59 protein-coding genes, 1 tRNA gene and 1 other RNA gene (2 of these 61 only partly in view) are annotated in these 54,192 nt (G+C 69.2%); 31 read left to right on the forward strand and 30 right to left on the reverse strand.

What is annotated here, in order from left to right:
• The 4 genes from VGU65_RS02880 to VGU65_RS02895 form a co-directional block, all read left to right on the forward strand.
• Positions 1-532: the 3' portion of a MurR/RpiR family transcriptional regulator gene (locus VGU65_RS02880; protein WP_327472695.1), read on the forward strand. The gene continues 320 nt to the left of window position 1, outside the view; the window shows 532 of its 852 coding nt (coding positions 321-852); its start codon lies off the left edge, out of view; its stop codon occupies positions 530-532.
• 183 nt (positions 533-715) lie between these two features.
• Positions 716-1,477 (forward strand): L,D-transpeptidase family protein, encoded by a 762-nt coding sequence (locus VGU65_RS02885; RefSeq protein WP_327472697.1) that lies wholly within the window; start codon positions 716-718, stop codon positions 1,475-1,477.
• The gene (locus VGU65_RS02890) at positions 1,474-2,739 is read left to right on the forward strand and encodes a dicarboxylate/amino acid:cation symporter (protein ID WP_327472699.1); all 1,266 of its coding nucleotides are present in this window, start codon (positions 1,474-1,476) and stop codon (positions 2,737-2,739) included. The genes VGU65_RS02885 and VGU65_RS02890 overlap by 4 nt, the downstream gene beginning before the upstream one ends.
• On the forward strand, positions 2,736-3,869 hold the full coding sequence (locus tag VGU65_RS02895) for an NAD(P)/FAD-dependent oxidoreductase (protein ID WP_327472701.1): 1,134 nt from the start codon (positions 2,736-2,738) through the stop codon (positions 3,867-3,869). The genes VGU65_RS02890 and VGU65_RS02895 overlap by 4 nt, the downstream gene beginning before the upstream one ends.
• Before the next feature lie 6 nt (positions 3,870-3,875).
• Here the strand turns inward: VGU65_RS02895 and VGU65_RS02900 are convergent, their stop codons facing one another.
• A complete protein-coding gene (locus VGU65_RS02900; RefSeq protein ID WP_327472703.1) occupies positions 3,876-4,514 on the reverse strand; it encodes a Vgb family protein in 639 nt (212 codons plus the stop codon).
• A 9-nt stretch (positions 4,515-4,523) separates the two neighbouring features.
• The gene (locus VGU65_RS02905; RefSeq protein WP_327472705.1) at positions 4,524-5,744 is read right to left on the reverse strand and encodes a helix-turn-helix domain-containing protein; all 1,221 of its coding nucleotides are present in this window, start codon (positions 5,742-5,744) and stop codon (positions 4,524-4,526) included.
• A 105-nt stretch (positions 5,745-5,849) separates the two neighbouring features.
• Between VGU65_RS02905 and VGU65_RS02910 the strand changes: the two genes are divergently transcribed.
• The 6 genes from VGU65_RS02910 to VGU65_RS02935 all read left to right on the forward strand — a co-directional run bounded on the left by VGU65_RS02910 (position 5,850) and on the right by VGU65_RS02935 (position 10,823).
• On the forward strand, positions 5,850-6,614 hold the full coding sequence (locus VGU65_RS02910; protein WP_327472706.1) for a DUF899 domain-containing protein: 765 nt from the start codon (positions 5,850-5,852) through the stop codon (positions 6,612-6,614).
• 175 nt (positions 6,615-6,789) lie between these two features.
• The gene (locus VGU65_RS02915) at positions 6,790-7,428 is read left to right on the forward strand and encodes a DUF2182 domain-containing protein (RefSeq protein ID WP_327472708.1); all 639 of its coding nucleotides are present in this window, start codon (positions 6,790-6,792) and stop codon (positions 7,426-7,428) included.
• A 258-nt stretch (positions 7,429-7,686) separates the two neighbouring features.
• Positions 7,687-8,283: an anthranilate synthase component II gene (locus tag VGU65_RS02920; protein ID WP_327472710.1), complete on the forward strand. Its 597-nt coding sequence runs from the start codon at positions 7,687-7,689 to the stop codon at positions 8,281-8,283.
• Entirely contained in the window at positions 8,280-9,326 is a 1,047-nt protein-coding gene (gene trpD / locus VGU65_RS02925; RefSeq protein WP_327472712.1) for an anthranilate phosphoribosyltransferase, read from the forward strand. Before VGU65_RS02920 ends, trpD begins: the two co-directional genes overlap by 4 nt.
• 23 nt (positions 9,327-9,349) lie before the next feature.
• Complete coding sequence (gene trpC / locus VGU65_RS02930; protein ID WP_327472714.1) at positions 9,350-10,144, forward strand: indole-3-glycerol phosphate synthase TrpC; 795 nt, start codon at positions 9,350-9,352, stop codon at positions 10,142-10,144.
• A gap of 4 nt (positions 10,145-10,148) precedes the next feature.
• Entirely contained in the window at positions 10,149-10,823 is a 675-nt protein-coding gene (locus tag VGU65_RS02935) for a haloacid dehalogenase-like hydrolase (protein ID WP_327472715.1), read from the forward strand.
• Between the two features lie 50 nt (positions 10,824-10,873).
• Here VGU65_RS02935 and crp read toward each other — a convergent pair whose 3' ends face one another.
• On the reverse strand, positions 10,874-11,488 hold the full coding sequence (crp, locus tag VGU65_RS02940) for a cAMP-activated global transcriptional regulator CRP (RefSeq protein WP_327472716.1): 615 nt from the start codon (positions 11,486-11,488) through the stop codon (positions 10,874-10,876).
• A 352-nt stretch (positions 11,489-11,840) separates the two neighbouring features.
• Between crp and speD the strand changes: the two genes are divergently transcribed.
• On the forward strand, positions 11,841-12,626 hold the full coding sequence (gene speD, locus VGU65_RS02945; protein WP_327472718.1) for an adenosylmethionine decarboxylase: 786 nt from the start codon (positions 11,841-11,843) through the stop codon (positions 12,624-12,626).
• A 123-nt stretch (positions 12,627-12,749) separates the two neighbouring features.
• Here speD and coq7 read toward each other — a convergent pair whose 3' ends face one another.
• Together coq7 and VGU65_RS02955 are read right to left on the reverse strand one after the other, a co-directional pair.
• Positions 12,750-13,391, reverse strand: a complete 642-nt coding sequence (coq7, locus tag VGU65_RS02950; protein WP_327472720.1) for a 2-polyprenyl-3-methyl-6-methoxy-1,4-benzoquinone monooxygenase — start codon at positions 13,389-13,391, stop codon at positions 12,750-12,752.
• On the reverse strand, positions 13,388-14,587 hold the full coding sequence (locus VGU65_RS02955) for a (Fe-S)-binding protein (RefSeq protein WP_327472722.1): 1,200 nt from the start codon (positions 14,585-14,587) through the stop codon (positions 13,388-13,390). The genes coq7 and VGU65_RS02955 overlap by 4 nt, the downstream gene beginning before the upstream one ends.
• A gap of 132 nt (positions 14,588-14,719) precedes the next feature.
• Between VGU65_RS02955 and rplM the strand changes: the two genes are divergently transcribed.
• The 4 genes from rplM to VGU65_RS02975 all read left to right on the forward strand — a co-directional run bounded on the left by rplM (position 14,720) and on the right by VGU65_RS02975 (position 17,623).
• Complete coding sequence (gene rplM / locus VGU65_RS02960; RefSeq protein WP_291193219.1) at positions 14,720-15,148, forward strand: 50S ribosomal protein L13; 429 nt, start codon at positions 14,720-14,722, stop codon at positions 15,146-15,148.
• 65 nt (positions 15,149-15,213) lie between these two features.
• Positions 15,214-15,606, forward strand: a complete 393-nt coding sequence (gene rpsI, locus VGU65_RS02965) for a 30S ribosomal protein S9 (protein ID WP_327472728.1) — start codon at positions 15,214-15,216, stop codon at positions 15,604-15,606.
• A gap of 55 nt (positions 15,607-15,661) precedes the next feature.
• A tRNA-Gln gene (locus tag VGU65_RS02970) sits at positions 15,662-15,735 on the forward strand.
• A gap of 298 nt (positions 15,736-16,033) precedes the next feature.
• Positions 16,034-17,623: an MASE1 domain-containing protein gene (locus VGU65_RS02975; protein WP_327472874.1), complete on the forward strand. Its 1,590-nt coding sequence runs from the start codon at positions 16,034-16,036 to the stop codon at positions 17,621-17,623.
• Between the two features lie 35 nt (positions 17,624-17,658).
• Here VGU65_RS02975 and VGU65_RS02980 read toward each other — a convergent pair whose 3' ends face one another.
• Positions 17,659-18,156, reverse strand: a complete 498-nt coding sequence (locus VGU65_RS02980) for a hypothetical protein (protein WP_327472730.1) — start codon at positions 18,154-18,156, stop codon at positions 17,659-17,661.
• A 305-nt stretch (positions 18,157-18,461) separates the two neighbouring features.
• On the opposite strand from VGU65_RS02980, the gene VGU65_RS02985 reads away from it, so the two are divergent.
• The gene (locus VGU65_RS02985; RefSeq protein WP_327472732.1) at positions 18,462-20,345 is read left to right on the forward strand and encodes a chloride channel protein; all 1,884 of its coding nucleotides are present in this window, start codon (positions 18,462-18,464) and stop codon (positions 20,343-20,345) included.
• Positions 20,346-20,392: 47 nt separating this feature from the next.
• Here VGU65_RS02985 and rpiA read toward each other — a convergent pair whose 3' ends face one another.
• The 6 genes from rpiA to VGU65_RS03015 form a co-directional block, all read right to left on the reverse strand.
• Positions 20,393-21,031, reverse strand: a complete 639-nt coding sequence (gene rpiA / locus VGU65_RS02990; protein WP_327472734.1) for a ribose-5-phosphate isomerase RpiA — start codon at positions 21,029-21,031, stop codon at positions 20,393-20,395.
• Between the two features lie 61 nt (positions 21,032-21,092).
• Positions 21,093-21,560, reverse strand: a complete 468-nt coding sequence (locus VGU65_RS02995; protein WP_327472736.1) for an EVE domain-containing protein — start codon at positions 21,558-21,560, stop codon at positions 21,093-21,095.
• Entirely contained in the window at positions 21,557-22,162 is a 606-nt protein-coding gene (locus tag VGU65_RS03000; RefSeq protein WP_327472738.1) for a 5-formyltetrahydrofolate cyclo-ligase, read from the reverse strand. The genes VGU65_RS02995 and VGU65_RS03000 overlap by 4 nt, the downstream gene beginning before the upstream one ends.
• Before the next feature lie 94 nt (positions 22,163-22,256).
• A non-coding RNA gene (gene ssrS, locus VGU65_RS03005) (6S RNA) lies at positions 22,257-22,442 on the reverse strand.
• A gap of 7 nt (positions 22,443-22,449) precedes the next feature.
• A complete protein-coding gene (locus tag VGU65_RS03010) occupies positions 22,450-22,767 on the reverse strand; it encodes a cell division protein ZapA (RefSeq protein ID WP_327472740.1) in 318 nt (105 codons plus the stop codon).
• Between the two features lies 1 nt (position 22,768).
• Positions 22,769-22,993 (reverse strand): TIGR02449 family protein, encoded by a 225-nt coding sequence (locus VGU65_RS03015; RefSeq protein WP_327472742.1) that lies wholly within the window; start codon positions 22,991-22,993, stop codon positions 22,769-22,771.
• A 133-nt stretch (positions 22,994-23,126) separates the two neighbouring features.
• Between VGU65_RS03015 and VGU65_RS03020 the strand changes: the two genes are divergently transcribed.
• The 4 genes from VGU65_RS03020 (at position 23,127) to cydB (ending at position 27,567) form a co-directional block, all read left to right on the forward strand.
• Positions 23,127-23,690, forward strand: a complete 564-nt coding sequence (locus VGU65_RS03020; protein ID WP_327472744.1) for a UPF0149 family protein — start codon at positions 23,127-23,129, stop codon at positions 23,688-23,690.
• Positions 23,648-24,997: an aminopeptidase P N-terminal domain-containing protein gene (locus tag VGU65_RS03025; RefSeq protein ID WP_327472746.1), complete on the forward strand. Its 1,350-nt coding sequence runs from the start codon at positions 23,648-23,650 to the stop codon at positions 24,995-24,997. The genes VGU65_RS03020 and VGU65_RS03025 overlap by 43 nt, the downstream gene beginning before the upstream one ends.
• Positions 24,998-25,154: 157 nt before the next feature.
• Positions 25,155-26,555, forward strand: a complete 1,401-nt coding sequence (locus tag VGU65_RS03030) for a cytochrome ubiquinol oxidase subunit I (RefSeq protein ID WP_327472748.1) — start codon at positions 25,155-25,157, stop codon at positions 26,553-26,555.
• Position 26,556: 1 nt separating this feature from the next.
• Positions 26,557-27,567, forward strand: a complete 1,011-nt coding sequence (gene cydB / locus VGU65_RS03035; RefSeq protein WP_327472750.1) for a cytochrome d ubiquinol oxidase subunit II — start codon at positions 26,557-26,559, stop codon at positions 27,565-27,567.
• Between the two features lie 55 nt (positions 27,568-27,622).
• Here cydB and pepQ read toward each other — a convergent pair whose 3' ends face one another.
• From pepQ to rph, 8 genes are all read right to left on the reverse strand, one after another.
• Positions 27,623-28,945 carry a Xaa-Pro dipeptidase gene (gene pepQ, locus VGU65_RS03040; protein WP_327472752.1) on the reverse strand — a complete coding sequence of 441 codons (1,323 nt, stop codon included), beginning with the start codon at positions 28,943-28,945 and terminating at the stop codon, positions 27,623-27,625.
• Between the two features lie 98 nt (positions 28,946-29,043).
• Positions 29,044-29,388, reverse strand: coding sequence for a PilZ domain-containing protein (locus VGU65_RS03045; RefSeq protein ID WP_327472754.1), 345 nt, complete (start codon positions 29,386-29,388; stop codon positions 29,044-29,046).
• The gene (locus VGU65_RS03050; RefSeq protein WP_327472756.1) at positions 29,388-31,499 is read right to left on the reverse strand and encodes a DUF1631 family protein; all 2,112 of its coding nucleotides are present in this window, start codon (positions 31,497-31,499) and stop codon (positions 29,388-29,390) included. Before VGU65_RS03050 ends, VGU65_RS03045 begins: the two co-directional genes overlap by 1 nt.
• A gap of 69 nt (positions 31,500-31,568) precedes the next feature.
• Positions 31,569-31,916, reverse strand: a complete 348-nt coding sequence (locus tag VGU65_RS03055) for a PilZ domain-containing protein (protein WP_327472758.1) — start codon at positions 31,914-31,916, stop codon at positions 31,569-31,571.
• The gene (locus VGU65_RS03060) at positions 31,913-34,234 is read right to left on the reverse strand and encodes a DUF1631 family protein (RefSeq protein WP_327472759.1); all 2,322 of its coding nucleotides are present in this window, start codon (positions 34,232-34,234) and stop codon (positions 31,913-31,915) included. Before VGU65_RS03060 ends, VGU65_RS03055 begins: the two co-directional genes overlap by 4 nt.
• Positions 34,235-34,259: 25 nt before the next feature.
• Complete coding sequence (hemW, locus tag VGU65_RS03065; protein ID WP_327472760.1) at positions 34,260-35,423, reverse strand: radical SAM family heme chaperone HemW; 1,164 nt, start codon at positions 35,421-35,423, stop codon at positions 34,260-34,262.
• A gap of 7 nt (positions 35,424-35,430) precedes the next feature.
• Entirely contained in the window at positions 35,431-36,021 is a 591-nt protein-coding gene (gene rdgB, locus VGU65_RS03070) for an RdgB/HAM1 family non-canonical purine NTP pyrophosphatase (protein WP_327472761.1), read from the reverse strand.
• Positions 36,022-36,023: 2 nt separating this feature from the next.
• A complete protein-coding gene (gene rph, locus VGU65_RS03075; RefSeq protein WP_327472762.1) occupies positions 36,024-36,746 on the reverse strand; it encodes a ribonuclease PH in 723 nt (240 codons plus the stop codon).
• A 79-nt stretch (positions 36,747-36,825) separates the two neighbouring features.
• Here rph and VGU65_RS03080 point away from each other — a divergent pair, with 79 nt between their 5' ends.
• Positions 36,826-37,689 (forward strand): YicC/YloC family endoribonuclease, encoded by an 864-nt coding sequence (locus tag VGU65_RS03080; RefSeq protein WP_327472764.1) that lies wholly within the window; start codon positions 36,826-36,828, stop codon positions 37,687-37,689.
• A gap of 337 nt (positions 37,690-38,026) precedes the next feature.
• Here VGU65_RS03080 and VGU65_RS03085 read toward each other — a convergent pair whose 3' ends face one another.
• Genes VGU65_RS03085 through VGU65_RS03120 form a run of 8 tightly spaced genes read right to left on the reverse strand, consistent with a single transcriptional unit; the run spans position 38,027 to position 45,299 of the window.
• Positions 38,027-38,599 carry a lipocalin family protein gene (locus VGU65_RS03085; RefSeq protein ID WP_327472766.1) on the reverse strand — a complete coding sequence of 191 codons (573 nt, stop codon included), beginning with the start codon at positions 38,597-38,599 and terminating at the stop codon, positions 38,027-38,029.
• Positions 38,600-38,610: 11 nt separating this feature from the next.
• Positions 38,611-39,693 carry an SAM-dependent methyltransferase gene (locus tag VGU65_RS03090; protein WP_327472768.1) on the reverse strand — a complete coding sequence of 361 codons (1,083 nt, stop codon included), beginning with the start codon at positions 39,691-39,693 and terminating at the stop codon, positions 38,611-38,613.
• Positions 39,690-40,481 (reverse strand): DUF1295 domain-containing protein, encoded by a 792-nt coding sequence (locus tag VGU65_RS03095; RefSeq protein ID WP_327472770.1) that lies wholly within the window; start codon positions 40,479-40,481, stop codon positions 39,690-39,692. Before VGU65_RS03095 ends, VGU65_RS03090 begins: the two co-directional genes overlap by 4 nt.
• Entirely contained in the window at positions 40,478-41,011 is a 534-nt protein-coding gene (locus VGU65_RS03100; protein WP_327472772.1) for a DUF2878 domain-containing protein, read from the reverse strand. The genes VGU65_RS03095 and VGU65_RS03100 overlap by 4 nt, the downstream gene beginning before the upstream one ends.
• Complete coding sequence (locus VGU65_RS03105; protein ID WP_327472774.1) at positions 41,008-42,282, reverse strand: class I SAM-dependent methyltransferase; 1,275 nt, start codon at positions 42,280-42,282, stop codon at positions 41,008-41,010. The genes VGU65_RS03100 and VGU65_RS03105 overlap by 4 nt, the downstream gene beginning before the upstream one ends.
• On the reverse strand, positions 42,279-43,055 hold the full coding sequence (locus VGU65_RS03110; protein WP_327472775.1) for a DUF1365 domain-containing protein: 777 nt from the start codon (positions 43,053-43,055) through the stop codon (positions 42,279-42,281). The genes VGU65_RS03105 and VGU65_RS03110 overlap by 4 nt, the downstream gene beginning before the upstream one ends.
• Complete coding sequence (locus VGU65_RS03115; RefSeq protein ID WP_327472776.1) at positions 43,052-44,344, reverse strand: NAD(P)/FAD-dependent oxidoreductase; 1,293 nt, start codon at positions 44,342-44,344, stop codon at positions 43,052-43,054. Before VGU65_RS03115 ends, VGU65_RS03110 begins: the two co-directional genes overlap by 4 nt.
• Before the next feature lies 1 nt (position 44,345).
• A complete protein-coding gene (locus VGU65_RS03120; protein ID WP_327472777.1) occupies positions 44,346-45,299 on the reverse strand; it encodes an acyl-CoA desaturase in 954 nt (317 codons plus the stop codon).
• A gap of 148 nt (positions 45,300-45,447) precedes the next feature.
• Between VGU65_RS03120 and VGU65_RS03125 the strand changes: the two genes are divergently transcribed.
• A complete protein-coding gene (locus VGU65_RS03125) occupies positions 45,448-46,077 on the forward strand; it encodes a sigma-70 family RNA polymerase sigma factor (protein WP_327472778.1) in 630 nt (209 codons plus the stop codon).
• The gene (locus VGU65_RS03130; RefSeq protein WP_327472779.1) at positions 46,074-46,748 is read left to right on the forward strand and encodes a ChrR family anti-sigma-E factor; all 675 of its coding nucleotides are present in this window, start codon (positions 46,074-46,076) and stop codon (positions 46,746-46,748) included. The genes VGU65_RS03125 and VGU65_RS03130 overlap by 4 nt, the downstream gene beginning before the upstream one ends.
• A 19-nt stretch (positions 46,749-46,767) precedes the next feature.
• On the opposite strand, the gene VGU65_RS03135 is transcribed toward VGU65_RS03130, so the two are convergent.
• Positions 46,768-48,186, reverse strand: coding sequence for a cryptochrome/photolyase family protein (locus tag VGU65_RS03135; RefSeq protein ID WP_327472780.1), 1,419 nt, complete (start codon positions 48,184-48,186; stop codon positions 46,768-46,770).
• 268 nt (positions 48,187-48,454) lie between these two features.
• Between VGU65_RS03135 and gmk the strand changes: the two genes are divergently transcribed.
• The 6 genes from gmk (at position 48,455) to VGU65_RS03165 (ending at position 52,643) form a co-directional block, all read left to right on the forward strand.
• Positions 48,455-49,075, forward strand: a complete 621-nt coding sequence (gmk, locus tag VGU65_RS03140) for a guanylate kinase (RefSeq protein WP_327472782.1) — start codon at positions 48,455-48,457, stop codon at positions 49,073-49,075.
• A 96-nt stretch (positions 49,076-49,171) separates the two neighbouring features.
• Positions 49,172-49,999, forward strand: a complete 828-nt coding sequence (locus VGU65_RS03145; protein ID WP_327472784.1) for an ABC transporter ATP-binding protein — start codon at positions 49,172-49,174, stop codon at positions 49,997-49,999.
• Positions 49,996-50,766 carry a lipid asymmetry maintenance ABC transporter permease subunit MlaE gene (gene mlaE, locus VGU65_RS03150; RefSeq protein ID WP_327472786.1) on the forward strand — a complete coding sequence of 257 codons (771 nt, stop codon included), beginning with the start codon at positions 49,996-49,998 and terminating at the stop codon, positions 50,764-50,766. Before VGU65_RS03145 ends, mlaE begins: the two co-directional genes overlap by 4 nt.
• Before the next feature lie 19 nt (positions 50,767-50,785).
• Positions 50,786-51,646, forward strand: a complete 861-nt coding sequence (gene mlaD, locus VGU65_RS03155; RefSeq protein WP_327472788.1) for an outer membrane lipid asymmetry maintenance protein MlaD — start codon at positions 50,786-50,788, stop codon at positions 51,644-51,646.
• Between the two features lie 29 nt (positions 51,647-51,675).
• Positions 51,676-52,347, forward strand: coding sequence for an MlaC/ttg2D family ABC transporter substrate-binding protein (locus VGU65_RS03160; RefSeq protein WP_327472789.1), 672 nt, complete (start codon positions 51,676-51,678; stop codon positions 52,345-52,347).
• Positions 52,344-52,643, forward strand: coding sequence for an STAS domain-containing protein (locus VGU65_RS03165; RefSeq protein ID WP_327472790.1), 300 nt, complete (start codon positions 52,344-52,346; stop codon positions 52,641-52,643). Before VGU65_RS03160 ends, VGU65_RS03165 begins: the two co-directional genes overlap by 4 nt.
• 62 nt (positions 52,644-52,705) lie before the next feature.
• Here the strand turns inward: VGU65_RS03165 and VGU65_RS03170 are convergent, their stop codons facing one another.
• Positions 52,706-53,548 (reverse strand): MlaA family lipoprotein, encoded by an 843-nt coding sequence (locus VGU65_RS03170; protein WP_327472792.1) that lies wholly within the window; start codon positions 53,546-53,548, stop codon positions 52,706-52,708.
• A 190-nt stretch (positions 53,549-53,738) separates the two neighbouring features.
• On the opposite strand from VGU65_RS03170, the gene rpoZ reads away from it, so the two are divergent.
• On the forward strand, positions 53,739-54,029 hold the full coding sequence (rpoZ, locus tag VGU65_RS03175) for a DNA-directed RNA polymerase subunit omega (RefSeq protein WP_327472794.1): 291 nt from the start codon (positions 53,739-53,741) through the stop codon (positions 54,027-54,029).
• Between the two features lie 111 nt (positions 54,030-54,140).
• Positions 54,141-54,192 carry the 5' end (the start) of a RelA/SpoT family protein gene (locus tag VGU65_RS03180; RefSeq protein ID WP_327472796.1) on the forward strand. The gene runs 2,108 nt beyond the window's last position, so only the first 52 of its 2,160 coding nucleotides appear in the window; its start codon is at positions 54,141-54,143; its stop codon lies off the right edge, out of view.

A 54,192-nucleotide genomic window follows, 5' to 3' on the forward strand; every position in this document is an offset into this window, starting at 1 on the left:
GGAGGCCACCCGGCTGATCAATCCGCCGCAGATCATCCAGGCGATCGCCACGGCGATCGAGCAGGCCGGGCGCGCGGGCAAGGTCTTCATCATCGGCCTGGGCGAGGATGACATCTACGCGCGCAACTTCGCGCTGCGCCTGTCGCTCCTCGGCATCCTCACCGTGCACAACTTCGACACCGCGCGGATGACCGCCAACGTGTCGGCGGCAGGGGCAGGCGACGTGTTGCTGGTGTTCTCCGAGCACGGCAACCATCCGGCGCTGTGCAAGATCGCGCGCTACTTCCGCGAGAAGCGCGGGCAGGTGATCACCGTCACGCGGCATAACGCCAATCCGCTGCGCACGCTGGCCGATATCGCGCTGCTGGTAAGCGCGCACGACGAGCGGCCCTACATCCAGCCGCTGCTCTACCAGTCGGCCCTGCAGCACCTGCTCGACCGCGTGTTCGTGCTGCTGTGCGAAAGCCATGACGACCGCCGTGCGCAACTGCTGGCCAACCTCGACCGCATCCAGCTGATGCTGGAGCCGTGATTGGCCGCGCGGACGTCCCCAGGGCTGCCGCTTCTGAGTGCCTCTCCCTCCCGGGGAGGGGCTGAAAGGGTGCGGCCGGTGCGCACGCTCCGCCTCGCGCGAATTCTCACCCGCCCCGTCCTTATCCGAGGACGGGGCGCCCTCTCCCGGGAGGAGAGGAGTTCCATTGCGCGAGGTCGCTCCATGTCCAGATCCTTCCTGCTCGTCCTCGCCCTGGCCTTCGCCGGAACGGCCGCCGCCAAGGACGAGGCCGCCGCCTGGTCCGACGCCCGCCAGATGGTCGTGGTCACCACGCCCGGCTGGAACGTCGACCACGGCACCCTGCGCACCTACACACGCACCGCCGGCGGCTGGAAGGAAATCGGCCCGCCCGCCCCGGTCACCATCGGCAAGGCCGGCGCCGGCTGGGGGCTGGGGCTCAACGCGCCGCGCCACGATGGCCCGGTCAAGCGCGAGGGCGACCTGCGCAGCCCCGCCGGCGTGTTCGGGATCGGCGAGGCGTTCGGTTATGCGGCCAAGGCCGACACCGCCATGTCCTACCGCGCGCTCAGCGCCACCGACTACTGCGTCGACGTCAGCGGCTCGCCGCAATACAACCGCATCGTCGATGCCAGGGTCGTAGGAGAGAAAGCGGTCGAGGGTTCGACCGAGCCGATGCGCCGCGACATCCACGTCAACGGTGACCAGCGCTACCGGCAGGGCTTCGTGATCGAGCACAACCGGCAGCAACGAGCAAAGGGCGGCAGCTGCATCTTCGGCCATCTGTGGAAGTCGCCGGCCGATGCCACCACCGGCTGCACCGCCATGGCGCCGTCGCTGATGCACCGCCTGCTGGCCTGGCTTCGTCCGGAGCAGCACCCGGTGTTCGTGTTGCTGCCCAGGCAGGCCTACGAGGAACTCCAGGGCGAATGGCACCTGCCGGCGCTGGACGGGGCCGCTCGATGAGTCCCACCGCACGCGTGCTGGGCGGCCTGGCCGCCGGCGCCACCCTCGGACTGGTGCTGGCGGCCTGGAATCCGCTCGCCGCCGCGCGGGTGGCCGACGTGGTGCAGCCGATCGGCAAGCTATGGTTGAACGCGCTGCAGATGACCGTCGTGCCGCTCGTGCTGGCCTTGGTCGTCGTCGGCGTCAACACCGCCAGCGACGCGGCCGCCTCGGGCCGTATCGCGCGGCGGGCGATCGTGGTGTTCATCCTGTTGCTGCTGCTCGGCGCGCTGTTCACCGCGGCGGCCGCGCCGGCACTGTTCTCGCTGTTCCCGCACAACCCGGCGCTGCGCAGTGCGCTGGATCACGCGGTGGTGAGCGGCGCCCAGCAGGCCGGACCGGTGAGCTGGTCGACCTCGTTGATTGCGATGATTCCAAGCAACGCCATCATGGCCGCCGCGCAGAGCGCCATGGTGCCGCTGGTGGTGTTCGCGCTGTTCCTCGGCTTCGCGCTGACGCGCATCGCGCCGGCGCGGCGCGCCATGCTGGTGGAGTTCTTCCAGGCGATCGCGGACGCGATGATCGTGATCGTGCGCTGGGTGCTGTGGGTGGCGCCGCTGGGCGTGTTCGCCTTGATCCTGGGCGTGTGCGCGCGCTCGGGCTTGAGCATGCTGAGCGCGCTGGGCGTGTACGTACTGGCCGAGATCCTGCTCTACCTGGCGGTCACCGCGATGATGTACGGCGTCGCCGTGTTCTGGGGCGGCGAGAAGTTTGCCCGCTTCGTCGCGGCCCTGTTGCCCCCGCAGGCGGTCGCGATCAGTACGCAGTCCTCGCTCGCCTCGCTGCCTGCGATGCTGGAAAGCGCCGAGCGGCGGCTGGGTTACCCCAAACAGGTCAACGCCCTGGTGCTGCCGATGGCGGTGACGCTTTGCCGCCTGACCAGCCCGGTGCAGTACCTGACCTCCGCCGCGTTCATCGCCTGGGCCTACGGCGTCGACCTGTCCGCCGCCCAGCTGGTGGCCGGCGCGGTGCTGGCGGTGGTGATCAGCCTGGGCTCGGTGGGTCTGCCGGGCGCGGTGACCTTCATCGCCACCAACCTGCCGGTGGCGCAGTCCATGGGCCTGCCGGTGGGGCCGCTCGGCCTGATGCTGGCGGTGGACACGCTGCCCGATGCCTTCGCCACCCTCGGCAACGTTACTGCCGACGTCACCGCCGCCAGCGTGGTGGCGCGCCAGTCGCGCGCCGACACCGCCGCCTCCGCCAACACCGACCCCCAAGCATGAGCCGCCTCGACTTCGACGTGATCGTGATCGGCGCCGGCATGGCCGGCGCTTCGGTCGCCTATTTCCTGGCCCCGCACGCCCGCGTGCTCGTGCTCGAGCGCGAAGCCTACGCCGGCATGCATTCCACCGGCCGCTCGGCGGCGCTGTTCAGCGAGACCTACGGCTCGCCGCAGGTGCGCGCACTGACCCGCGCGACGCGGCCGTTCCTGGCCCATCCGCCGGAGGGGTTTGCCGGCGCGCCGATCCTGACCCCGCGCGGCGCCACGGTGATCGGCACGGCCGCGGATGCCGACCACGTGCGCGCCGAGTACGAGGCGATCCGGCCGCACACGCGCGACCTGGAACTGCACGATGCCGCCCGCCTGCGCGCGAGCGTGCCGGTGCTGCGGCCCGAAGCGGCAGTGATCGGGATGCATGAGCCGGGCGCGGCGGACATCGACGTGAACGAGCTGCACCAGGGCTTCCTGCGTGGCCTGCGCACGCGCGGCGGGCAACTTCGCGTGAACGTGGCGGTCCGCGCGATCGAGCGCACCGCCGCCGGCTGGGAGGTCGATACCGGCGATGCGGTCGTCCGCGCGCCGCTGCTGCTCGACGCCGCCGGCGCCTGGGCCGACCAGGTGGCCGCGCTGGCCGGCGTGGCGCCGCTGGGCCTGCAGCCGAAGCGCCGTTCGGCCTTCGTGTTCGAACCGCCGGCCGGCGTGGACGTGCATCGCTGGCCGTTCGTCTGCGACATCGCCGAGACCTTCTACTTCAAGCCCGACGCCGGCCTGTTGCTCGGTTCGCCGGCCAACGCCGACCCGGTGGCGCCGCACGACGTGCAGCCGGAGGAGTACGACATCGCGCTGGGCATCCACCACATCGAGCAGGCGACCACGATGGAGATCCGCCGCCCGATCCGCACCTGGGCCGGCCTGCGCTCCTTCGTCGCCGACGGCGACCTGGTCGGCGGCTTCGCGCCGGCTGCGCCAGGCTTCTTCTGGGTGGCGGCGCAGGGCGGCTACGGCATCCAGACCAGCGCGGCGATGGGCGAGACCTGCGCGCACCTGGTGCTGGGGCGGCCGCTGCCGGCCCACCTGCAGGACGCCGGCCTGTCGGCGGCGATGCTCGACCCGACGCGGCTGCGCCGTTGAGGCACGCTAGCCGGCGACCGGCCGCGGGCGGCGCACGGTCCGGAGCTTGCCGCTGTGGCCGCCGCCGCAGAAGAACCGCTCGCCATCGGAATCCAGCCCCGAGACAACCATGCCTTCGGGCATGGCCATGCTTTCCAGGACCTCGCCCGTCCTGGGGTCGATATGCCGCAGTTCGCTCTCATCGCCTTCCCAGGTGGCGTGCCAGAGCTCGCCGTCTACCCAGGTGACGCCGGTGACGAAGCGGTTCGACGGGATCGTGCGCAGGATCGCGCCCGTATGCGGGTCGAGCTGATGGATCTTGCGCTCGCGGTACTGGCCTACCCAGAGCGAGCCCTCGGCCCAGGCCAGCCCCGAATCGCTGCCGCCGGGTGCTGGAAGGGTGGCCAGCACGTGGCCGCTCTGCGGGTCGATCTTCTGGATGAGGTTCTCGGCGATCTGGTACAGGAACCGGCCGTCGAACGCGGTGCCGGCGTGGGCTGGCACGTCGATCGAGCGCAGCGGCTCGCCGCTTTCCGGGTCCACCGCCATCAGCTGTCCGCCGGTGGCCAGCCACGCCTGTCGTCCGTCGTACGTCACCCCGCCGATGCTGTCGACACCCGGGTAGGGTCCATGCTCGCTGATGACGTCGGCGCGGGAGGATTTCATGCGCGCATCCTAGCTGCCCGGCAAGGGGGCAGGGAGTAACAAGGCCGTCGCGAAGCCGGGCATGGGCGGGGTCATCCAGCGGCGCGCCCGCCCATGGCCGAGCGGCTGCACCTTGCCGGCGGCCGCCAGGGCGTCGAGCGCGCGCTGCACGCTGCGCTGGCTGCTTGCCAACGCAAGCGCAAGCGCCGAGCTGGACCATGATTCGCCGTCTGCCAGCAGGGCCAGCACGGCCGCGTGTGCCTCCTCGACAGGCCGCGCCAGCATGGCGACCTCGCGCGAACCGTGCGGGATCAGCGCGAAGCCCCGCCGCGTGGCGCGCACTTGCGCCAGCGGCCGGAGCATGGCGCGCAGCCGGCCCAGCTCGACGCGCAGCCGCGCCCGGTGCGATTCATCGGGGAATTTCGTACGGAAGGCGCGCAGGATCAGCGCGTCGCGCGGCGCGTCCCCGGGCCAGGCCTCGCCCAACGCGCGGGCCAACGCGAACAGCACGGGCCGCCGCGCGAGCCCGACCGTGGCGCCGCCCGCGTGCACGGCATGGCGGCAGGCGTCGAGCACGAGCGTGTCCGACGCCAGCAAGGTTTCCACCTCGGCCAGCCGCAGCGGCCGCTCCGAATCCGGCCCGACCAGCCGCGCCGCAGGGGCGTCCAGGGCCAGCAGCGCGCCTTCCACCTCCGCCGCGAGCGCGGGAATGCCCGCCTCGCGCACGGCCTGGCTCGCGCGGGCGAGCGCCGCGAGCGCCGCCGTGGCCTGCAGGCGACGCATCGCGATGCCTGCCACGGCGAGCTCGTGCGTGGCCCTGAGGGCGGGTGGAAGCGATGCGGAGTCGACCTGATCGAGCTCGCGCCCGGCTTCGTCCAGGCGTCCGATCAGGATCGCGTGGCGCACGGCGAGGCAATGCGCGTGCGCGGCATTGGCCCGGTCGCCGTGCGCCGCGAGCGTAGTCCGCGCGGCATCCAGCGCCTTGGCCGGCCAGGCCAGGTCACGCGAGACCAACGCGATCTCGGCTTCGGCCACGGCGCATCGCGCGCGCGCGACCGCCTCCTTCGCACCGAACGCGCGCGCCGCCCGGCGCACGAGCGACCTGGCCCGGGCCAGATCGCCCAGTTGCGCCATGGCGATGCCGCGCAGCGCGAGCGCCGGCGCATCCTCGCGCAACGCCACCCGGTTCAGCGCGCCGAACGGGTCACCTGCCGCGAGCGCACGCGCCGCCGCGGTGATCAGGGCATCCATCGCAATCCCGCCACACTTGTCACTCCCGCATTCGTCTCGTCGCCGCCCAATCTATCCCAGCAACGGCACGTCGCATCGGGCGACGCGCGAAACGGGAGAACGAGCATGACAACCCACGCCACCGCAACACGCGAAGACTGGCTGGCCGCACGGCTGGACCTGCTGCAGGCGGAGAAGGAACACACGCGCCGCGGCGACGAACTGGCACGGCAGCGCCAGGCGCTGCCGTGGGTATGGGTCGACAAGCCGTACCGATTCGATACCGAGGCGGGCGAAGCCACGCTGGCCGATCTCTTCCAGGGCCGGTCGCAACTGCTGGTCTACCACTTCATGTTCGGGCCTGACTACGGCGCCGGCTGCCCATCCTGTTCGTCCATCGCGGACGGCTTCGACGGCTTCGCCGTCCACCTGGCCAACCACGACGTGACGCTGGCAGCGGTGTCGCGCGCGCCGCTGGCCAAATTGCTGGCCTACAAGCGACGGATGGGATGGTCCTTCCCGTGGGCGTCCTCGCATGGCGGCGATTTCAACCACGACTTCAACGTCTCGTTCTCCGAGCAGGAGCAGCGCGGTGGAACGATCGAGTACAACTACCGGCGCGGCAGCCACGCGATGGATGCGGTGCCGGCCCCGGCCCCCGTCGTGGAGTTCGCCGCCGCCTGCGGCACCGACGCGCCGACCTATGCGCGCGACCGTCCCGGGCTGAGCGCGTTCGTGCGGGAAGACGACGCCGTCTACCACACCTATTCGGCCTATGCGCGCGGGCTCGATGGCCTGTGGGGCATGTACCAATGGCTGGACCGGGCGCCCCTCGGACGCAACGAGACCGGCATCTGGTGGCGCCGCCACGACGAGTACGGCGGGCGCTGAGCATGGCCGGCGTGATCGTCGGCGCGAGGCGGCGCGGGCAGGGCGAGTGGGGCCTGCTTGGCGTCTGCACGGTGCTGTTCGCCGCGGCCGTGGCGGCGACCCTCGGCAGCTGCGCATCCATGGCCGCCATGGGGGGTATGGCGATGCCGGGGGCTGGACGCTCTCGATGGCGTGGATGCGCCTGCCGGGGCAGGGCTGGACGGACCTGGTCGCCTCGTTCCTCGGCATGTGGGCGGCGATGACGGCGGCGATGATGCTGCCGTCGCTGGTCCCCGTGCTACGGCGCTACCGGCGGAGCGTCGGGGCGGCTGCGCCATCGCGCCTCGGCGGGCTGATCGCGCGCGTCGGTGCGGGCTACTTTCTCGTGTGGGTGGCACTGGGCGTGGCCATCCTGCCGCTGGGCCTCGCACTGGCGCAGGCCGGATTCCACATGCCGGCCTGGGCGCGTGCGGTGCCACTGCTGGCCGGCGTCGCCGTGCTGCTCGCCGGTGGCCTGCAACTCACCGCATGGAAAGCCCGCCGCCTCGCCTGTTGCCGGACGGTGCCGGTGCACGATCAGGAGCTGTCCGCCACGGCTGCCGCGGCCTGGCGGCTGGGCCTGCGGCTGGGATCGCACTGCATCGCCTGCTGCGCCCCCTTGATGGGTGCCCTGCTCGTGGCGGGCGTCATGGACCTGCGCGCGATGGCTGCGGCGACCCTGGCCATCACGGCCGAACGCCTGGCTCCGGCGGCCGAGGCTGTGGCGCGCGCCATCGGCGTGCTCATGGTCGCAGCGGGCATGCTGCTGCTCGTGCGGGCGGCCCGCCTGCCATGATCCGTCGGCTCCCAGGTGGCCGTTTCCCGGTCCAGAGCGTCAGCCCGCGGCGAAGTCGAACTGCAGCGGCCGCTGTTCGTAACGACGCGCCGCCAGGTTCTGGGCTGCAGCGGTCGCCCATCGGCGCGCGATGTCGTTGCCGTGACGAACAGGACCGGCTTTCGCCGTTTCGACGGCGCCGGCCCGCCCGGCTACACTTGGACGTCCAATTGGCCCGCGGGCCGTGCTGCGACGTTCAACCGCCAGAGGCCCACGCCTGTGCTCCTGATGATCGACAACTATGACAGCTTCACCTTCAACCTCGTGCAGTACCTGGGTGAGCTGGGGCAGGAGGTGCGCGTGGTGCGCAACGACGCGCTGGACGTGGCCGGCATCCGTGCGCTCAGGCCCTCGCACATCATGATCTCGCCCGGTCCGGGCACGCCGGACGATGCGGGCGTGTCGCTGGCGGTGCTGCGCGAGCTGTCCGGCGAGATCCCCGTGTTCGGCGTGTGCCTGGGCCACCAGGCGATCGGCCAGGCATTCGGCGGCAAGGTGATCCGCGCCAAGCAGATCATGCACGGCAAGACCTCGCCGGTGCGCCACCGCGGGCAGGGCGTGTTCGCCGGCCTGCCCGACCCGTTCGAGGCCACCCGCTACCACTCGCTGGTGGTCGAGCAGGCGTCCCTGCCCGATTGCCTGGAGGTGACCGCCTGGACCGAACATGCGGACGGCTCGCTGGACGAGATCATGGGCTTGCGCCACAAGACGCTGGCAGTGGAGGGCGTGCAGTTCCACCCCGAGTCGATCCTGACCCAGCACGGCCACGACCTGCTGCGCAACTTCCTCGGCCTGCCGCTGAAGCTGGCGGCATGACGGCGCGCGCCATGGCGATCACGCCCCAGGAAGCCTTGCAGCGCACGATCGAGCACCGCGAGATCTTCCACGACGAGATGATCGCGCTGATGCGCCAGATCATGGGCGGCCAGGTCAGCCCGCTGATGACCGCGGCGATCATCACCGGCCTGCGTGTGAAGAAGGAAACCGTGGGCGAGATCACCGGCGCGGCGCGCGTGATGCGCGAGCTGTCGGCGAAGGTCGAGGCCACGCCGCATCCGCACTTCGTCGACATCGTCGGGACCGGCGGCGACGGCGCTTCGAGCTTCAACATTTCCACCGCATCGATGTTCGTCGCCGCGGCGGCCGGTGCGCGGGTGGCCAAGCACGGCGGGCGCAGCGTGTCGTCCAAGTCCGGCAGCGCCGACGTGCTGGAGGCGCTGGGTGCGGTGATCGACCTCAAGCCCGCGCAGGTTTCCCGATGCATGGATGAAACCGGCATCGGCTTCATGTTCGCGCCCAACCACCACCCGGCGATGAAGGTGGTCGCCCCGGTGCGCAAGGAAATGGGCGTGCGCACGCTGTTCAACATCCTGGGTCCGCTGACCAACCCGGCCGGCGCGCCGAACATCCTGATGGGGGTGTTCCACCCGGATCTGGTCGGCATCCAGGTGCGCGTGCTGCAGGCGCTGGGCGCGCGTCACGCGATGGTGGTGTGGGGGCGCGACGGCATGGACGAGATCTCGCTCGGCGCCGCCACCCTGGTTGGCGAACTGCGCGGCGGCGAGGTACGCGAGTACGAGATCGAGCCGGAGGATTTCGGCCTGGCGATGGCCTCCAGCCGCAACCTCAGGGTGGAGAGCGTGGAGGAATCGAAGGCCATGCTGCTCGACGCGCTGGGCGGCCGCCACGGCGTGGCGCACGACATCGTCTGCCTCAACGCCGGGGCAGCGCTCTATACCGCTGGCGTGGCCGGCGACATCGGCGAGGGCATCGCACGGGCGCGCCAGATGATCGCCAGCGGCGCTGCACATGCGAAAATGACCGAGTTCGTCGCCGCCACCCGGCGCCTGGCTGCCTAGCCCACGTCTGCCTGCAAGCCCACATGACCGACATCCTGCAACGCATCCTCGAGCGCAAGGCCGAGGAGATCGCCGAGCGCAGCGCCGCGCTGCCGCTGGCCGAACTGTCCGCCCGCATCGTCGACGCGCCGCCGGTGCGCGGCTTCGCCGCTGCCATCGAGGACAAGCTCGCCGCCGGCCTGCCGGCGGTGATCGCCGAGGTGAAGAAGGCCAGCCCCAGCAAGGGCGTGATTCGCGCCGATTTCGATCCGGCCGCGATCGCGCGCAGCTACGCCGCCGCAGGCGCCGCCTGCCTGTCGGTGCTGACCGACCGCGATTTCTTCCAGGGCAGCGAGGCGTACCTCGAGCAGGCGCGCGCCGCGTGCGTGCTGCCGGTGCTGCGCAAGGATTTCGTGATCGATCCCTACCAGGTGTACGAGGCCCGCGCGATCGGCGCCGACTGCATCCTGCTGATCGTCGCCGCGCTCGACGACGCGGCGCTGCTGGAGCTTTCACTGCTGGCCGCCGAGCTCGACCTGGACGTGCTCTGCGAAGTGCACGACGCACGGGAGTTGGAGCGCGCGCTCGCGCTGCCGGTCCCGCTGATCGGCGTGAACAACCGCGACCTGCGCACGTTCCAGACCTCGCTGGACACCTCGCTCGCGCTGAAGTCACGCATGGGTGACGACGACCGCGTGCTGGTGGCCGAGTCGGGCATCCACACGCGCGAGGACGTGGCGCGACTGCGTGCGGCCGACATCCACGCCTTCCTGGTCGGCGAGGCGTTCATGCGTGCCGACGACCCGGGCCACGCTCTCGAGCGGCTGTTCGCGGTCTGAAGCGATGGAAGGTCAGGAAACGCAAGCGGCCCCCGTACCGGCGGTCGTGCTGTTCGACTTCGACGGCGTGCTGACGCACGCCGACACCTTCGAGCTGTTCGTGCGCGAGCGCTACGACCGGGCGCCCTGGCGCAAGCTGCTCGCCTTGCTGGCGCTGCCCTTGCTGCTGCTGTCGTGGCCATTCACGCGCCGCCTGCGGCTGCCGCTGGTGCACATCGCGCTGCTGGGCGTCGGGCAGGCGCGCTACCGCGCCGCCGTGGACGACTTCGCGGCACGGCTGGTGCGCCGCCCGGGCCATTTCTGCCGCGACGGCATCCGCGCGCTGCGCCGCCACCAGGCGGCCGGCGAACGGGTGATCGTCGTGACCGGCTGCGAGCACACGTTGGTGGAAAGCCTGCTCGGCCAGCTCGGGCTTGGCGGCGTGGAGCTGGTCGCATCGCAGCTCAAGCCCGGCCCGCTCGGCCTGCGCGTGGCCCGTCACACCATCGGCGCTGGCAAGCTCAAGGCGCTCGGCGCGCATGGGGTACCGGCCTGGCGGCGGGCCTACGGCGATTCGCTGCACGACCTGCACATGCTCAAGGCCGCGGCCGAGCCGGTGCTGGTCAACGGCAACCCGAAGCTGTGCAAGCGCGTGGAACAGGCGCTGGGGCGGCCGGTCGAGCGCGTGGCCTGGCACTGAGAAGGCCGGCTCCCTCGCCCAGGCGGCGCCTGGCGAGGGAGGCAAAGGGGTCAGCGCGTGCCCTTGACCACGATGGTCTTGCCCGAGACGTCGATCATGCCCTGTTCCTCGAGCTGCTTGAGCACGCGGCCGACCATCTCGCGCGAGCAACCGACGATGCGGCTGACTTCCTGGCGCGAGATGCGGATCTGCGTGCCGTCGGGGTGGGTCATGGCATCCGGCTCCTGGCACAGGTCCAGGAGCGTGCGCGAGATGCGGTTGGTCACGTCCATGAAGGCCATGCGGCTGACCTGGCGCGAGGTGCGCAGCAGGCGGTTGGTCAGCTGCGAGCCGATCGCGAAGAGGATCTTGGGGCATTCCTCGCGCAGCGGGCCTTCCATCAGCTGGAACAAGCGCTCGTAGCTGATCTCGGCCATCTCGCACGGGGTACGGCTGCGCACGATGGACTCGCGCTGCGCCTGCTCCACGAACAGGCCCATCTCGCCGATGAACTGGCCGCGGCTCAGGTAGGCCAGGATCAGCTCGCGTCCCTGCTCGTCCTCGGTGCAGACGGCCAGCGAGCCCTCGATGATGTAGTAGAGCGTGTTGGCCGGATCGCCGGGGCGGATGATCGCGGTCTTGCCGGGGTAGCGGCGGCGATGGCACAGCGCGAGGAAACGTTCCATCGACGCGGGATCCGGCGCAAAGCTAAGCGGCGCCTGGGACCGTTCGAACGCTTGCTGGAGTTGGTATTTGAGTAGCGCCACGTTGGGTTTCCATTGAGCCGGAGCCGTCGCCGGAGCGTTACCATGCATCACGCATCTCGCCCGATCAAGAGATGGGCGCACGCACGACCCTGCCGAGTTCTGTTTTCTGCGGTTTTGCCGCATACTTCGCAGTCTTTCGTCCAGGTTGCACGCGCTGGGCGGATCGGGGTCGCGCAGGATGAGGGTCCTGGCGCGTCTTTTCTCTTCGCGGGGACCCTTAGCTGCTAACCCGCCTCATCTGCTGGCCGCACCCCGGCCATGGAGAGTCGCCGTGGTGAAACCGCTCCCGCGCCTGCGCCTGCAGGGCTTCAACAACCTGACCAAGGCCCTGAGCTTCAACATCTACGACATCTGCTATGCGGTGTCCGAAGAACAGCGCCAACGCTACATCGAATATATCGACGAGCAGTACGACGCCGACCGCCTCACCCAGATCCTCACCGATGTGGCGGAGATCATCGGCGCCAACATCCTGAACATCGCCCGCCAGGACTATGATCCGCAGGGCGCCTCGGTCACCATCCTGATCTCCGAGGAACCGGTGGTGGAGAAGCTCGGCCGAGACACCATCTCCGGTGCCGTGGTGGCGCACATGGACAAGAGCCACATCACCGTCCATACCTATCCGGAAACGCATCCGCACAACGGCATCGCGACCTTCCGCGCGGATATCGACGTGGCCACCTGCGGCGTGATCTCGCCGTTGAAGGCACTGAACTACCTGATCGACAGCTTCGAGTCGGACATTGTGATCGCCGACTACCGCGTGCGCGGCTTCACCCGCGACATCAAGGGCAAGAAGCACTTCATCGACCACAAGATCAACTCGGTGCAGGACTACCTGGCGCGCCACATCCGCCAGAAGTACGAGATGTTCGACGTCAACGTGTACCAGGAAAACATGTTCCACACGAAGATGCACATCAAGGACTTCGACCTGGACACCTACCTGTTCGAGGCGCACGCCGACGACCTGTCCTTCAAGGAGCGCCAGCGCATCGAGTCGCTGCTGCGGCGGGAGATCGAGGAGCTGTTCCACGGCCGCAACCTGATGTGATCGCCACGCCCGCTTGAAACCGCCCCGCCGCTCGGCGGGGCTTTTCGTTGCGCGGGGCCGTGTGTGCTCCTGCCCGTGATGCCTCTTCCTCCGGAGATGATGCCCACGGGCACTGAGGCGCCGTCAGATGCGGTAGGCGATGCCTTTCATGAGTAGCGAGCTCAAGTGCATCAGGCCGGGAATCGGAAAGGGCAGGTCGATACCGCCGCGCGTCCGGGCGTTGTCGGCATGGCGCATCTCGTCGGCCTGCATCTGCGCAAGGACCGCGCGCGAGCGCTCGTCCTGCGGCGGCAAGCGCTGGAGATGGTCTTCCAGATGCGCTTCGACCTGGCGCTCGGTCTCCACCACGAAGCCCAGGCTCACCTTGTCGCCGACCAGCGCCGCAGCGGCGCCGATCAGGTAGCTGCCGGCGTACCACAGCGGGTTGAGCAGGCTCGGGCGGCTGTCCAGTTCGCGCAGGCGCTGCGCGCACCAGGCGAGGTGGTCGGTCTCTTCGTCGGCCGCGCGCTGCAGGTGCTCGCGGGTGGCCTTGTCGCGGGCCAGTGCAGCCTGCCCGTCATACAGCGCCTGCGCGCAAACCTCGCCGGTGTGGTTGACCCGCATCAGGCCGGCGACGTGGCGGCGCTCCTGCTCGTCGAGCGCGGGATCTTCCAGTGCGGCCGCGGGTGACGGCCGGATCGCTTCCGGCGATCCGGCGACCGTTTCCAGGGCGTGCTCGATAGCGACCAGCAGGCGATCGAGCGGAGAAAGTGTGCGGGCGTTCATCGGGAATTTCCTTCGATCAGCTGCTGCGCCAGCAATGCCAGCGGGTGCATCGTCGGCACGGCCCGGCCGAGTTCGGCCATGCCGGCGGCCAGGTGCAGCCGGCACCCGATATTGGACGACAGCACCCATTGGGGCGCCAGTGTTTCGATCGACTCCAGCGCAGGGGCGCGCAGCCGGGCCGCACGTTCGGGGAACTCGAGCAGGTGGCTGCCGGCTGCACCACAGCAACGCGGCGGCAGCGGCACCACCTCCAGCTCGGGCACGCGATGGAGCAGCGCGAGCAACGCCTCGCTGCTGCGGGCGAGGTTGAGCTGGGTGCAGGGCAGGTGCAGCGCCACGCGCATGGGCAAGGGTCGGAAACGCAGGGCCGCCCCTGCCGCGTCGAGGAGGTGGTACGGATCGCTGACCTGCGCGCCGGGCAGGGCAGCGCGCAGCTGGCCCAGGCAGCCGGGCGTCACGGTGACCAGTCCGTCGGCGCCGCTACCTTGCCATGCCTCGCGCACGCGCTGCATGCTCTGTGCGCTGGCGCGCACCTCGCCGCCGTGGGCATCCAGCGCGCCACAGCAAAAAGAGGGGAGCACCGTCACCGCATGTCCCGCCGCGGCGAGCAGACGAATCGCCGCCTGCTGCGCATCCGAGTCCTCGATGCTGGCTACGCAGCCGGGAAACAACGCCAGGCCAGCCCCTGTCGCTGAGGCGACGGTGGGCGTGGGCGCCGGTCCTGCCGTCGCCACCGAGGCGATGCCCAGCGCCGCACGCAGGGCGGACCGGCCAGGCAACTGCCGCGCAAGCTGCCGATGCCAGCGGGACAGTCCAAGCCGGCGGGCGAGGCGCTGGGCCAGCCGCAGCCAGGACGGTCGCCCGGCCATGGCCAGCAGCAGGCGCGGCCGGCGCGGCGCCGGGCCGAGCAAGGCACGCGTTTCCACCAGCAGCTCGCCGAAGCGCACCTGGGCGGGACAGGCGCGTTCGCAACTCAGGCAGCCCAGGCAATGATCGAGCGGTTCGCGCAGCTCCGCCGTGACCGGGGCAAGCCCGCGAGCCAGCGCCGCGGCGATCGCGATGCGCCCGCGCGGCGATTCCGCCTCGTTGCCGTCCAGCGCGTAAGTCGGGCACACCGGAAGGCACAGGCCGCATTGCACGCACTGATCGGCCAGCGCGGCGAGGCGCTCGGACTTGTTCTCGGGCATGGTGGGCATGCTATCATCGCCAGCTCGCAGCCGGGCCGACTGGCAGGCTTGCGCGATCGATGACGGCTCCGCTATCATCTCGCGCCTTTGTTCCACCGATTCCGCTTACCGCCCTCGTGGCGGCAGACAGGTATTCTTCAAATGAAAACGTTCAGCGCCAAGCCGGAAAGCGTCAAGCGCGACTGGTACGTGGTCGACGCCACGGGCAAGACGCTCGGCCGTCTCTCCACCGAGATCGCCCGTCGCCTGCGCGGCAAGCACAAGCCGGAATTCACTCCGCACGTCGACACCGGCGACTACATCGTCGTGGTCAACGCCGAGAAGGTCGCGGTCACCGGCGCCAAGCTGGACGACAAGATGTACCACCGCTTCACCGGCTACGTCGGCAACCTCAAGAGCATGAACCTCAAGGACATGCTGGCCACGCACCCGGAGCGGGTGATCGAGATCGCCGTCAAGGGCATGCTGCCGAAGAATCCGCTGGGCCGCGCGATGTACCGCAAGCTCAAGGTGTACGGCGGCGCCGAACATCCGCATACCGCCCAGCAGCCGCAGGCGCTGGAGCTGTAATACGCGGTCCCTGCGTGCAAAAGCGGCCATCCGTGGCCGCACTTTCGAATAAGACCCGGAAACTTATGGCAATCCAGCAGAATTACGGCACCGGCCGCCGCAAGACCTCCGCCGCCCGCGTGTTCCTGCGCAAGGGCAGCGGCGCGATCGAAGTCAACGGCAAGCCGCTCGACCAGTTCTTCGGCCGCGAGACTTCGCGCATGATCGTGCGCCAGCCGCTCGAGCTGACCCAGAGCGCCGACAAGTTCGACATCAAGGTCACCGTCGCCGGCGGCGGCATCACCGGCCAGGCCGGCGCGATCCGTCTGGGCATCGCCCGCGCGCTGATCGAGTACGACGAAACGCTGAAGTCGCCGCTGCGCAAGGCCGGCTTCGTGACCCGCGATGCTCGCGAGGTCGAGCGCAAGAAGGTCGGTCTGCACAAGGCCCGCCGCGCCACCCAGTTCTCGAAGCGCTAATCCCGCTTCTTAGGGACGATGCATCCGGTCAGAGCGCATCGGTCCCAGGAGTTCTTGGGAGATCGTCTAACGGTAGGACAACGGACTCTGACTCCGTTTATCTAGGTTCGAATCCTAGTCTCCCAGCCAACGCAAAGAGGCCCACCACCGGTGGGCCTTTTTTTTGCGTATGCGATCCTCAGGCAGGAAGCGGCGGGATCCCGGGGCGACCTTCCGGATATGCGAATCCTGCGACGCAAGCCACACAGGGGCTGCATTGTCTGGTACGGGACCGGGCTTGAGTTGAGTTACGATGCGGCGCCGGGCGTCATCGATAGGCTATTGGTTTCACTCGAATTTCACTTATAGGTGGATGGGCTCGGTAGGGCATGCCGGTGTGCGGCATCGCGGGTCGGGCGGCTTGGTCACCCGTGCAAGGGGTAAGGAGATGTTCAAGAGGATTCGATCAAGCGTCTGGCTGCGGCAACTAGCCGCCGCCGGTGCGTACGCGCTCGTGTTCGAACTCCTGCGGCAGGTGTCGTTCTCCCACTGGTTCCTCTTTGCCGGGCTGCGCTTCAGTGCGTTGCTGCTGGTTCCCTATCGCTACTGGCCTGCGTTGCTGCTCGGAGAGGCCGGCCCCCTGGCTTACACCGCCGTCCAGTGCGCCGACCAGTACGGCTGGCTCTGGGGCACATTCTTCATGGTGCCGCCGGTGCTGTTCATGATGCCGCTGGCCCGCTGGTGCAGGGAGCGGCACCGCATCTTCCCGACCAGAGCCACCACTAACATCAACCTGTTCTTGCTGTACACGCTGGCCGCTTCCGCCATCTGGACGTCGGTCAACATGGCCACTCTTTCGCTGATGCGCCTGCCTCCGGGGGAGACGCTCCCATACAAGGGCGAGGTCGCGGGCTGGTACTTCATCGGTTTCTTCCTGGGCATCCTCACGCTGGTTCCCTCGGTGCTCATGGTGCGCGAGGAGTTGCTGGGTGGCGGCACCCAACGGCTGTGGGCCAGGTTCGTCGAAAGCCGGCTGGCGATGGATGCCATGTGCCTGCTGCTGCCATCGCTGGCGTTGCTGGTGTGGCTGGCCTCGGACACGGCGGGGGCGGTGGGCCAGGATGCCCGAGTGGCCATGTTCCTGCCCGTCGTGTGGCTCGCTCTGCGGCATGGCTGGCGTGGGGCGGCCGTGGGCGGCACTGCGGCCAGCATTGCGGTGGTGCTCACCATGCCGCGGCTCTACGACACCGACACCTTGCATGCGCAGGTGTTCATCGCATTCACCATTACCACCATGATGCTGCTCGGTGGCCGGATCGCGGATCTCAACGAGCGCGAAAGACATGAGAAGGCCGAGGCCCGCCTTGCGCTGGCATTGGCCCAGCGCAACGTCTACCTGGGCGAAATGCAACTGCGCCAGACGTCCTATGCGCTCGAGCAGATGAGCGCAGCCATCCAGGCCTCCTATACGCAACTGCTCGGCCGACTTCGCAGCCTCACACCGGGGGTCGACGAGCGCAGCTACTATCGCCAGGCGGCAGTGACCCAGCACCAGATGTATCGATTGGCCGACTCGCTCTATCCGCTGTCCTGGCGGGAACGCGGGTTGCCTGCCGCCTTGCGCGAGGGGTCGATACCCCGGGCGCTGGACGAAGCCGGCATCACGTACTGGTGCGATATCCAGGGTATGGGTCTGGGCGAATTGTCAACCAGCATTCATATGGCGCTCTATCGCCTGGCCAGCGAGGCGATCGCGCTGGCGTGCGCCAAGCGCAACATCAGCAGTGTCCGGTTGCTGTTGCGGAGCGGCGCCTTCGGCGGGCGTCGCTGGGCCGTGCTCTGCATAGACAGCCGCGTCGACTACGAGCGCCTGAGCCGGGTGCGCTGGGACGAACTGCTGCCGACCCTGGGTGGGAGCGGCTTGGGTCTGGGTGCCCTCAAGGATCGGGCGATGGTTTTCGGCGGCACGGTCCGCATTCGCTCGCTGGCGCAAGGGAGCCGGATCAGCCTCATACTGTTCGACCCGCAAATCAATTGATCGAAAAACCGCCCGTCGGCGGCTTTTGCATCGGCTCAGTTCACGTGGCCGTTGCACTCCACCGGGTTGCTGCATGGGCTGGCGACCTCTGCCGGCGCAGTTGCGGGCGCCGTCGTGGCCATGAACATCGTGCTGCCGTCGCTGAGCGGAACCGCCTTCAACTGAACGGCGTCGTCCCGATAGATGGTTTGGGCATACGAAGACAGCGCGACCACGCCACGGCGGATCGCCGGCGGCTGATGTGGAGTCCAGATGCGCCTGGCATCGCGCCCCATCGGCAGGACCAGGAACTGGCCATTGGCGGCGGCGAACGCCCCGCGGACGTTGCCATTGAGGTCGTTGACCTGTACGTACCGGATGCCGTTGGCTCTGAACACATAGACGTGCCAGTGCGAACTGGTACTGACATCCGGGGCGTTCGGCCAGGCTTGGCCCAGACCCGTGCCCGACGGCCCGGCCGCGAGAGCGGGGGCGGCGAGGCCTATGACGAGCAGGCCGGCGAAGAGGGCGCGGCACACGGAGGTTTTGATCATGGCCAGGTCCCTCGCTTTCGATGAGCGGAGCTTCGGCACTCTAGCAGCCAAAAGTGATTTTTGAGAAGGTGATCTTCGCCGGCAGGAAGGGGCTATGCGGCCCAAACCCTTGACTGGCAACGCGCCGAGGGGATCGTCGCCGTCGGCGCTCGTCCGCCGCCGGGCCATTCCGGGCACGGGTTACGGCGCGCCGTGACCGATGGATGTGCGTCGCTGTGGATGCTCGCCGATACTCCTTGGCAGTGCCGCTCTTCGGTTCCTGCAGCCGCAAGCGTAAAATCCCCGTTTTCCATCGCGGTTTTCCCATGACACCTCCCACCGAGAATCCAGTGCACCCCGGTGTGCGCCTGGAAGGCAGCACCGATGCCTTGCCTTTGTCCCCTGCGCTGGGGGTCAGCCTCGACGCGACCCGCATGCCGCGGCGCTCGACCTTGGTCGACCGCCGGGTGTTGCGCATCACCGCGGTGGCGATCGTGCTCGGCGTGGCGGCCGCCTTCATCGCCCAGGTGCTGACCGGCCTGATCGGGCTGGTCACCAACCTGGCGTTCTACGGCCGCTGGTCGAGCGCTTTCTCTTCCCCGGCCGGCCATCATCTGGGTGCCTGGGTAATCGCGGTGCCGGTGGTCGGCGGCCTGATCGTCGGGGCGATGGCGCGCTGGGGGTCGCGCGCCATCCGCGGGCACGGCATTCCCGAGGCGATGGAGCAGGTGCTGCTCAACGAATCGAAGATCCCGCCGCGCATCACCTTCCTCAAGCCCGTGTCCTCGGCGATCGCGATCGGCACCGGCGGCCCGTTCGGCGCCGAAGGCCCAATCATCGCCACCGGCGGCGCGCTGGGATCGTTCATCGGCCAGTTGCTGCGGGTGACCGGCGGCGAACGCAAGGTGCTGCTGGCCGCCGGCGCCGCCGCGGGCATGGCGGCGGTGTTCGCCTCGCCGGTGGCGGCAGTGGTGCTGGCGGTGGAGCTGTTGCTGTTCGAACTGCGCCCGCGCTCGCTGATCCCCGTAGCGTTGGCAACCGTGGCCGCCACTTCGGTGCGCTATGCCTTCCAGGGCACCTCCCCGGTGTTCGCAATGCCTGACCTGGCCGAGCCGGGCGCCGTAGCGCTGGCCTGCTACGTGGGCGTGGGCGCGCTGCTCGGCCTGGTCAGCGTGGGCGTCACGCGCATCGTCTATGGCATCGAGGACGCATTCGAGCGGCTGCCGATCCACTGGATGTGGTGGCCCGCGCTCGGCGGCGTTGCAGTGGGTGTGGTCGGCTATTTCGCTCCGCTGACCCTGGGCGTGGGCTACACCAACATCGAGGGCATCGTCAGCGGCCGGTTCACCCTGCACACGCTGTTCTTCCTGTGTCTGATGAAGTTCATCTCCTGGTCGATCTCGCTGGGCAGCGGCACCTCCGGAGGAACGCTGGCGCCGCTGTTCACCATCGGCGGCGCGCTCGGCGCGCTGATCGGCCTGGGCCTGGCCGCGCTGCTGCCGCACTTCGGCATCGACCCGCGCATCGCCGCGCTGGTGGGCATGGCGGCGATCTTCGCCGGCGCCTCGCGGGCGCTGCTCACGGCGGTGGTATTCGCCTTCGAGACCACTGGCCAGCCGGCCGGGCTGTTGCCGCTGCTGGGCGGTTGCACCGCGGCCTACCTGATCTCGGCGCTGCTGATGCGCAATACCATCATGACCGAGAAGATCGCCCGTCGCGGCGTGCGCGTGCCGTCCGAATACGCGGCCGACTATCTCGACCAGGTGGCGGTGGGCGATGCCTGTTCCCGCCAGGTGGTGACCCTGCGCGCGAGCCAGACGCTGGGCGAGGTGCGCCACTGGCTGGGTGAAGGCTCGCCCGAGGCGCAGCACCAGGGTTATCCGGTGATCGACGAGCACAACCAGGTTCAGGGGGTGCTGACGCGGCGCAGCCTGCTCGATCCGCAGTGGTCCTATACGCTGACGCTGGGCGAGCTGGTCATCCGTCCGCCGATCATGGTCAAGGAGGACCATTCGTTGCGCGAAGCCGCCGACCACATGGTGGCCGAACAGGTCGGCCGGCTGATCGTGGTGAGCAGAGACTCGCCGCACCGGCTGGTGGGCATCATCACCCGCGGCGACCTGCTGAGCGCGCACAAGCGCCGGCTGCAGGAGGCTCGCAATGCGAGCCGCCACCTGCGTTTCGGCAGGAACGGCGTGCGTACCGCCTGAAGCGGCGCTCCCGCAGGCGGGCTCGGGCCCGCCTGCGGGTTCCGGCGCTACATTTCGCGGTCGCCGACCAGCACCACGTCGGCCGCCCGGCGGGCGAACAGGCCGACCGTGACCACGCCCGGAATCTGGTTGAGCTCGGTCTCCATCGCGACCGGGTCGGTGATCTGCCAGCCGTGTACGTCGATCACCCAGTTGCCGTTGTCGGTCACCACGCCGTCGCGCCAGACCGGGTGGCCGCCGCGCTTGACGATCTCGCGACCGACCAGGCTTCGCGCCATCGGGATCACCTCGATCGGCAGCGGGAAGCGGCCGAGCAGTTCCACCCGCTTGCTCGAATCGATGATGCAGACGAACTGCGCGCTCGCCTCGGCGATGATCTTCTCGCGCGTGAGCGCCGCGCCGCCGCCCTTGATCAGCCGCTTGTGCGGGTCGCACTCGTCCGCGCCATCGACGTAGAGCGACAGCGGTCCGGTCGCGTTGAGGTCGAGCACCGGGATGCCGTGCTTCTCGAGTTGCGCGGTGGATTGCTCCGAGCTCGACACCGCGCCGTGGATGCGGTGCTTGATGCCCGCCAGCGCATCGATGAAGTAGGCGACGGTCGATCCGGTGCCGACGCCGACGATGGCGCCGTCCTCGACGTAGCGGATGGCGGTTTCGCCGGCGAGGCGCTTTTCGTTGGTGCTCATGGAAAGGTTCCGCAGGTTCGTAGTCGGTTCAGGCCAGGCTGCCGGGTAGGGGCAGGCCGGTTCATTCCAGCGCGAGGATGAAATCCCAGTCCCGCGTATCAACGGGCATCACCGAAAGCCGATTGCCCTTGCGTACCAGCGCCATGTCGGCGAGCGCGGGCTGGCCCTTGAGCTCGTCCAGCGTGATCACGCGCTTGAGCTTGCGCACGAACTTGACATCCACCAAAAACCAGCGTGGGTTGTCGCGCGAGCTGGCGGGGTCGAAGTACTTGCTCTTCGGATCGAACTGGCTCGGGTCCGGATAGGCTTCGCTGGCTACCGCAGCGAGGCCGGCGATGCCCGGCTCGGCGCAGTTGGAGTGGTAAAAGAACACCTTGTCTCCCTGGCGCATGCCGTCGCGCATGAAGTTGCGCGCCTGGTAGTTGCGCACGCCGTCCCATGGTTCGCGCTTGCGCTGCTTCAGGTCGTCGATGGAGAAGGTGTCCGGCTCGGACTTCATCAGCCAGTGGGTGTAGGGCCGCGCGTTCATCCATGAGCCTCCGGGTGGCAGTCGATCAGCTCGCGGTCGGTGGCGACGAAGTCGAGCGGCACGTCCCAGGTCTCCGGCTTGATCGCGGGCAGCTCCTGGAAATCGTAGGCGATGCCGACCAGCAGGGGCTCGGTCGGTCGCGCCTGTTCGGCGAGAAAGGCGAAACTGCGGTCGTACCAGCCGCCGCCGTAGCCGAGCCGGTGGCCGTGGCGGTCGAAGCCCAGCAGCGGCACCAGCACCAGGTCGAGCTGGAACGGCGCGAACCACTCGTGTGGCGCCGCCGGTTCGGGAATGCCGAAGCGGTTGGGCTGCACCGCCTCGCCGGCGGCCCACGGCGCGAAGCGCAGCTGGCGGTCTTCGCCGAGCATGGGCAGCAGGAACCGTTGCCCGCGTGCGGCCAGGGGAGGAATCACGAGGTTGAGCGGCAGTTCTCCGTCGCAGGCCCAGTAGCCGGCCACGCGCGCGTCGGTGCGGTACTCGGGAAGCTGTTCGAGGCTGCGCCGCAGGCCTTGCGCCGCCGCGATGCGCTGGGCTGGCGTGAGCGCGCGCCGCTGGGCGGCCAGATGCTGGCGAAGTTCACGGCGTTGGGCAGTGACGTCCACGTTCGCGCATCTCCCGGACGGCTGGCGCGGCGGGGCCGCTCGCACCACCGGCCGGCGTTGGGATCAACGTCGGCCGGCGGCGGGGAATGGGGTGGCGTCAACCGCGATGCCGCTGCACACCAAACGACCTTGATCCCTTTGGATCAGGTGGGAGGGCACCATGGCCTTCGAGGCTTTCCGCTCGCGGCGGACATGCACAACAGCCATGTGAAACCGACCCGGGGTCGTATGTAGGAACAAGGCAAATGTAAGAGTGTGCTGGCGCACACCGCAGAAAACGCCGGGACCTATCTTACTTGCGCGTCCAGCACGGCATCAAGCTTTCGGCGTAATGCAGCGAGCCCGTCAGCCACGCTGCGATCGGTGCCGTCGTGCTGTTTGCGCAGGGCGAGGAATTCATGGGTGATGCTGATCGCCGCAAGCACCGCTAGGCGGTCGAAGCCGGGCGTCCTGGCGTTGGCGCGCAGCTCGCGCATCTTGCGGTCGAGGAAGGAAGCCGCTTCCAGCAGGCCATCGCGCTCTTCGGGCGCACAGGCGATCAGGAATTCGCGGTCGAGCAGGCGCAGCGCGACGGGTTCGGCGGCGGGAGGGGGCGTGGAACTCATGTCAGCCGTTGTTCTCGAGGGCTTTGAGGCGTTGGATCATCGCCTCGACGCGGCTGCGGGCCTGGTCGTTGCGCGCCATCAGGCCCGCCCGTTCGCTGGCCAGTTGTTCCTGGCTGTGGCGCAGGCTGCGGTTTTCCTCCTGCAGCCGGCGGACCAGCTCCAGCAAGCGGTCCAGCTGCTGGTTCAGGGTGGCCAATTCCTGCTGGGCGGGGTCGGGCGTGCTCATGGCGTGAAACTATAGCAAGGGACAGGTTCAGGGAAGCGGCGCGCGTCGCGACCGTCGTCGCAGGCTGAGCATGGTCCCGTGCCGTGGCGCGGCCTGCATTAAACTTCGCGATCATCATCGCCGGACCCATCCCATGACCCCACACGACCTGGTCGGCTACGACGAACTGGATGCCGCCATCATGCGGTTGAAGCTGGGATCCGACGCCAGCGAGCTGCACGGTTCCCTGTGCGGCTTTCTGGCGGGCGGCGGCGCGCTGGGCCGGCAATCCCTGCTGGCGGCGCTCGAACTGGAGGGCGAGGGCGCGACGCCGTCGACGCAGGACCAGGTGCTGCTCGATCGCCTGGCCAGCCAGACCCGTGGCGAGCTGGCCGATCCGGAGCTGGGTTTCGAGCCCTTGCTGCCCGCCGACGACCGTCCGCTTTCCGAGCGCGCCGAGGCGCTGGTGGAATGGTGCCGCGGCTTCCTCGGCGGCTTCGGCCTGGCCGGCGCCGGCGCGCATGCGCAGCTGTCCGACGAGGCGCAGGAGATCCTGCGCGACCTCACCACCATCGCCAGCTCCGCTTTCGACTTCGGCGAAGAGAGCGAAGACGAGGACGCGCTGATCGAGGTGCACGAATTCGTTCGCATGGGCGCCATGCTGCTGTTCACCGAATGCCAGGGCGCCCGGCGCCAGGCGGGCGATACGCTGCATTGAGCATCGCGACGGCCGAGTTCGCGCGCCGCCGGCGCCAGCTGATGCGCATGGCCGGCGCCGATGCGGCGCTGCTCGTCGCCGCCGCGCCCGAACGCATGCGCAATGCCGATGCGGCCTGGCCATACCGGCAGGATTCGGACTTCCATTACCTCACCGGCTTCCAGGAGCCGGACGCCGTGCTCGCGCTGTTGCCCGGACGCGCGCACGGCGAGGCGGTGCTGTTCTGCCGCGAGCGCGATCCCGCGCACGAGCGCTGGCATGGCGAGGTGACCGGCACCGAGCGCGCGGTGAGCGTTCACGGCGTGGACGACGCCTTTCCCATCGAGGATATCGACGACATCCTGCCCGGCATGATCGAGGGCCGTGCACGGGTGTACTGCCACTTCGGCCGCGAGCCGGACTTCGACGCGCGGCTGCTCGGCTGGATGCGCCGGCTTCGCCAACTGCGCGGCGGCGGCGTGGTGCCGAAGGAGTTCGTGGCGTTGGGCCATCTGTTGCACGACCTGAGGCTCTACAAGTCGCGCGGCGAGCTCAAGCTGATGCGCGAGGCGGCCGCGATCGCTGCCGAGGCGCACCTGGCGGCGATGGCCGCCGCGAAGCCGGGCCGGCTCGAGTACGAGGTGGAGGCCGAGCTGCTGCGGGTGATGCGCAGCCGCGGCGCGGTGGCGGCATTCCCTCCCATCGTGGCCGGCGGCGCCAATGCCTGCACCATGCATTACCTGGCCAACCGTGCGCCGCTGAAGGACGGCGACCTGCTGCTGATCGACGCTGGCGCCGAGGTCGACTGCTATGCCTCGGACATCACCCGCACCTATCCGGTCAACGGCCGCTGGACGCGCGAGCAGCGCTCGCTGTACGAGGTGGCGCTGGCCGCGCAGCAGGCGGCGATCGACGAAGTGCGGCCCGGCCGTCCGTTCGACGCTGCGCACCATGCTGCGGTGCGGGTGATCTCGGAAGGGCTGTGTGCGCTGGGATTGCTCAAGGGCCGCGCGGATGCGGTCATCGAAAGCGGTGCCTACAAGGCGTTCTTTCCTTCCAAGACCGGCCACTGGCTCGGCCTGGATGTGCACGACGTGGGCGACTACCGGGTCGACGGCCAGGCGCGCCTGCTCGAGCCGGGCATGGTGGTGACGGTGGAGCCTGGCATCTACGTGCCGCCCGACCTGCGTGGCGTAGCCGAGCGCTGGCGGGGGATCGGCATCCGCATCGAGGACGACGTGGCGGTGACCGCGGAGGGCAACATGGTGCTTACCGCGGCGGTGCCCAAGGAGCCGGAAGAACTGGAGCGGGTGTTGCTCGCGAGGTAGGCCCCGCTCCGGTTGCCCTCATCCGCCTGTCGGCACCTTTCCCCCTCGGGACTAGAGGTTCGGCAGCGGGATGACGGCGCGGCACGATGCCGCGCTGTCGCAGCCGTCACGCCCAACGCGCCTATAGTCGCCGACGCCCTTCCCAGCGGAGTGATGCATGACTGCGGAGTTCCTGTCCCGCCTGCAGTTCGCGTGGGTGATGTCCTTCCACATCCTGTTTCCCGCCTTCACCATCGGGACCGCGGCGTGGCTCGCTTTCATCGAGGGCGTGTGGCTGGTCAGGCGCACCGACCTGTGGCGCGACCTGTACTTCTTCTGGCTGAAGATCTTCGCGGTCGCCTTCGGCATGGGCGTGGTGTCCGGCATCGTGATGAGCTTCCAGTTCGGCACCAACTGGGCCGGTTTCTCGATCGTGGCCGGCAACGTGGTGGGGCCGCTGCTCAACTACGAGGTGCTGACTGCGTTCTTCCTGGAGGCCACCTTCCTGGGCGTGATGCTGTTCGGCTGGAAGAAGGTCAGCGATCGCATGCACTTCCTGGCCACCTGCATGGTCTCGCTGGGCACGCTGTTGTCCTCCTTCTGGATCATGTCGGCCAACAGCTGGATGCAGACGCCGGCGGGCTACGTCATCCGCGGCGGCGTGTTCGAGCCGGCCGACTGGTGGCGGGTGATCTTCAATCCCTCGTTCCTGGTGCGCCTGCCGCACATGGTGCTGGCGGCGTTCATATCCACCGCGATGGTGATCGGCGGTGTATCGGCCATCTATCTGTTGAAGGGCCGCTTCGTCGACCGCGCGGGGGCGATGCTCAAGCTGGCGCTCGCCTTCCTCGCCGTCGTGATCCCCATCCAGATCGTGATCGGCGACATGGCGGGCCTGAAGGTACGCGAGTACCAGCCGGCCAAGCTCGCCGCGATCGAGGCGCGCTGGACCACCGAGCGCAGCGTGCCGCTGACCTTGTTCGCCTGGCCGGACGAGCAGGCGGAGGCCAACCGCTATGCGGTCGAGCTGCCGCACCTGGGCAGCCTGATCCTCACCCATTCCTGGGACGGCGAGGTCAGGGGCCTGAAGGATTTCCCGCGCGACGAGCGGCCGCCGGTGGCGATCCCTTTCTACTCGTTCCGCGTGATGGTCGGACTGGGCGTCCTGATGCTGGCGCTGGCGCTGGTCGGCCTGTGGCGCTGGAGGCGCGGCACGCTGTTCTCCGGCCGCGGCTACCTCATTGCCTGGGTGGCCATGATCCCCTCCGGCTTCATCGCCCTGCTGACCGGCTGGTGGGTGGCCGAGGTGGGGCGTCAACCCTGGGTGGTACAGGGGCTGATGCGCACCACGCAGGCGGCGAGCACGCTGCCGGTGGGCAGCGTGCTCGCTTCGCTGCTCACCTTCGTGGTGGTCTATATCGGCATCTTCGGCGCGGGCCTGTGGTACCTGTTCAAGCTGTTCCGCGACGGCCCCCTGCCGGCACCGCAGCGCGAAGCGCCGGCCACGCCGGTGCACGGCAGCCACCACCGCACGCCGGCGCGGCCGCTGTCGGCGCCTGACGACCCGATGGGAGACTGACGTGGACTGGGCAACCGTGCTTCCCGTGGTCTGGTACTTCATCATCGGCTTCGCGGTGATGATGTACGTGTTGCTGGACGGCTTCGTGCTGGGCCTGGGGATACTGCTGCCGTTCGCCGACGATGAGCACCAGCGCGATCACATGATGAACACCGCCGCACCGATCTGGGACGGCAACGAGACCTGGCTCGTGCTCGGCGGCGCCGGGCTGATGGCGACCTTCCCGAAGGCCTATGCCGCGGTGCTGTCGGCGCTGTACCTGCCGATCCTGGTGATGCTGATCGCGCTGATCTTTCGCGGCGTGGCGTTCGAGTTCCGCTTCAAGGCGCACACCTCGCGCTGGCTGTGGGGCGTGGCTTTCAGCGTGGGCTCGCTGCTCACCGCCTTCGCACAGGGCCTGATCCTGGGCGCGCTGGTCGAGGGCATGCCGTTGACCGGCGGCAAGTACGTGCACGGCGCATTCGGCTGGTTCAGCCCGTTCGCGGTGATGACCGGCGTCGCGGTGGTGTTCGGCTATGCGCTGCTGGGAGCGGCCTGGCTGATCCTCAAGACCCAAGGGCGGCTGCAGCGCATCGCCTTCGATCTCACCCGCCCGCTGATGCTGGCGGTGATCGCCTTCATGCTGATGGTCAGCGCCTGGCTGCCGTTCCTGGACTCGAAGCTGATGGAGCGCTGGTTCACCGGAGCCCACCTGCTCTACCTCTCGCCGGTGCCGATCCTGACCGCGCTCAATGCGGTACTGCTGTGGCGCGCGGTACTGAAGAACCGCGAAGTGCAGCCGTTCGTGCTCGCGCTGTGCTTCTTCGCGCTGGGCTTCATCGGCCTGGTGGTGGGCATGTGGCCGAACATCGTGCCGCCGGACATGACCATCTGGGAGGCCGCCTCGCCGCCTTCCTCGCAAGGTTTCGTGCTGGTCGGTGCGGCTGTGCTTATCCCGGCGGTGCTGGCCTACACGGTCTATTCGTACCGCGTGTTCCGCGGCAAGGTGCTGGCCGGCGAGGGCTATCACTAGCTCTTGGCTGTCTCGCACTCCCCCGGCGTTGTCCGAGGGAGAGTGAGTAGAAACCTCAGGCCAGCTGTGCGAAGGCGTCGCGGGTGAGATTCTCCGGCGCACCATCGGTGCAGGCCACATCGTCCTCGATGCGAATGCCGCCGTAGGGGCGGAAGGCATCGACGCGCGCCCAGTCGACGTCCTTCGCTGCCGGGTTGGCCCGAAGCTCGTCCAGCAGCATGTCGATGAAATACAGGCCCGGCTCGATGGTGACCACCATGCCCGGCTCCAGCACGCGGGTCATGCGCAGGTAGGGGTGGCCTTCGGGACGGGCGATGATGCCGCCGCGCTCGCTCTGCTGGAAGCCGGCCACGTCGTGCACCTGCACGCCGATGGGGTGGCCCAGGCCGTGCGGGAAGAACGCGGAGGTCACGCCGCTGGCGACGGCATCCTCGGCGTTCATGCGGATGAAACCGTGCTCGCGCAGCACGTCGGCGAGCACGTGGTGGGCGTGGATGTGCAGCTCCGGGTAGCTCTGGCCGGCGCGCACCATGTCAGCGAAGCCGCGCTGGGCGGCATCGACGCTGTCGATCAGCGCCTGGAACTCGCTTTCGCCGGCGCCCGCGTAGGTGCGGGTGATGTCGCTGGCGTAACCGGCGCAGCTGGCGCCCGCGTCGATAAGGAGCGAACGATGCGCCGTCGGCGGTTGGCGGTCGAAGTTCGTGTAGTGCAACACCGCGCCGTGCTCGTTGAGGCCCACGATGCTGGCGTAGGGGAGTTCCGCGTCGATCTGACGCGCGGCTGCGAGGTAGGCCAGATGTATGCCGAACTCGCTGTGCCCGCCGCGAAAGGCCCGCTCGGCGGCGCGGTGCGCGCGGGCGCCGACGCGGCTGGCCTCGCGCATCAGCGCCAGTTCGTAGGATGTCTTGTAGGAGCGGTGCCAGTGCAGATAGTCCAGCACCGCCTGCGGGTTGTTCGCCTCGACACCCTCGATGGACGGGCAGGCCGAGCCGATCACCGCATTGCGGCCGCCTTTGGGAAGTGCCGCGATCGCCTCGGCGGCACTGCGCACGATCTGGATGTCGAACTGGTCGACCCAGTAGCCGCTGGGTGCGGCCGGCACCACGTGCCAGTAGTCGCGCGGCTGCACGAACAGCAGGGTGGGCTTGGCGCCCGGCGCGTAGACGATCCAGCTGCCCGGCGCGTCGGTCAGCGGAAGCCAGTGGCGGAAGTGCGGGTTGGCGACGAAGGGGAAGTCCTGGTCGTCGAGAAACTTGTTGAGCGGTGCGCCTGCGGCGATCAGCAGCCGGTCGAAGCCGTCCAGGGCGAGCGCCTCGTCGGTGCGCTTGCGCACGGTAGCCAGGTGTCGGGCGTAGAGCGGGGCGAGCTGGGCGGTCATGCGGCTTCCTTCATTGGGCGGCAGGCGCGGGCGCCTGCCGGTGGGGAGTCCTTCATGATCGCGCGGCGACGGGCGCAGGGCTACCCGCGTGGGCCGCTTCAGCCGTGCGTGTCCAGCCAGCGCTGCAACTGGGCCGTTGCCTCCTCGCCGATCGCGATGATGCGGTATCCGGCCCAGACCTGGCCGGGCGTGGCGGCCTCTTCGTGCCATTGCTCCTGTACGCCCACCTCGATCGTCGGTGGCGGCACGCCCAGGCCGGGCAGCGGCAGGTGCAGCTGGTAGATCGCCTCGCTGCGCGGTGCCTCGTGGCCGATCAGCAACATGCCGCTGGCCGACAGGTTGCCCAGCTGGCCCATGCTCCGGCCGCTGATCGCATCGATCACTTCGGCGGCGATGTTGACCGGCTTGCGCTGGGCGCGGCGGCTTTCCTGCGGGTCGGGCATCACGAACGGACTCCGGGTATCGGGACGGGCTGGCGCAGGCTGTCGGCCAGCGTGCGCCAGGCGCGGTCCAGGTCACTCTCGTTAACGGCCGGAATCTCGCGGACTTTACCGGTGGCTATCGCCTGGGCCAGTTCGGCCAGGCCGATCTCCTCGATGCGCTGGCCCTGGCGGGTGACCAGCAGCCCACGCGCCGCGCGGGCGGAATACCAGGCCAACTTGCGGCGCACCCGCCGCCCGTCGGATTCGGTGAACTCGAACCACGCGCCGGCGTGCTGGCCAAGGCGCTGGTGCAGGCGCAAGGCCTCTGCCGGGAACACGGCCGGAGCGGCCGACGCCGTTTCGATGGGCCCGCCGGGCGCGCCGCGCTGCCTGAGGCGCATGGCCGGATCCGTTACGCCCGGCTCATCGGCATCGTGCAGCACCGCGCCAGCACCGATCAAACGCTGCGCGACGTGGGTTGCCTCTTCGCCGTGCATGCCGATCTGCTGCAGCCCGGCCTCGACCTCCGCCTGCAGGGTGCCCAGGTTGCCGGGCGGCAGGCGGCCGAGCAGTTGGTCGGTGATCACCAGGCGGCGCGCGAAGGTTTCGCTCTGTTCGCCATGGCGCAGCAGGGTGAGCGCCAGCACGTCCGACCAGGCGTGTTCGAGCAGGGCGCGCAGGGCGGCGCCGGGTGGCGCCTTGGCGATCAGCCCGGCGAGCAGTTCGCTGGCCCGCTGGCGCGCCTGTTCCAGTCGTTCGCGGCCCTGCATGGCCTCGACGTGGCGGCGCTCGGCGGCCTGTGCCTTGCGCTGCCATTGCGCCAGCAGGCGTTCCAGTTCGGTGCCGAGTTCCGAGTACAGGTTTGGCGTGGGCTGCTCGCGCTCGAGGCGCTCGAGCAGGGGCTCGAGCGCGGCCAGCTGACCGACGTCGCCCTCGTCCAGCCAGTCGCGGGCGGCGGCGAGCAACTGGTCCAGCAGCAGGCGCGCAGGATGTTCGCGGCGGTCGAAGAAGCCTTCGTCGGCGACCGCGGCGCGCAGGAGCGGCAGTTGCGTGCGGTCGAGCAACGCATGCGCCACCGCCGGCGGCAGCGGCCGCTGCAGGATGTCGAACAGGCGCACGACCAACACCAGCGCGTCGTCGGCCTGCGGCCCGGGCAGGATCGGCACGGCGTCGATGGGCCGCCCGGCGTTGAGCTGGTCCACCAGCCTTTCGCGCAGGCGCTGGGCATGCCGAAGCACGCCCGGATCCGCGTGGCGGGAGGTTTGCAGGGTGGCCAGCGCGGCCTGCAGTTCCTCCGCGCCGGCGAAGCGGGCATGCGCGTCCACCGGGCGCGGCCCGCGCTGGCGCGCCAGCAGTTCGCGCAGGTCGGTGCCTGACGGCGCGGCCTCGGGAGCTGGCGACGCCGGCAGTGGACGCTGGCGTCGTGGCTGCCGCGGCGTACGCGGCAGCGGGAAGGGCCGCAGCCGCGGCAGGATGCCGGCAGCCGCGAGGTGGTTGTTGACCACTTCGTGCAATGGCGTCAAGCCCTGGATCAGCTTGCCCTCCACCGCCTGCAACAACAGCAGGTGATGCTCGGCCGGCAGCCCCAGCGCCGTGCTGGAATCGCGGAAGGCCTTGACCATCGCCTGTGGCCCCAGCGGCATCGCCTCGCCCTCCAGCGGCGGGATGCCGACGAGCACCGCCAGCCGGTAGCCCAGCTCCACCAGCAGCGGGCCGCCGCGTGCGGCGCTGCGGGCGACCAGCTGGTCCAGTGCGGCGGTCATCTCGTGTTCGAGCGGATCGAGCAGGCTCAGGGTCAGGCGCGCGGCGGGCGCCTTGGCGGCTGCCGGGGCGCCCATCCGCATCAGGCCCTGATCGATACAGTCGATGAAGCGTTCCTCGAAGGCCTGGCGATCCTGCACCAGGCGTTGCCGCGTGGCCTGATAGCGTTGCTGGTCCAGGTGGTTGCGTGCGCGGGCCGATTGCTCGTGCAGCGCGCGATCGAAATCGGCCAGGCATTGTCGCAGCGGCCCGGGCAACCAGTCGCGGCAGAGCCGTCGGGTTTCGTCGATCAGCCGGCGAGTCTTGGCCGGCCAGTTTGCCGGTGGGGCGTCCGTGATCGAGCGATGCCGCCCCGGTTGTTCGACATCCATGGGAAGCCTTGCCAATCCGCGATGCCGGGAAGTCTATGCCGATGACGCAGGCGCGTCACGGTGGACGGTTCAGGCGCGCTGCAGCCACTGCACGAGGGTGAGCGCATCCTGCGGTGCGATCGCGATGATGCGGTAGCCGACCCAGACCTGGTCGGCGTTGGCCGCCTGGTGCCACTGTTCCTGCAGGCCCAGTTCGATGGCCGTGGTGCCTCCAGGTCCGCCAGCCAGCGGCAGGCGGACCTGGAATACCGCTTCGCTGCGCGGGCGGTCCGGGCCGACCAGCAGGACGCCGCTGGCGGAGAGATTGCAGAGGTGGCCCAGCGGCCGCGCGTTGATCGCGTCGGTGACCAGCGGCGAGGCGGCCGCGCGCTTGCGTGGCGCGCGGCGTTGTTCCAGCGAGATGACCTGGGCGGTCATGCGCGCGCTGGCGGACGCAGCAGGCTGCCCGTCAGGGCGCGCCAGGCTCGGTCGAACAAGCCATCCTTCGGCTCAGCCCGCTCGCGCACATGGCCGGCGGCGATCGCTGCCGCCAGCTCGCGCAGGTTCATCTCCGCCACGCGCTGGCCGCGCCGGTTGACGAACAGGGTGTTGCCGGTCAGCGGCGAGAACCAGGCGAGCTTGCGTCGCGAGGTGGCGCCGGTTTGCGGGTCGACGAATTCGAACCAGCTGCCGAAGGGCAGTTGCCGCAGGCGGTTGTGGATGCGCGCCTCCTGCGGACCGAGCGGCGGTTCGGGCGCTGGCGGGGCTGCGGCCGGCTGCGGCTCCTGTCCGCGCTGCTCGCCCAGCCGCTGGCGCTGCTTCAGGCGCAGGGCCAGGTCGGTGGCGCTGGGGGGTTCGGCGGCGAGCGCGTAGGCGGCCAGCGCGGGCATGTCCGCGCTGGCACTGGCGGGCGCAGCGTCCGGGGCGGGCTCGGGCGCTCGCACCGGGCCTGGCTCGCCGCCGATCAGCCGCTGCGCCACCTGCTCGGCCTCCTCGGCCTGCATGCCGATCTGCTGCAGGTGGTCTTCCACGGCCAGACGCAGGCCAGGCGGATCGTCCACCGGCAGGCGGCCGAGCAGCTGGTCGGTCAGGCGCAGCCGTTCGGCGAACGCCTCGCTTTCCTCGCCGTGGCGCAACAGCGCCAGCGCCAGCACGTCCGACCAGGCGCGGTCGAGCAGGGCGCGCAGCAGGCCGCGCGGCGTGGTTTCGGCGAAGCGCGCCGCCAGCACTTCGGTGGCCCGTTGGCGTGCCTGGTGCAGGCGCTCGCGGCCCTGCATCGCTTCCACCTGGCGCCGCTCGGTGACCTGCGCCTTGCGGCTGAGCTGGGCCAGGTGGTGGCGAATGTCCGCCAGCAGGCTGGTATACAGACCGGCGCTGGGCGGCTCGCGCTGCGCACGGGCGACCAGGCGGTTCAATTGCGAGGCCAGGTCCGGGTCGATGTCGGCGCCGTCGCCCCAATCGTTGCTGGCCTCGGCCAGCGTGCCCAGCAGGTGGCGTGCGGGATGCTCGGCCTGCTCGAAGAAGGCGCGGTCAGCCATCGCCATGCGCAGGATCGGCACCTGCAATTCGCCGAATACGGCGCCGGCGCTCGGCCCGTGCTGGAGCTGCTGGCCGAGCTGCTCGAACAGGCGGGCGACCAGTTCCACCGTATCGTCCTGCTCCGGGGTGAGTGCGGTGCGCGGGGCACCCGCAGGCTTGCCGACGTTCAGCTGGGCCAGCAGTTCCTCGCGAAGACGCTGCGCGCTGCGCAACTCGCGGCTGGCGCGGCCGGTGACCTGGACCAGGTGTCGCTGCAGTGCGCCCAGTGCGATTTCCAGCTCGGCTGGCGACGCGGCCGGCCCGCTGGCGGCGTGCACCTCGCCCGAGCGCTGGCGCGCCAGCAGATCGCGTAGTGTTTCCAGCACCGCGATCGGCTCGTGGCTGGCGATGGGCGATGCGGCAGCCGTCTCGGCGGCCGGCGCGGGGGCCTTGATCGAGGGAGGTGCGGGTGGCGCGTGGGCTGGCCGCGCACCGGCGAAGGCGCGCAGGTGGGGCAGGATGCCGCCAGCCAGCAGGTGGGCATTGATCGCCTCGTACAGCGGGGCCAGTACGGGCGTCAGTTTGCGCTCGAGCGCCTGCACCAGCAGCAGCTGGTGCTCAGATGGTATTTCCAGCGACGGCAGTGCGCGGCGCACGGCCGCGGCCAGATTCTGCGGCGAAGCCGGCAAGGCGTCGCCCTCCAGCGGCGGCGCGCCGACCAGCACGGCCATGCGGTAGGAAAGTTCGGCCAGCACAGGGCCGGTGTGCGCTTCACCGCGGGAGGTCAGCTGCTCCAGCGCTGCGTTGAGTTCGTGCTCCTCGCGGCCCAGCAGGCTCAGCGAAGGGGCAGGCGCAAAGGGATCTGCCGCTTCACGCTCGTCGCCCAGCCGCGCGAAGCTCTCGGCGATGTGGTCGGAGACCTTCCGCAGGAAGCTTGCCCGCTGCAGCCGGACCATCGCGCGACTGTCGAAGCAGCGCTGCTGATCGAGGTGGCTGCGGGAGCGCTCTGCCTGCTGGTAGAGGGCCTGGTCCAGTGCGTCCAGTGCATCCAGCACCGCCGGTTCGAGGCGTTTGCTGCACAGCCCGCGCAGGTCGGCCACCAGGCGCTGGACGCGCATGGGCAAGGAGTGCAAGGTGGTCCGGTCGTCCGATCCGGGCCTGGCCGCCTGGTACTGCCTTTGCTCGACATCCATGACGCAGTTCTCGGATTTTTGACGATCGGTAGTGTAGGCGGCCATGGACCGGTCCGCCATAGGCCGATCTTCAGTCCAGGAACAGCCCGATCAGGTCATTGAGAAACCGCTGGCCCAGCGGGGTCGGCTGCAGCCGGTCCGGGTCCGGTCGCAGCCAGTCTCGAGCGCAGGCCTGGGCGAGGGCGGGCGCGATGCGCTCCGGCGGCAGGCCGGTCCGCTCGGCAAAGGCCGCCAGCGGCACGCCGTCGTGCAGGCGCAGCGCATTGAGCATGTATTCGAACGGCAGGTCGGCCGGCGCCACCGGGCCTTCACCGCCGATGCGCGCGGTGCCGCCGGCCGCCTCCAGGTAGCTGCGCGGGTGGCGGCTCTTCCAGCGTCGGCGCACGGTGCCGCCTGCCGCATCGGTGAGCTTGCCGTGGGCGCCGGCGCCGATGCCCAGGTAGTCCCCGAATTCCCAGTAATTGAGGTTGTGCCGGCAGCGTCGCTGCGGCCGGGCGTAGGCGGAGATCTCGTACTGGCCGTAGCCGGCCTCGGCCAGGCGGGCCTCGCAGGCCTCCTGCATCGCCCAGGCATGGTCGTCGTCCGGCAGCGGCGGCGGGTTGGCGGCGAAGGCGGTGTTGGGCTCCAGGGTGAGCTGGTAGTGCGAGATATGGGTGGGGGCGAGCGCGATGGCGCGCTCCACGTCGGCCAGGGCGCCTGCGAGCGTCTGCTGTGGCAGCGCGTACATCAGGTCGAGGTTGAGGTTGGCATAGCCGGCGTCCTGCGCCGATTTCACCGCCGCCTCGGCCTCGGCGGCCGAGTGGATGCGCCCCAGCCGCTTGAGCTTGTCGTCCTCGAAGCTCTGGATGCCGAAGGAAAGCCGGTTGACGCCTGCGGCGAGATAGCCGTCGAAACGGCCGTGCTCGACCGTGCCCGGGTTGGTTTCCAGCGTGATTTCGCAGTCCTCGGCGAACGGCAGCCGCATGCGGGCGCCCTCGAGGAAGCGCGCGACGTGTTCGGGTGCGAACAGGCTGGGCGTGCCGCCGCCGAAGAACACGCTGACGATCGGCCGAGCGTGCGCCGCGCCGCCGAAATCGGCCAGGTCGGCGTCGAGATCGGCCAGCAGCGTGTCGATGTACGTGGCATAGGGCGGCTCCCCCCGCAGGCCGTGCGAGTTGAAGTCGCAGTAGGGGCACTTCTTCACGCACCAGGGCATGTGCACGTACAGCGCCAGCGGTGGTGCGATCAACGACATGGTGGCGCTAGGACTCGAGCTGGGTGTGCAGTCGCGCCAGCGCCTGGCCGCGGTGGCTGAGGCGGTTCTTGAGCTCGGGATCGAGCTCGGCCGCCGACAGCGACTGGCCATCGGGCAGGAACAACGGGTCGTAGCCGAAGCCGCCATCGCCACGCTCGGCCGCCAGCACGCGGCCGTGCCAGCGGCCTTCGGCGATCAGTGGCGCCGGGTCGTCGGCATGACGCAGCAGCACCAGTACGCAGATGAAGAAGGCGCCCCGCTTCTCGGCGGGCACGCCTTCGAGCGCGCGCAGCAGCTTGGCGCGATTGGCCGCGGCGTCGCCGTGGGCGCCCGCGTAGCGCGCCGAATAGAGGCCCGGCGCGCCGTCGAGCTGCTCCACGCACAGGCCCGAGTCGTCGGCCAGCGCCGGCAGGCGAGCGATCCGCGCGGCGTGGCGGGCCTTGAGCAGCGCGTTCTCCACGAACGTGGTGCCGGTCTCCTCGATGTCGAGCACACCCAGGCTGCCCTGGGTCACCACTTCGAAGCCGCTGTCGGCAAGCAGATGCTCGAACTCGGCGAGCTTGCCGCGGTTGCCGCTGGCCAATACCAGGCGCCGCATGCTCAGCCCTCCGCCAGCGCCGCACGCTGCGCGGCGACCAGTTCGGCGATGCCCTTCTCCGCCAGCACCAGCATGGCGTCCATCTCGATACGGCGGAACGCATGACCTTCGGCGGTGCCCTGCACCTCGATGAAGCCGCCGCCGTCGTTCATCACCACGTTCATGTCGGTGTCGCAGGCCGAATCCTCGGCGTAGTCCAGGTCCAGCACCGGCTCGCCCTGGTAGATGCCCACCGACACGGCCGCGACCGCGCCGATGATCGGGCTGCGCTTCAGGTTCTCGCGCTTCATCAGGAAGTGCACCGCGTCGACCAGCGCCACGTAGGCGCCGGTGATCGCCGCGGTGCGGGTGCCGCCGTCGGCCTGGATCACGTCGCAGTCCAGCGTGATGACGCGCTCGCCCAGCGCCTGGCGGTTGATGCAGGCGCGCAGCGAGCGGCCGATCAACCGCTGGATCTCCAGCGTGCGGCCGCCCTGCGCGCCGCGCGCGGCCTCGCGCTGGGTGCGCGTGCCGGTGGCGCGCGGCAGCATGCCGTACTCGGCGGTGACCCAGCCCTCACCCTTGCCGCGCAGCCACGGCGGCACGCGGTCCTCGATGCTGGCGGTGCACAGTACGCGGGTGTCGCCGAAGCTCACCAGCACCGAGCCCTCGGCATGGCGGGTGTAGTGACGCTGTAGCGTCACCGGGCGAAGCTGGTCGCTGGCGCGGCCGCTCGGTCGGGTCATGGCGGTTCTCGGTTGGGCAAGGCGGGGCGCGAGAGTTTACCATTGCGGCCTTTGCCGCCCGACCGCCGAGGCTCCACGCATGATCCGCAGCATGACGGCCTACGCCAGCGCCGAAACCCAGGGCCCCGCCGGCACGCTCGGCTGCGAGTTGCGCACGGTCAACCACCGGTACCTGGAACTGAGCCCACGCCTGCCCGAGGAGCTGCGCGGCTTCGAGTCGGCGCTGCGTGAACGCATCGCCGCGCGCCTCTCGCGCGGCAAGGTGGACCTGACCGTGCGCCTGCGCGGCACCGAGACGCGCGGCGAGGCGCTGGAGATCGACGAAGTGACGCTCGCACGCCTGGCGAGCCTGAACCGGGACCTCGCTGGCCGCTTTCCGGGCATGCAGGTGCAACTCACCGAACTGCTGCGCTTTCCCGGCGTGCTGCGCCAGGCCGACTCCGATCCGGAGGCGCAGCAGGCCGCCTTGTTCGACGTGCTGGAGCGCGCGCTCGATGCGCTCACGGCAACTCGCGAGCGCGAAGGCGCCCAGCTCGCGGCCATTCTGCGCGACAAGCTGGACGCCATCGAGCGCATCGTCGGGCAGGTGCGCGGCTGGATGCCCGAGATCCGCGCTGCGCTGCGCACGCGCCTGGAAGCACGGCTGGCCGACCTCAAACAGCCGGCCGATCCCGGGCGGCTGGAACAGGAACTGGTGCTGCAGGTCACCCGCAGCGACGTCGACGAGGAGCTCGACCGGCTGACCACACACGTTGCGGAAACACGCCGCGTGCTGGGCTTGAAGGAACCCGTCGGCCGCCGCCTGGACTTCCTGATGCAGGAGTTCAATCGCGAAGCCAACACGCTCGGCTCCAAATCGGTCGATTCGCGCAGCACGAATGCGGCGGTGGAGCTGAAGGTGCTGATCGAGCAGATGCGCGAGCAGGTACAGAACATCGAGTGAGGCCCCGCGTTTTTCGCGGACCAAAACGACCAATGCCGAGGACCATCGTTCCCTGACGATGGAGGCAACGGCCATCCGCGGGACGATGAGGAATACCGAAAGTGCGAGCGGCACCTGTCGCGATCCGCAGTTGCGCGCACTGGCGGTGAAAAAACGGGCTGGCGAGGCTTGCCAGCCAGTGCCAGCCCGAACCACTGCAACGCATGGCGAAGGCCTGACCGGCCGCGACGATCAAGCTTGGCCAGCGGCCGGAAATCTTGCCGCGGGCGGGGCCGCCCCCCATCGGACAGCCAGGCGACCACCGACATCGCCCACGCCAGCAAGGCGACCAGATATTTCAAGGGCAAGCCCGGGCAAAGGACTGGCTGCCGGCCCCTGTTTCGGGCCAACGTTGCGGCGCCTTGGTGATCCTGGCCACGTCGTAGCCCATCGTCGCTGCGTGATCGAGCATCGCCTGGTAGTCCGCTTCGTCGACCTGCGGCGTGCGCGCCATGTACCAGAGGTAGTCGCGTGCATCGCGCACGACCAGCACCTGGCTGTAGTCCGGCTTCAGCCAGCCGACCAGGTACTGCGCGCTCAGGAATGCGAACAGGTGCACGCGCCATTGCCCGTTGCCCGTGCCGGGCACCACGCTGGCGCTGGAATGAAGCAGTTTCACCGGCGCGTCGAACTCCTCTGGCCGCATGCGGAACCACGTGCAGATCGTGCCGTCCGGATCGAGGCTGTAGGTTTCCACCGGATTGTGTCCGCCGCGCTCGTAGCGGGTCGGAATGGACGCGATCACGTACCAGCGCCCCATGAAGCGTGACAGGTCAGGTACCGGCACCGGTGGGATCGGCGCTCGGGCCCTGGCGCAACCGGCGGCGAGCAGCATGGCCAGGCACAGCGAAACGAAACGGCCCGTGGTCATGGCAGGCTCCTTCAGGCGCCACGCGCGAAGCGGTAATGGGCGACCAGCCATTCGCGGCCGCCGGCATGGCCGAACAGTTCCGCGCAGGCCATCCAGAACATCCGCCAGCGCTGGAACCACAGCCGCGCGTGCGGGCCATAGGCGGTCGTCAGTTCGGCAAGGACCGCCTCGCGCGCGGCGTCCTGGCGCGCCAGCCATTGATCGGCGGTGCGCTGGTAATGGCGGCCGTCGACCAGCCAGCGCTGCTCGATCGCCAGGTCGCGCTGGAACCACAAGAGCGTATCGGCCGCGGGCATCAACCCGCCGGTGAAGAAGTGCCGCCCCAGCCAGTTGTCCTGGCCCTGCGTTTCGAACGGGTACATGAGCGTGCGGTGCGCGAATACGTGCACGAACAGCTTTCCGCCGGGGCGCAGCCAGTGCGCGATGCGCCCGAGCAGCGTGTCGTAGTTGCGCATGTGCTCGAACATCTCGACCGAGACGCAGCGGTCGAAACGACTGGCTTCGAGCGCGAGCGTGTTGGCGTCGGCGGTCATCACGCGCACGTTGGCCAGGCCGCGGGCGCGGCATTGAGCTTCGATGTGCCGGCGCTGGCCGTTCGAGTTGGAGACGGCCAGAATGTTGGCGCGCGGGTAATGCTCGGCCATCCACAGCGTGAGCGAGCCCCAGCCGCAGCCGAGCTCGAGGATGTCCTGGCCATCGGCCAGTTCCGCCCGCTCGCCGTACAGCGCGAGCATCGCCTCCTCGGCCTCGGCCAAGGTCTCGTCGCCGCGCGGGTAATAGCAGCACGAGTACTTCAGGCGCGGCCCCAGGCAATGTTCGAAGAACGCGGCCGGCAGCTCGTAGTGCTGGGCGTTGGCCGTGTCGGTGTGCAGCGCGACCGGGCTCTGGCGCAGTGTCTCGAGGCGGCGGGCGTAGCGCCCGGCAATCTGCTCCGGTCCGCCGGCGCGTTCCTCGGCCAGCCGCTGCGCGCAGAGCCGGCGGATGCCCAGGCGCAACAGCGCGTCGGGGAGCAGGCCGCGTTCGGCCAGACCGAGCAGCCCGGGGGCGGGTCGGTCGGCCGACAGCTCGGCGGAATCCAGCGTGATGGTCGTCATGGACCACTCCTCGTAGGTTGCCTGGGGAACCAGGGGAAGAACATGGGCGTGCTTCGTTGATAGGCGAGGTAGTCCTCGCCCCGGTTGCGCAGGGCCTGGGCCTCGGTCCAGGGGATGCCGCTCAGCCAGCGCAGGAAGGCGAACATCAATACCGGGCCGAGCCAGGCCAGCCATGCGTGTGGCGCGCCGCGGGCAAGCGCCACATAGGCGAACCAGTGCAGCCACTCGAAGAAGTAGTTGGGATGGCGCGAATAGCGCCATAGGCCATCGCGGCAGGTTCTCCCGAGGTTCGCCGGGTCGGCGCGAAAGAGCGCCAGTTGCGCGTCGGCGAGCGCCTCACCGCCGACCCCGAGCAGCCAGATCAGCACGCCGCCCAGCAGCCAGCCCGGCCGCGTGTCCGGGTTCCCGGCCACGGCGAGGAACGGTAGCGCGAACAGGACGACCAGCGCTGCCTGCGCCTGGAAGAACAGCCACCAGCGCAGCGCTCCGTCGCCCCAGTGCGCCCGCAGTTGCCGATAGCGGCCGTCCTCGTCCCCGCCGCGCACGCGACGCCACAGGTGCCAGGCCAGGCGCGCGCCCCACGCGCCGCCGAGCACGGCCAGGCATAGCCGCGGAACCGCCGCGCCGCGGCCCAGTGCGGCAAGCAGCAAGGCGCTGCAGGCCAGCCCCGCTGACCACAGCACGTCCACGATGCCGGCATTGCGCCTGCGCTGCTGCCACCACCAGCCGGCGGCCATCAGTATTGCTGCAAGCAGCCACGCGAGCAGCAGGGCCAGCCACGGGCTCATGCGTGGGCCTGCCGGGGCAGCTGCAGCAGCCAGTGCCGCGCCAGCGACGTGAGTACCGGCGTGGCCACCGCCCAGCCCAGCGCCAGCGCCAGCAGCGGACGCCACGCTGGCGTCGCCAGTGCCAGGGCATGCCAGCCGCGCGCCGCGCCAAGGTAGGCCAGTGGCCCGCCGATCGCGCCCAGCGAGGCGGCCAGCCACGGCCGCGCGTGCAGGTAGCGGAACAGCGGCACGATGGTCAGGGCGAAGGCCACCCACAGTGCCAGCAGCCACGCCGGTGCCGTCGCGCCGGGCCAGGGCGCGGCGTAGCGCAGCAAACCGCTGCCGGTCCAGAGCGCTTCCAGTGCGAAGCCGAGAACCAGCGCCGTTGTGGCCAGGCGCAGATCCACCGGGCGCGTGCGCGAGGTGGCGAGGCGCCACGCGGCGAATAGCGCAACCGCGAGCACGCCGGGCCAGGCATGGCCGCGACCGGCCCCTTCGACCGCCGCCAGCCAGGCCAGCTCGTAGGCGGCCAGAGTGATCCAGGGAGTCACGCAGCCACCGCGCCGCGCCAGCCGGGCTTGGCCAGCAGCAGGTGCGCCACGCCGATCGAGCGCTCGCGGAAACCGCCTTCGCAATAGGCCAGGTAAAAGGTCCACATCCGGATGAAGCGCTCGTCGAAGCCTTGCGCACGAACGGCCGGCAATCGAGCAATGAAGCGCTCGCGCCAGGCTTCCAAAGTTCGCGCGTAGGAGTCGCCGAAATCGCGCAGCGCGACCAGGCCCAGGTCGCTGGCGCGCGTCTTGGCTGCAAGCAGCGCGTGGATCGACGGGATGAAGCTGCCCGGAAAGACGTGACGCTTGATGAAGTCCACCGAAGCCAGCGCCTGGGCGTAGCGGTGGTCCTCGATGGTGATCGCCTGCACCAGCGCGAGCCCCTCCGGCTTGAGCAGCCGGCCCAGCTGCCCGAAGTAGGCTTCCAGGTACGGTGCGCCCACCGCCTCGACCATCTCGATGGAGACGAGCTTGTCGTACTGGCCGCGCAGCTCGCGGTAGTCGGCAAGCTGCACGTCGATGCGATCGTCCAGGCCCGCCGCCGCCACGCGTGCCTTGGCCAGCGTGTACTGCTCGCGCGAGATGGTGGCGGTGGTGACGTGGCAGCCGTGGTGTCGCGCCGCGTGCAGTGCGAAGCCGCCCCAGCCGGTGCCGATCTCGATCACGCGGTCGCCGGGTTGCAGCGCCAGCTGCCGGCAGATCGCCTCGAGCTTGCGGGTCGAGGCCGCCTCCAGCGTGTCGGCAGGACCGTCCCACAGCGCCGAGGAGTACATCAGATCGTCGGACAGGAACAGGCTGAAAAAGTCGTTGCCCAGGTCGTAGTGCGCGGCGATGTTGCGCCGGCTGCCGCCACGGGTGTTGCGGCGCAGCGCGTGCCACGCGCGCATCGCGGCGCTCCCCAGGCGCGCCAGGCCGGTTTCCATGCCATCGAGCAGGTCGCGGTTGCGCACCAGCAGGCGCACCAGCAGCACCAGCGCGTCCGCCTCGTCCAGGCCTGTGGCACGGCAGCGCCATAGTCCCGCCATGAATGCCTCCCCTGCGCCGACGCTGCCCCGCCGGGCCAGTGCGCGGTAGAAGCCCGGGTCGAGCACCTCCATGTCGATCGTGGGCAGCGGGCCCCCGGCCGGACCCAGCTCGGTCGTCCCCAGCGCGTCATGAACGCGCAGGCGGCCGTGGCGAAGGCCGGCCAGGCGGGCGAGCAGGCGATTGCGCAGCAGGCGGTCGAGGGCGCCCGGGAAGGGAACCGATGTGTCGCGCGGGACAGCACTCATGGTGTACCTCGGGAAGCGGCAGGATGGTCGTGGACGGGGTTGCGCTTGAGCCACAGGCGCAGTGCTTGCCAGTGGATCGCGCCGATCACCTGGGCGGTCATCAGCGGGTAGCGCCACAGCACCCGCGCCAGCGTGGCGCCGGTCAGCGGAAGCCGCCGCAGCGCCAGCGAGGCATCGAACTCGCGTTTGTCCCCGCGCAGCACATCCATGTGCACCAGCAGGTCATCGCCGGGCGTGGTGAAGCGCCAATCGTAGTTGCGCGCCAACGCCATGAACGGCGAGACGTGGAAGGTCTTGGGGAACGACCAGGCAAGCACGCGGCCGCGCCGCTGCGCGCTGACCACCGGCAGCACGTAGGCGTGGCGCTCCTTCCATGGCGTGTTGGTGATCTCGGCCAGGATGGACTCGAGCGTTTGGCCGTCGGCTGCGAAGCAGTAGTAGAAGCTGACGGGATTGAACGCGTAGCCGGCGTAGCGCAGGTGGGTGAGCAGGCGGATCGGCCCGGACGGCCGCTGGCCGGTTGCCTCGGCGACACGTGCGCGTACCGCGTCGGCCAGTGGCAATGCCGCAGGCGCGAGGTAGTCGCCGCGGTGGAACTGGGCCAGATTGCGCCGGCCCACCGACCACAGCCAGCGCCCGGCGAACACGCGGTCGAGCTCGTCCAGGTCCAGGTAGAGCTGGGCCATGCGGTACCGGAAAGCATGCGCATGCGGCACCAGCCGGCGGTGGCGCACGGTTCCCTCGTATACGGCGCTGGCGAGCGGCGCGCTCATGCGGCGTAGCCGGCGACCAGCCGCAGCGGCTGGCGTGTGGTGCCTCGCTGCCAGTCGATGCCGAAGGCGGCCGCCACCTCGACCGCGCTGCGCAGGCCGTCCTCGTGGAAGCCCCAGCCCCAGTAGGCACCCGCGAACCAGGTTCGGTTCACACCCTGGATCTCGGCTTTGCGCCGCTGTGCGACCACCGCGTCGCGCGTGTACACCGGATGGTGGTACTGCAATTGGCGCAGCACCCGTGCCGGGTCGATCGCATGCGTGCGGTTGAGCGTGACCACCAGCGGCTCGGGGGAATCGATGCCCTGCAGCAGATTCATGCAATAGCTGACCGTGCAGGGCGCTTCCGGCGCACGTGGCACGAATGCGTTCCAGGCGGCCCACGCCTTGGGATGGCGCGGCAGCAGCCGGCGGTCGGTGTGCAGCACCACCTCGTTGGCCTGGTAGGGCATCGCGCCCAGGATAGCGCGCTCGCGCGCGCTGGCGTCGGCGAGCAGCGCGAGCGCCTGGTCGCTGTGGCAGGCCAGCACGACCTGGTCGAAGCGTTCGCTGCCGGCCATACTGTGTACGCTCACGCCCAGCGCGTCGCGGACGATGGAAAAGACCGGGCAGGCCAGCCGCTCCTGCACGCGCCAGCGACGGCGCAGGGCCTCGACGTAGCTGGCCGAGCCGCCGCTGACCACGCGCCATTGCGGCCGGTCGGCCACCTGCAGCATCTGGTGGTTGGCCATGAACTGCACCAGGTAGCGCGCCGGGAAGGCAAGGATCTGCCCTGGGGGCGAGGACCACAGCGCCGAGGCCATCGGCACCAGGTGTTCGTCGCGGAAAGCGGCACAGTAACCGTGCGCCTCGAGGTATTCGCCCAGGGTGAGGTCGTCACCGCGCGCATCGAGCAACGCCGGCGCCTCCCGGTAGAAACGCATGATGTCGCGCACCATCCCCAGGAAGCGCGGCGAAAACAGGTTGCGCCGCTGACAAAAAAGGGCGTCGAGCGTGGCGGCGTTGTATTCGCGCCCGCTCGCCTCGTGTTGCACCGAGAAGCTCATCGTGGACGGCTGTGACGCGACGCCCAGCTCGCCTAACAGCATCGTCAGGAGCGGGTAGTGCCGCGGGTTATGAACGATGAAGCCGGTGTCCACGGCATAGCGCTGCCCGCGCAACTGCACCTCGTGCGTGTGGGTGTGTCCGCCAAGGTAGGCGTTGGCCTCGAACAGCACCACCTCGTGGTGGCGGGACAGCAGCCAGGCCGAGCCCAACCCCGCGATGCCCGAGCCGATCACTGCGATGCGCACGTCAGCGCTCCGCCCGCGCCAGCACCCGTGCGGGCACCGGCCTGAGGTCGTGGACCAGCCCCAGCAGCGCCATCAGCTTCAGGCCGTACCAGGTAAGGTCGATTTCCCACCAGCGGAAACCCTGCCGCGCGCTGCCGGGGAAGAAGTGGTGGTTGTTGTGCCAGCCCTCGCCGAAGGTCAGCAGCGCAAGCCACAGGTTGTTGCGGCTCTGGTCCCGTGTGGGGAACCGGCGCGAGCCGAAGCGGTGGGCGAGCGAATTGATCGTCACCGTGGCGTGGAACAGCACGACGGTGGAGACAAAGAAGCCCCACGCCACCATCTGCATGCCGCTGGTGTGCAGTTGCGGCGCGGAGTGCCCGAGCCATGCGCCGAAGCCGTAGAGCGCCAGCACCAGCACCGCCGGTACCAGCGTGTCGAAGCGGTCCAGCAGCCTCAACTCGGGGAAGCGCGCCAGATCCGGCACCCGCTTCAGGTCGGTGGCGAACGCGCGTGGGGTGAGGAACCAGCCCATATGGCTCCACAGGAAACCGCGCACGCTGGGCGAATGCGGATCGAGCGCCGTGTCCGCATGGCGGTGGTGGTGCCGATGATGGGCCGACCACCAGAGCGGCCCACGCTGCACGCAGGCCGCGCCGATCAGGGCGAAGGCGAACTGCACGCCGCGCGACGTGCGGAAGGTGCGATGCGAGAAGTAGCGGTGATAAAACCCGGTGAGCGCGAACATGCGCACGGCGTACAGTGCGCTGGCGGTAAGCAGGGCCGTCAGCGAGACGCCGGTCCAGATCGTGGCAAGGCAACCGAGGTGGATCAGCGCGAACGGCACCGCGCGCAACCAGTCGATACGGTCCGCCGTCGACTCTTCCGCCGGCGCGGGTGCACCGGCGTCGAACCATAGGCGCAGGCTGGCGCCGAGCCGACTCGGCTGGCGGGCGGCAGTAAGGGAACGGGTCGGCATGAAGGTGATCCAGGGGTGGCTCTGACGTCATTACGTGTCGAGCCCGCAAACGGATGCACCGTCGGCACGTCGTTGCCATGCATCCAACCGGGCTGCTCGCGCGTAATCGTGTCGAGTGGCCGTATGGGGCCACGGGAATTGGCTTACGATGAAACCTGAATCCACCGGCGGAACCTATTCGCCTTTCGAGGCGATACGCATCGTGTCGACTTCCAAGCTTCCAGCGAACGATGGACACGACTGGTCGACCGAGATGGTCGCGGTCGCGCAGCGACGCGACCGCGCAAGCTTCATGCGCATCTATGACCACTTCATGCCGCGCGTGTGCCTCTATCTGAGGGGCATGGGCTCGACCGCGGCGATCGCCGAGGAACTGGCGCAGGAGACCCTGCTCAGGTTGTGGCAACGGGCGGCCTCCTACGATCCCTCGCTCAGCCGCGTATCGACCTGGCTGTTCCGCATCGCCCGCAACCTGCATATCGACAAGGTGCGCAAGGAAAGCGGCTGGATGCTGGTGCAGGATGCGCTGGAAGCCGAGGAGGCCGACCACGACGGGCGCGCCGCATCCTCGGCCGAGGCCTACGTCGAGCACACCCGGATCAAGGCCTGCATCGACAGGCTTCCCGCCACCCAGGCCCGGCTCGTCCGCATGTCCTACTTCGAAGCCAAATCCCACCACGAGATCGCCCAGGAGCTAGGTATGCCGCTGGGCACAGTCAAATCCAGCCTGCGCCGGGCCTTCCTGAAGTTGCAGGCCGACGTGCGAGGTGCGGCATGACTCCCGCGCACCATCTGGATCCGGCCACTGTGATGGCCTATGCCGCCGGCGCCCTGTCCGAAGCGATGGCGGTGGTGGTCGCGGCCCACCTGACGGGTTGCGACCACTGCCGTGCGCAGGTGCGAGATGCCGAACGGATCGGTGGCGTGCTGGTCGAACAGCAACAGCCGGACGAAGTCGGTGCCGGGCGCCGGGAGCAGCTGCGGGCGGAGATGATCGAGCGGCTGGACCAGAGCCCCGTGTTCCCCGCGCAGGCAGCGCAGGCGCCAGCTCCCACCGTGTCGGACCCGGACCCGTTGCCCGCGCCGCTGCATCCATATTTCGGACGTTCCTTCGGCACGCTCAAGTGGCGCTGGATGGCGCCGGGCGTGCATTGCATCCGCAGCCCGGTCGCCGGTGGCGGCCAGCTCTTCATGCTCAGGATCGCACCGGGCAAGAGCATGCCGCTGCACGGCCACGGCCGCAGCGAACTGACCCAGGTCCTGCGCGGCGCCTATAACGACGTGCTGGGCCATTTCGGCCCGGGCGACGTCGCCGACCTGGACAGCGAGGTGATGCACCAGCCGGTGACTGCCGTCGGCTCGCCATGCATCTGCGTTGCGGCATTGGATGCGCCGTTGCGTTTCCCCGGCTGGTTCGCGCGCAGGCTGCAGCCGCTGGTCGGTTTGTAATGGCGCTTCTGGCGTTGCGTCAGGTCCGCGCGATTCCCTTCCAGGCGGCGAGCGCCGCCTCGCGCGAGGTTGCGAGGTCGACCATCGGTGCCGGATAGCCGCGGGTTGCCAGTGCGGACGGGTCATGCCACGGTTCGTGCAGCAGTCGCGCAGGCAGGTCGGCCAGTTCCGGTAGCCAGCGCTTCAGGTACGTCGCCTGCGGATCGAATCGGGCCGCCTGGGCGCTGGGATTGAACACGCGGAAGAACGGCGCTGCATCGGCTCCGCAGCCGGCGGTCCACTGCCAGCCGAGCGTGTTGTTTGCCAGGTCCGCGTCCACGAGCGTATCCCAGAACCAGCGTGCGCCGTGGAGCCAGTGCTGGCGCAGGTTCTTGGTGAGGAAGCTGGCGACCACCATGCGCACCCGGTTGTGCATCCAGCCCGTGTGCCACAGCTCGCGCATGCCGGCGTCGACCAGCGGCACGCCGGTGCGGCCTTGCTGCCAGAGTGCGAGGGCGGCCGGATCCTCGCGCCAGTCGAATCGGTCGAAGCGCCGATCGAACGGCGCCTCGGGGGTGTGCGGGAAGTGGTAGAGCAGGTGATGCGCGAACTCGCGCCAACCGAGTTCGCGCAGGTACGGCTCCAGGCCTGGCGCATCCCGGTCTGCGCCCGTTGTGGCGGCGCGCCGGTGCAATGCGTCGTGGATCTGCCGGGGCGTGATCTCTCCGAAGTGCAGGTGCGGCGACAACCTCGAGGTACCGTGGCGCGCAGGCAGGTCGCGGCCGTGCGCATAATCGGCCAGCGCGTCATCGACGAACAATTCCAGTTGCTCCAGCGCGCCGGGTTCGCCGGGACGCCACGCCTCCGCCAGGCCGGTGGCCCAGGGAAGGGTCGGCAGCAGGCCCAGTTCCTCCAGCGGCACGCTGCCGGGAAGCGAAACCCATGCACGCGCGCGTGCTGCGGGCAGGGGCGCCTCCGGCAGCAGTTGTTGCCGCAGCTTGCGCCAGTATGGGGTGAATACCCGATAGGGCGAGTTCTGTGCCGTGGCCACTTGCCAGGGCTCGCGCCACAGGTTGCCGGGATGGCTTTCCACCGCCAGGCCTTCGGCGCGAAGTGCGGCCTTCATTCGGCTGTCTTGCGCGATGGCCGCAGGCTCATAGCGGCGGCTCCAGTAGATCGTGCCCGCACCGCATACGGTGGCCAGCCGGCGCAGCGTGGTCAGGGTGTCGCCCCTGGCCACATAAAGCTGTCCGCCCTGAGCGTCGAGCCCACCCTGCAGTGCCTGGAGGCTGTGGTGCAGCCACCAGCGGCTGGCCGCGCCCGGGGCCCACCGCGTGTCCTCTGCCGGGTTGTGCACGTACACCGGCAGCACTTCTGCGTGTGCCGCGCAGGCGGCCACGAGCGCGGGCTGGTCGGCCAAGCGCAGGTCCCGTCGAAAAAGTACCAGGGCAGTGCTCATGCGAGGTGGTCGGCAGCCGGTAGCCAGCTTATACGTTGCCGCACGACATTCGGATTCCGCAGGGGCTCGCCGATATACCGCGCCCGGAGCGGCATTCGCCGGGCAGGACGAACGGGGGAGTGCCGCGCATTGGCTATACTTCGGCGATGAACGACGCGCCCTTGGTTGTGCCCCATTCCACTCCCCTGAGGTGCCAGGCCAGGCGGGGGCTCGTCGCACCCGCCGGAGGCGCGCGCCGTGGGCATCTCCGCGTCCGGGGCCGGCGCGCATGAGCATGGAGCGGGGAACGCTGTTCATCGTTGCGGCTCCGTCCGGAGCGGGCAAGTCCACCCTGGTCAACGCCCTGCTCGAACGCGAGCCGTCGATCTCGCTGTCCATCTCGCACACTACGCGGCCGCCGCGAGTGGGCGAGGCGTATGGGCGCCACTACTACTTCGTCGAGCGTGAGGAGTTCGAGCGGCAGATCGCGGCCGGCGCCTTCCTCGAGCATGCCGAGGTGCACGGTAATCTCTACGGCACTTCGCTGGCGACGGTGCAGGCCTTGCTGGACCAAGGCCGCGACGTGCTGCTGGAAATCGACTGGCAGGGCGCCGCGCAGATCCGCCACGCCAAGCCCGACTGCGTGAGCGTGTTCATCCTGCCGCCCTCGCGAGCCGAGCTGGAGCGGCGCCTGCGCGGCCGCGGCTCGGACGCGCCGGAGGTGATCGAGCGCCGCCTGCACAACTCGCGCGAGGAAATCAGCCACGCGCACGAGTTCGACTACATCGTCGTCAACGACGGGTTCGGGGATGCGCTGGCCGACCTGCAGGCGATCGTGCGGGCGGTGCGCCATCGCAGTTCGCTGCAGTGGAATCGGCACGAGGCGTTGATCGCCGAGTTGCTCGCCTGATCCGCTCCAGTCCCCTAGCACCGGCTAAACGCGTGGAAGGGGACGCAAGGGCTGCAGCTTGGCCTGCCTTCACCGCTCGGCTACCTTAGTCCGCTTATGACCGCCCCCTCCGCCTCCTCCGAACCGCTGGTGCGCATCCGTGGCCTGACCACGGTGCTGAACGGCAAAACCATCTTCGACGCGCTGGACCTGGACATCCCGCGCGGCAAGGTGACGGCCATCATGGGTCCCAGCGGCACCGGCAAGACCACGCTGCTCAAGCACATCACCGGGCAGATGCGCGGCGATGCGGGCCAGGTGCTGGTGGACGGCAGGAACGTGCCTGAGCTTTCGCGCGAGAAACTGTTCGCGCTGCGCGAGAAGATCGGCTACCTATTCCAGAACTCGGCGCTGCTGACCGACTTCGACGTATTCGAGAACGTCGCTTTCCCGCTGCGCCAGCACACGCAGCTGCCCGAGGTGCTGATCCGCAACATCGTGCTGACCAAGCTGCAGGCAGTCGGCCTGCGCGGCGCCGCCGGGCTGATGCCGGCCGAGCTTTCCGGCGGCATGGCGCGGCGCGTGGCGCTGGCGCGGGCGATCGTGTTCGACCCCATGCTGATCCTCTACGACGAGCCGTTCGTGGGCCTGGACCCGATTGCGCTCAGTCAGGTGCTCAAGCTGATCCGTACGCTCAACGAGACACTGGGCATCACCAGCGTGCTGGTGGCGCACGAGCTGGAGGCGATCAAGCAGGTGGCCAACATGGTCTATCTGATCGCCAACGGCAAGGTGGTGGCGCAGGGCGACCCCAAGACCATCGCCGACGACGGCTCGCCCTGGACGCGGCAGTTCTTCGGCGGCGCGATCGACGGCCCGGTGCCGTTCCAATACCCCGCCGGCGACTACGCGCAGGCGCTGGGCCTTGCCGGAGCAGCGCGATGAGCGCCCAGCCGCAACGCAACGTGATCGTCAACGCGCTGGCGCAGATCGGCGAGGCGGGCCTGTTCCTGCTGACCTTGCTGGCGGCGGTGCCGCGAAGCATGAGGTACGCGCGCGAGACCGTGCGCCAGCTGTGGTTCGTCGGCGCGATGAGCCTGACCATCATCATGGTCTGCGGCCTGTTCGTGGGCATGGTGCTGGGGCTGCAGCTCTACTACGTGCTGTCGATCTTCGGCGGCACGGCGGCCAGCGGCACGGTGGTGGCGATCGCGATCTACCGCGAACTCGGTCCGGTGGTCACCGCGCTGCTGTTCGCCGGCCGCGCCGGCACCTCGGTCACCGCCGAGATCGGCCTGATGCGCGCCACCGACCAGTTGGCCGCGATGGAAATGATGGCGGTCGATCCGATCGCCTACGTCGCCGTGCCGCGCTACCTCGCCGGCCTGATCGCGATGCCGCTGCTGTGCGCGGTCTTCTGCGCGCTGGGCATCTTCGGCGGGCACCTGGTCGGGGTGACCTGGCTGGGCATCGACAACGGCACCTTCTGGTCGAACATGACCGCCTCTGTCGACGTCCACAAGGACGTGATCAACGGCATCCTGATCAAGAGCCTCGTCTTCGGCGCGGTGGTCTCGCTGATCGCCGTCTACCAGGGCTACACCACGCCGCCGACCAGCGAAGGCGTGGCCTACGCCACCACCCGCACCGTGGTCGCCTCGTCCATCGCGATCCTCGCGCTGGACTTCGTGCTGACCGCGTTCCTGATGTGATTTCGTTGAGGACTGAGCCGTGAGCCAGAGACAATCCTATGCCGTGGGCACCGGCCTGTTCATCGTGCTCGGCTTTGCCGCGCTGGCCTACCTGGCGACGCAGACCACCTCGGTGGCCAACACCCACCAGGGCGCGAGCTATACGGTGCAGGCGCACTTCGCCAACATCGGCCAGCTCAAGGAGCGCGCGCCGGTGAAGATCGCCGGCGTGCGCGTCGGCCAGGTGCGCTCCATCGCGCTGGATCCCAAGCGCGAGGCGGCCGATGTCACGCTCGCCATCGACGAGCGCTACAGCCACATCCCTGACGATTCGATCGCCACCATCTTCACCAGCGGCCTGCTGGGCGACCAGTACGTGGGCATCGAATACGGCAGCTCCAGGAAGGACCTGGCCGAGGGCGGCACGCTGGCGCGCACCAAACCGGCGCAGCAACTGGAGGAAATGCTCGGCAAGTTCTTCGGGGCCGGTGGCGTGGCCGACAACCTGGGCGGCAGCTACGTGCTCAAGGCCCGCTTCAGCAACGTCGGCGCGCTTTCGGTCGGCGCCCCCGTGAAGATGGCGGGCGTGCCGATCGGCAGCGTCATGGCGGTGCACGCCGATCCGACCAAGCTCGATGCCGAGGTGGAGCTGGCGATCGACAAGAAGTACGACCAGATCCCGGACGATTCGGCCGCCGCGGTGTTCACCAGCGGTTTGATCGGAACCCAGTACGTTGCGATCCAGCCCGGTGGCTCGCCGGAGTTCCTCAAGAACGGTGACGAGATGGTGTTGACCCAGTCGGCGATGCAGCTGGAGGACCTGATCGGCAAGTTCCTGGTCAACGGCTCGCCCGCCGAGAAGAAAGACACCCCCGCCGAACCTCCCGCCGGCAAGCACTGAGCTGCCGGCCACCCCCAAGGAGTTTTCCCATGTTGCGCACTCTGGCTTTCGCCGTGGCCATCGCGTTCGGCGCCGTGGCCGCCTCCCCCGTGCTGGCCCAGGATGCCGCCGCGCAGGCGCCGGCTGCCCAGTCCACCCCGGAGCAGGTGGTCAAGGAGATCGCCCACCAGCTCGACGTCACCATCGCGGGCCACCGCGAGGAGCTGAAGAACGACAAGGAAAAGTTGATCTCGGTGATCGACGACGATTTCCTGCCGCACTTCGACATCGACTACGCCTCGATCCTGGTACTGGGCCGCCACGCGCGCGAGGCCACGCCCGAGCAGCGCGAGCGCTTCGCCAAGGCGTTCTACAACTCCATCACCCACCGTTACGCCGAAGGCCTGCTCAACTACACCAAAGGTGCCGTGCAGGTGCTGCCCTTCAGTGGCGACTTGAACGACAAGCGCACGGTGGTGCGTACGCAGGTGGTGCTGGACGACGGCAAGCGGCTCTCGGTCGACTATGCCTTCCGCAAGAGCAAGAACGGCGACTGGAAGGCCTATGACGTGATCATCGAGGGCATCTCCTACGTCACCAACTACCGCAACCAGGTGGACGCGGAAATCCGCAAGGTCGGCATTGAAAAGCTGATCGGCAACCTGGAGAACCAGGGCGAGAAGGCGCTGGAGACGATGGACAAGGACAGCAAGGCGTCGTGAGCGCGGACGCTTTCCGGCTGCAACGCCCGGCCGCGGGCACCCTCGGCGTCAGCGGCGTGCTGAGCTTCGGGACTGCCGCGGCGGCGCTGGCAGCCATCAGTGCCGCGCTGGCCGCCGACCCGGTGGTCCGGCTGGACCTGTCCGCCGTCGAGCGCGCCGACAGCGCGGGCCTGGCGTGCGTGCTGGCAGTGCAGGCCGAGGCCCAGCGCCTGGGCCGACCGCTCGCCGTGGTGAATATGCCCGAAGGCATGCGCGCGCTGGCTCAGGTATGCGAGGTGGAAGCGCTGGTCGGTTGACCTTGTCCTTCGACGAAAAAAAAGGGCCCGCGGGCCCTTTTTTTTCGTTCGTGGCGGATGTCTCAGTGCTTCTCGGGCTGCGCCTGGCCGCTCTCGCCCGGATGCTTCTTCTCCCACTGGTGCTGTTCGTCGAGCAGCTGCTCCGGATCGAAGTTGTCCTCGTTCAGACCCTGCATCTGCTGGATCACGTCGGCCGGCGGGTTGCCGTCATAGATCTGGTATACGCGCTGCTGGCGGTAAGCGTCGCGCATGAATACGTACGGGTCGTAGGCGGACTTGAGGAAGCCTTCCGCATCGATGCCGCGCGAGCGCAGGGTCACCAGGTACATCATCTGCGGCAGGTACTGCTGGCCATAGTCATAGTGGTTGTTGCGCGCGTAGATCGACAGCGGATCGAAGAAGTAGCTGTCCACCGGCAGACGCCATACGTCGCGCGCGGTGGTGGGGCCGACGAAGGGCAGCACAAGGTAGTCGCCGTCCGGCACGCCCCATCGCGCCAGCGTCACGCCGAAATCGTTGTCCTCCAGCGGGATGCCCAACTGGCTGGCGGGGTCGAAGAAGCCGCCCAGGCCGAGCGTGAGGTTGACCAGGAAGCGACTGGTGCTCTGCAGCGCCTGCTTGGGGCGCGCCTGCAGGAGATCGTTCGCTACCGTGACCGGCATGCGCAGATTCGTGAAGAAATCGCTCATCGAGCGGCGCACCGGCGGGTTGGTCACCTTGCGGTAGCCCACCGCGACCGGACGGATCACCGCCTTGTCCACCGCGTCGTTGAAGGCGTAGACCTTGCGGTTGTACTTCTGCAGCGGATCGTCCGTGCGCGGCTTGGCGATGGTGCAACCGGCTAGCAGGGCCACGGCGGCCAGCGGCAGCAGGCGACTGAAGTAAATACGGGGCAGGGAGGACATCGGTCGAGGAGATCCGCAACGGGTACCGCAAAAGTGTACCGCCTGGTTTTATATTTTGCAGTCAGACGGATCGGCGCCAGCTGTCCGGCGATCGAACCGCGCATGATACGCGCATGCCACATTGCCAGCCAAGCCGTCGCTCCGTTACACTCCCGGGTCTCTAAGTCGCTTTAATGCTTGAGGATTTCGCATGGCCCGCATTACCGTGGAAGATTGCCTCGAGGTGGTCGACAACCGCTTCGAGCTGGTGCTGATGGCGACCAAGCGCGCGCGCCAGCTGGAAAAGGGTGCCGAGCCGGCGGTCAATCCCGACCACGACAAGCCCACCGTGCTCGCCCTGCGCGAGATCGCCGACCGCCGCATCGACCAAGCCACGATCGACGAGATCGACCGCGCCGAACGCGAGCGTGCGGAGCGCGAGGCTCTGGAATGGGCGGCCGCCGAGGTCGACGACGACCTTTCCAAGGGCGGCGACGACTGATGCGCGCCGGCGGCTGCCGATGGCGCAGTCGCACTGCCGGCACGGCCGGCATCCTTGCCCTGTCCGGGCCTGAGCTGCACGGAAGCACCATCTGAACGGGGGCGTGAATCCATGACGGCGACCACGCCCTCCGCCTCCGTGGACCCGTCCGTGCTGCCCCCCT

Source organism: Frateuria sp. (assembly GCF_035943815.1).
Taxonomy (GTDB): Bacteria; Pseudomonadota; Gammaproteobacteria; order Xanthomonadales; family Rhodanobacteraceae; genus Frateuria_A.

Coding starts and splice junctions, on each gene's coding strand:
- VGU65_RS02885 (WP_327472697.1), top strand. CDS start 716: ATGTCCAGATCCTTCCTGCTCGTCCTCGCCCTGGCCTTCGCCGGAACG.
- VGU65_RS02890 (WP_327472699.1), top strand. CDS start 1,474: ATGAGTCCCACCGCACGCGTGCTGGGCGGCCTGGCCGCCGGCGCCACC.
- VGU65_RS02895 (WP_327472701.1), top strand. CDS start 2,736: ATGAGCCGCCTCGACTTCGACGTGATCGTGATCGGCGCCGGCATGGCC.
- VGU65_RS02900 (WP_327472703.1), bottom strand. CDS start 4,514: ATGAAATCCTCCCGCGCCGACGTCATCAGCGAGCATGGACCCTACCCG.
- VGU65_RS02905 (WP_327472705.1), bottom strand. CDS start 5,744: ATGGATGCCCTGATCACCGCGGCGGCGCGTGCGCTCGCGGCAGGTGAC.
- VGU65_RS02910 (WP_327472706.1), top strand. CDS start 5,850: ATGACAACCCACGCCACCGCAACACGCGAAGACTGGCTGGCCGCACGG.
- VGU65_RS02915 (WP_327472708.1), top strand. CDS start 6,790: ATGCGCCTGCCGGGGCAGGGCTGGACGGACCTGGTCGCCTCGTTCCTC.
- trpD (WP_327472712.1), top strand. CDS start 8,280: ATGACGGCGCGCGCCATGGCGATCACGCCCCAGGAAGCCTTGCAGCGC.
- trpC (WP_327472714.1), top strand. CDS start 9,350: ATGACCGACATCCTGCAACGCATCCTCGAGCGCAAGGCCGAGGAGATC.
- VGU65_RS02935 (WP_327472715.1), top strand. CDS start 10,149: ATGGAAGGTCAGGAAACGCAAGCGGCCCCCGTACCGGCGGTCGTGCTG.
- crp (WP_327472716.1), bottom strand. CDS start 11,488: ATGGAACGTTTCCTCGCGCTGTGCCATCGCCGCCGCTACCCCGGCAAG.
- coq7 (WP_327472720.1), bottom strand. CDS start 13,391: ATGAACGCCCGCACACTTTCTCCGCTCGATCGCCTGCTGGTCGCTATC.
- VGU65_RS02955 (WP_327472722.1), bottom strand. CDS start 14,587: ATGCCCACCATGCCCGAGAACAAGTCCGAGCGCCTCGCCGCGCTGGCC.
- rplM (WP_291193219.1), top strand. CDS start 14,720: ATGAAAACGTTCAGCGCCAAGCCGGAAAGCGTCAAGCGCGACTGGTAC.
- rpsI (WP_327472728.1), top strand. CDS start 15,214: ATGGCAATCCAGCAGAATTACGGCACCGGCCGCCGCAAGACCTCCGCC.
- VGU65_RS02975 (WP_327472874.1), top strand. CDS start 16,034: ATGTTCAAGAGGATTCGATCAAGCGTCTGGCTGCGGCAACTAGCCGCC.
- VGU65_RS02980 (WP_327472730.1), bottom strand. CDS start 18,156: ATGATCAAAACCTCCGTGTGCCGCGCCCTCTTCGCCGGCCTGCTCGTC.
- VGU65_RS02985 (WP_327472732.1), top strand. CDS start 18,462: ATGACACCTCCCACCGAGAATCCAGTGCACCCCGGTGTGCGCCTGGAA.
- rpiA (WP_327472734.1), bottom strand. CDS start 21,031: ATGAGCACCAACGAAAAGCGCCTCGCCGGCGAAACCGCCATCCGCTAC.
- VGU65_RS02995 (WP_327472736.1), bottom strand. CDS start 21,560: ATGAACGCGCGGCCCTACACCCACTGGCTGATGAAGTCCGAGCCGGAC.
- VGU65_RS03010 (WP_327472740.1), bottom strand. CDS start 22,767: ATGAGTTCCACGCCCCCTCCCGCCGCCGAACCCGTCGCGCTGCGCCTG.
- VGU65_RS03015 (WP_327472742.1), bottom strand. CDS start 22,993: ATGAGCACGCCCGACCCCGCCCAGCAGGAATTGGCCACCCTGAACCAG.
- VGU65_RS03020 (WP_327472744.1), top strand. CDS start 23,127: ATGACCCCACACGACCTGGTCGGCTACGACGAACTGGATGCCGCCATC.
- VGU65_RS03025 (WP_327472746.1), top strand. CDS start 23,648: ATGCCAGGGCGCCCGGCGCCAGGCGGGCGATACGCTGCATTGAGCATC.
- VGU65_RS03030 (WP_327472748.1), top strand. CDS start 25,155: ATGACTGCGGAGTTCCTGTCCCGCCTGCAGTTCGCGTGGGTGATGTCC.
- pepQ (WP_327472752.1), bottom strand. CDS start 28,945: ATGACCGCCCAGCTCGCCCCGCTCTACGCCCGACACCTGGCTACCGTG.
- VGU65_RS03045 (WP_327472754.1), bottom strand. CDS start 29,388: ATGCCCGACCCGCAGGAAAGCCGCCGCGCCCAGCGCAAGCCGGTCAAC.
- VGU65_RS03050 (WP_327472756.1), bottom strand. CDS start 31,499: ATGGATGTCGAACAACCGGGGCGGCATCGCTCGATCACGGACGCCCCA.
- VGU65_RS03055 (WP_327472758.1), bottom strand. CDS start 31,916: ATGACCGCCCAGGTCATCTCGCTGGAACAACGCCGCGCGCCACGCAAG.
- VGU65_RS03060 (WP_327472759.1), bottom strand. CDS start 34,234: ATGGCCGCCTACACTACCGATCGTCAAAAATCCGAGAACTGCGTCATG.
- hemW (WP_327472760.1), bottom strand. CDS start 35,423: ATGTCGTTGATCGCACCACCGCTGGCGCTGTACGTGCACATGCCCTGG.
- rdgB (WP_327472761.1), bottom strand. CDS start 36,021: ATGCGGCGCCTGGTATTGGCCAGCGGCAACCGCGGCAAGCTCGCCGAG.
- rph (WP_327472762.1), bottom strand. CDS start 36,746: ATGACCCGACCGAGCGGCCGCGCCAGCGACCAGCTTCGCCCGGTGACG.
- VGU65_RS03080 (WP_327472764.1), top strand. CDS start 36,826: ATGATCCGCAGCATGACGGCCTACGCCAGCGCCGAAACCCAGGGCCCC.
- VGU65_RS03085 (WP_327472766.1), bottom strand. CDS start 38,599: ATGACCACGGGCCGTTTCGTTTCGCTGTGCCTGGCCATGCTGCTCGCC.
- VGU65_RS03090 (WP_327472768.1), bottom strand. CDS start 39,693: ATGACGACCATCACGCTGGATTCCGCCGAGCTGTCGGCCGACCGACCC.
- VGU65_RS03095 (WP_327472770.1), bottom strand. CDS start 40,481: ATGAGCCCGTGGCTGGCCCTGCTGCTCGCGTGGCTGCTTGCAGCAATA.
- VGU65_RS03105 (WP_327472774.1), bottom strand. CDS start 42,282: ATGAGTGCTGTCCCGCGCGACACATCGGTTCCCTTCCCGGGCGCCCTC.
- VGU65_RS03110 (WP_327472775.1), bottom strand. CDS start 43,055: ATGAGCGCGCCGCTCGCCAGCGCCGTATACGAGGGAACCGTGCGCCAC.
- VGU65_RS03120 (WP_327472777.1), bottom strand. CDS start 45,299: ATGCCGACCCGTTCCCTTACTGCCGCCCGCCAGCCGAGTCGGCTCGGC.
- VGU65_RS03125 (WP_327472778.1), top strand. CDS start 45,448: ATGAAACCTGAATCCACCGGCGGAACCTATTCGCCTTTCGAGGCGATA.
- VGU65_RS03130 (WP_327472779.1), top strand. CDS start 46,074: ATGACTCCCGCGCACCATCTGGATCCGGCCACTGTGATGGCCTATGCC.
- VGU65_RS03135 (WP_327472780.1), bottom strand. CDS start 48,186: ATGAGCACTGCCCTGGTACTTTTTCGACGGGACCTGCGCTTGGCCGAC.
- gmk (WP_327472782.1), top strand. CDS start 48,455: ATGAGCATGGAGCGGGGAACGCTGTTCATCGTTGCGGCTCCGTCCGGA.
- VGU65_RS03145 (WP_327472784.1), top strand. CDS start 49,172: ATGACCGCCCCCTCCGCCTCCTCCGAACCGCTGGTGCGCATCCGTGGC.
- mlaE (WP_327472786.1), top strand. CDS start 49,996: ATGAGCGCCCAGCCGCAACGCAACGTGATCGTCAACGCGCTGGCGCAG.
- VGU65_RS03160 (WP_327472789.1), top strand. CDS start 51,676: ATGTTGCGCACTCTGGCTTTCGCCGTGGCCATCGCGTTCGGCGCCGTG.
- VGU65_RS03170 (WP_327472792.1), bottom strand. CDS start 53,548: ATGTCCTCCCTGCCCCGTATTTACTTCAGTCGCCTGCTGCCGCTGGCC.
- rpoZ (WP_327472794.1), top strand. CDS start 53,739: ATGGCCCGCATTACCGTGGAAGATTGCCTCGAGGTGGTCGACAACCGC.